This window comes from Achromobacter insolitus (genome assembly GCF_002209555.1).
Taxonomy (GTDB): domain Bacteria; phylum Pseudomonadota; class Gammaproteobacteria; order Burkholderiales; family Burkholderiaceae_B; genus Achromobacter; species Achromobacter insolitus.
Genome location: NZ_NJIF01000004.1, coordinates 393,809 through 450,065, shown reverse-complemented (window position 1 = coordinate 450,065; position 56,257 = coordinate 393,809). Strand labels below are relative to the sequence as shown.

The following is a 56,257-nucleotide window of genomic DNA, read 5'->3' as shown; positions in this document are numbered from 1 at the left end:
CCAGCCCTCGGAAGACTCGCGCCGAGTTGTTGGCCGCCATCCAGGAGGAAGCCAACCAGGTGCCCGGCAACAACTATGAGTTTTCGCAGCCCATCCAGCTGCGTTTCAATGAGCTGATCTCAGGCGTGCGCAGCGACGTCGCGGTGAAGGTGTTCGGCGATGACAATGACGTGCTCAACCGCACGGCCGCGGAGATCGCCGAGGTGCTTCAGGCGATACCGGGCGCTTCTGAAGTAAAAGTGGAACAGACCACCGGCCTGCCGATGCTTACCGTCAATATCGACCGCGCCCGCGCCGCGCGTTACGGGCTGAGCTTGGCGGACGTGCAGGACACCCTGGCTATCGCCGTCGGGGGGCGCGAGGCGGGAACCTTCTTCCAGGGCGACCGGCGCTTCGACATCGTGGTGCGCCTGCCGGAGGCCGTGCGCGAAAACCTGTCGGCACTGCGCAAGCTGCCCATCGCCCTGCCCAGGCAGGAAGGCCAGGCGCAGGCCGCCTACATCCCGCTGAGCGAGGTCGCCACCTTCGATCTGGCGCCGGGCCCCAACCAGATCTCGCGCGAGGACGGCAAACGCCGCATCGTGGTCAGCGCCAACGTGCGCGGCCGCGACCTGGGCACGTTCGTGTCCGAGGCCGCTGCGGCCATCGAGGCCAAGGTGCAGGTTCCTGCCGGTTACTGGACCTCGTGGGGCGGCACTTTCGAGCAGTTGCAATCCGCGGCCAAGCGCCTGCAGGTTGTGGTCCCGGCGGCGCTGCTGTTGGTGTTTGCGCTGCTGTTCGCGATGTTCGGCAACGTCAAGGATGGCCTGCTGGTGTTTACCGGCATCCCCTTTGCGTTGACGGGAGGCGTGATCGCGCTGTGGATGCGCGGCATCCCCCTGTCCATTACCGCGGCCGTGGGCTTTATCGCGCTATGCGGCGTGGCAGTCCTGAATGGCCTGGTCATGCTTTCGTTCATCAGCGGACTGCGCGAAGAGGGCAAGTCCGTGGCCGAGGCCGTGCGTATCGGGGCGCTGACGCGCCTGCGGCCGGTGCTGATGACGGCGCTGGTGGCCTCGCTGGGCTTCGTGCCGATGGCGATCGCGACCGGCACGGGCGCCGAAGTGCAGCGCCCGCTGGCGACCGTGGTGATCGGCGGCATCATTTCCTCCACCATCCTCACGCTGCTGGTACTGCCCGCGCTTTATCGCCTGGCGCACAGGAATGACGCCGATGAGCTTGAACTGTCAAAGCCGGAGCCCGCCAGGGCGTAGGCGCGATACAGGCATGATGCGATGTGTGAAACGCACATCGCCGCCGGATTCCGGCGGCGATGCCTGTCCCATGCCGGCCGGGCAGGGCGCCCGCCCTGGTGCTCAGAAGCCCACGGCCTGGCCGTCGCGGCGCGAGTCGGATGCGGCTACGTAGCCGCCTTGCGGCAGGCGGCAGATCAACTGCGCCGAACCGAACTCCAGGCTATCGGCCGGGGCCACCGCAACGTTGTGGCCGCGCGCGCGCAGCGCATCGACCACGTCCGCGGGCAGGTGCGATTCCACATTGACCACCGGGCCTTTTTCCACTCGGAAGCGCGGCGCATCGCTCATGGCCTGCGGATTCTGGCCAAACGCCGCCAGGCGCGTGACCATCTGCAGGTGGCCCTGGGCCTGCATCGACCCGCCCATCACGCCAAACGACATCAAGGGCTGGCCGCCACGCGTGACGAACGCGGGGATGATGGTGTGCATCGGCTTCTTGCGCGGCGCAACCTGGTTGGCGTGGCCAGGCGTAAGCACGAAGTTCAGGCCGCGGTTGTGCAGGCTGATGCCGGTGTCGGGCACCACCACGCCGGAACCGAAGCCGTGGTAGTTGGACTGGATGAAAGACACCATGGTGCCGCTGGCGTCAGCCGCCGTCAGGTACACGGTGCCGCCGGTGGCGGGCGTGCCCGCGACCGGCACGCTGGCGCGGTCCATGGAGATCTGGCGCGCGCGTTCCGCCAGGTAGGCGCGGTCCAGCAGGGCGGCAGCGTCCGTGCGCATGTGGCGCGGATCGGCGACGTGGTGGTGCAGGTCCGCGAAAGCCAGCTTCATCGCTTCGATGCTGACGTGGTAATAGTCCGCGCTGTCGCGGCCCATGCTTTCCAGGTCGAACTGTTCCAGCATGCCCAGCGCCATCAGCGCCGAGATGCCCTGGCCATTGGGCGGGATTTCATGCAGCTCGTAGCCGCGGAACGACTGCGAAATCGGGGCGACCCATTCGGGGCGATGTTCGGCCAGGTCATCCGCACTGAGCGCACCGCCGGTCTGGCTGGCGAAGTCGGCGATCTTGCGGGCGAGCTCACCCCGGTAGAAGCTTTCGCCGCCGCTTTCGGCAATGGCGCGCAGCGTCTTGCCCTGTGCCGGAAAGCGCCACCACTCGCCGGCCTGGGGCGCGCGCCCTTCTGGCAGGAAGGCCGCGGCAAAGCCGGGCTCCTGCGCCAGCTTGGGCGCTTGCGTCGCCCACTGGCGGGCGATGGTGGGCGACACCGCGAACCCTTCTTCGGCATAGGCGATGGCAGGCTCGAACAACTGCGCGAATGGCAGTTTGCCAAAGCGTTCCGACAGCGCCTTCCAGCCCGCCACCTGACCCGGAACGGTCACCGTGCCCCAGCCGGTGCCGGGCATGGCGTCGCGTCCGGCGAAATACTCCGGCGTCCAGGCGGCCGGCGCACAGCCGCTGGAGTTCAGGCCATGCAGCTGGCCGTCATGCCACACCAGCGCGAACATGTCCCCGCCGATGCCGTTCATGACGGGTTCGAGCACCGTCAGCGCAATAGCGGTAGCGATGGCGCTGTCCACGGCGTTGCCGCCGGCCAGCAGCATGCGCAATCCGGCTTGCGCCGCCAGGGGCTGGCTGGTGGCGACCGCATTGGCGGCCAGGATCGGCATTTTTCGGGAGGCGTAGGGGAAAGACCAATCGAAGGGTGAAGACATGGATGCTGGAACTCGTGTTGAAAATTACTGGGGCGTGATGCCGGCCTGGTCGATCAGCTGCTTGGTGCGCGGGATTTCGGCCTTGATGAAAGCGGCGAATTCTTCGCGGCTGCCGCCACGGGGCTCCGCGCCGGCTTCCGCGAGCTTACTGCGCAGCGCCGGATCGGCAAGCACTTTGTTGACGGCTCGGTTCAGTTTGTCGAGAACCGCGACCGGGGTGCCTTCGGGGGCGACCAGGCCATACCAAGGCGCGATGTCATAGCCGGCATAGCCCTGTTCCGCGATGGTGGGAATTTCCGGCGCCAGCGCCGAGCGCTTTGCGTTCGACATGCCCAGCGCCAGCAGCGCGCCGCTCTTGGCCTGGGGCAGGCCCGTCATGATGGTGTCGAAGTACATCGACACCTGGCCGCTGAGCAGCGCCGGGATGGCTTCGCCCGCGCCTTTGTACGGCACGTGCAGGATGTCGATGCCTGCCACGGACTTGAGCATTTCGCCAGCCATGTGGGAAGTCGTGCCGGTGCCGAACGAGGCATAGGTCAGCTTGCCGGGGTTGGCGCGGGCGTAGGCCACCATTTCCGGCAGGGTCTTGAACGGCTGCGACGGATTGGCCAGCAGAATATTGGGCGTGTAGGCCACCATGGACACCAGCGCGAAGGCGTCGGGGTCATAGGCCAGGCGCTTTTGCAGGTAGCGGTTGGTGACGATGGCGGCGGGGCCACCCATCAGCAGCGTATAGCCGTCGGGCGCGGCGCGCGCGACCGAGGCGCTGCCGATAGCGGCCGCGGCGCCCGGGCGGGCCTCGACCACGAAGGGCTGACCCAGCTCCGTGGACAGCGCAGCGCCCAGTTGGCGCGAGATCAGGTCGGTGGCGGAGCCCGCCTGGAACGGCACGACAATGCGCACCGGATGCTGCGGCCAGTCGGTCGCCTGGGCGCCTGCCTGGGCGGCGAAGGCCACGGGGGCGGCGCCTGCCAGCGCCCGGATGAAACGAAACTTCATGAATTCCCCTTGATCGCGTTATGGAGTGCGTGCAGGGATTAGACGCAAGCGGGGGGCCCGGGACCATTGGTGTTTGCATCCATGGATCACTGGATCCAATTTGTGTTATTTTTGCGTTTATCTATCATGGCGGCTTTCCCAAGGCCTGCCCGAGACCTCAATGCTGCAATTCCAGAAGACAGCCATCAGCGCCGAAGACGAAGCCTACCTGCACCTGCAGCGCGAAATCCGCCTGGGCCGCTACGCGCCCGGCCAGCGTCTGGTGCCCGAGGTCGTGGCCGCGGAAATCGGCACCAGTCGCATGCCGGTGCGCGGCGCGCTGCGCCGCCTTGCCTCCGAAGGGCTGGTCGAAATCCGCGCCAACCGTGGCGCGGTGGTGCGTGGCCTGAACCAACAGGAAATGCTGGAAGTGTTCGAGATGCGCTCGGTGCTGGAAGGCCTGGCCATGCGTAATGCGGTGTCGCACATGAACGCCGAGCACGTGCGCCGCCTGACCAATTCGCTTGAATTGCTGGAACAGGGGCCCGGTGAAGACCTGGACTGGACCACCGCCCACCGCGAGTTCCACGAGTATCTTTGCAGTTTCTGCCAGCAACCGCGCTTGCTGCGTCAGCTGTCCGAACTGCATTCCGTGGTCGAGCCCTATATGCGGCTGTGGGCGGCTCAGCCGGGCCGCGTCCTGCGCGTGCGCGAATCGCACCAGGAACTGATCGACGCGTTGCGCACGGGCGATCCGGCGCACTGCGAGGCCGCCATGCGGCAGCACGTAATGAATACAGTGCCCGCGTTGCAGGCGTTCCTGCAGCAGGCGGCCTAGGGGCACGCTAGACTGGCGCTATCCTCCACGCGCCCGTCCTGCCATGACCGCATCCACATCCGCCGCCAGCCTCATCCGCCGCCTGGACCTGTTGCCGCATCCCGAAGGCGGCTACTACCGTGAAACCTATCGCGCCGCCGATCTGGTCACGCGCGGCGACGGCGCGCGCCGTTCCGCCAGCACCGCCATTTACTACTTGCTATGCGACGGCGCGTGGTCTACCTGGCATCGCATCCGTTCCGACGAACTCTGGCATTTCCATGCGGGCGGTCCGCTGCATATCCATGTGCTGGTGCCGGATGGCGGCTACGGCTGCCTGCGGCTGGGTGACGCGCTGCAGGACGCCGATGCCGTGTTCCAGGCAGTTGTGCCTGCCGGCAGTTGGTTCGCGGCCGAACTGGCCGACCCGGACGGCTACGCGCTGGCCGGCTGCACGGTTGCGCCAGGCTTCGAGTTCAGCGAGTTCGAGCTGGCCGACGCCACCGAACTGCAACGCCTGTATCCCGCGCAGGCCGGCTTGATAGTCCGCCTGGCTCGTTAGTCAGCGCCTTGCGCGCCCTGCGCCGGGGCTTGGGGCTTTTTCCTGCGCGTGAACTTGGCCTCGCTTGCAAGCACGCCCGCAACGATGAGGCCGGCTCCCACCAGCGCCAGCGCGGGCAGGCGGTCTCCGGCCAGGCGTCCCACGATGCCGCCCCACACGGGCTCGCCCGCGTAGATGACGGTCGCGCGGGTGGGCGACACCGACTTCTGCGCCCAATTCATGGTCAGCTGGATAACGGCGCTGGCCAGTCCCAGCCCAATGGCGGCGCCCGCCCACAGCCACGAGAACGCGGGAACCGCTTCGCCCATCGCGGGCATCAGCGCAAACGACACCAGGCCGGCGGTCAGCAATTGCACGAAGGTGACGCGGCGGCTGTCGACCTTTTTGGCATACATGCCAATCAGGATGATCTCGGCGGCAATCGCCGCGGCGCCAGCCAGCGTCGCGGCCTCGCCCGCGCTGAAGCTCAGCGTGCCTGCTTGCGGGCCGGCCAGCAGGATCAGACCGGCGAAGGCCAGCGTCACGCCTACCCAGCTCATCAGTCCGGGCGGCTTTTTCAACACGGCCCATTGCAGCAGCGGCACGATGGGCACGTAGAGCGCGGTGATGAAGGCGGACTGGCTGCTGGTGATGGTCTGCAATCCGTACGTTTGCAGAAAGTAGCCCAGGAACAGCGCGCAGCCGATGGCGATGCCCGCGCCCACCTCCTGGCGCGTGATCCCGGCCATGTGCTTGCGGAACACCAGTAGCGCCATCAGGCCTGCGATGGTAAAGCGCACCCCCACGAAGAACAGCGGCCCGCTGTGCTGCATGGCGATGTGGATGATGAGGAAGGTGCTCCCCCACAGCATGGTGACCAGCACCAGGGCGATTTCCTGGCGGGACAGGGCGAACATCGAGGTCTTGGACTTCACGGTTTGCTTCGGGCGCTACGAAATGGTGGGGAATATACAGCGCTTCGGCGACCGTTCACCGAACACATTCCGGGATTTCGGGCGGAGCAGACATATAGCCGGGAGTAATATGACGCGTCCGGGGGCGTCAGCCGCCGGCGACAACAAGCCGATTCACGCCTCGTTCTTCTCGCCCGTGTCCAGCCTTTCCGGCGGCACCCGCGAAGCCGGGCGCGCAAGCGGCAAGAAGAAGATACCGAGGAGAAGCACAAGTGCAGAAGCAAGAGTCGGGCGGCTGGTATTTCGGCTGGACCATCGTAGGCGCCGCGACGGTACTCACCCTGTTGACGGTCGGCCTGCGCATGGGCATCGGGCCGTTTTTCCTGCCCATCGCGGACACGCTGGGCTTCACGCGCAGCATGCTGTCCGGCATTGTCGCGATCGGCATGCTTTGCTATGGCCTGGCCATGCCCCTGGCGGGCTATCTGGTCAACACGCGCGGCACGCGCTTCGTGTTGCTGACCGGCGCCGCCATCGTCGTGCTGTCGTCGATCTGGACCGTCTTCGCGCGCGGGCCCATCGAGTTCCTGTTGTCCTTCGGCGTGGCGCTGTCCATCGGCCTGGGCTTTACCAGCCCGGTGGCGTTGACGCCGGTCATCAGCCGCTGGTTCACCCGCCAGCGCGGCATGGCGCTGTTCTTCTTGTCCACGGGTTCCATGGCTGGCATCGCGCTCATGACGCCGACGCTGACTTTCGCCATTTCGGCCGTGGGTTGGCAGGAAACCTTGCTGGGTTTTGCCGTGCTGTTCGCGTTGCTGACGGTGCCGATGGCGCTCTTCATCATGCGCGACGAAGCGCCGGAGCACACCGACCTGCTGCCGCACCAGATCCCCGACAAGGCGGCCGCACCCGCCAAGCCGGGGGCCAAGCGCCCGGCCCCCAATCTGCGCGCGGCCCTGGGTTCGCTGCCCTTCTGGCAAGTCGCGCTGGGCCTGTTCGCCTGTGGTTTCAGCATGAATCTGCTGGGCACCCATGGTGTGCCGATGCTGATGGACCACGGCTTTGACGCCACCACCAGTTCTCTGGGCATCGGGCTGATCGGCCTGGTCGCCATCTTCAGCACCCTGGTACTGGGCCGTATGTCGGACCAGGTCGAAAGGCGCGCCATTCTTGCCACGATCTACCTGGTGCGCGGACTCGGCTTCTTCGCGCTGGTCATGGTGGGGGCGCACTGGGAACTGTACGCCGCGGCCACCATAGGCGGCGTGGTGTGGGCTGGCAGCATCGCCTTGTCCTCTGCGATTCTGGCGGACGTCTATGGCGTGCGGCTGGTGGGCGTGCTGTATGGGCTGGCCTATCTGGGCCACCAGGTGGGCGGCATGATCAGCTCATGGTTGGGCGGCTGGGCTTACGAGACCTTCGGCACGCATTGGGTCGCCTTCGGGGCGGCAGGCGTGCTGCTGCTGGCGGCGGCGTTGATTTCGCTGCGCCTGCCGGCGCGGGGGCTGCCGCGCGGCGTGGCGGTCGCGGGACGCTGAACTGCGCTGATGGCAAACCGGCGCCGTTTGCCGGGTTTGCCATCGCGTCCGTCGTTCGGGCCGCGATGGCAGGCGGGCCGCTCTAGCGGTCCTTCAGCAGCGACACCAGCTCAGGCACATAGCGGTCGCCACCGCCCTGCGTGACAGCCTGGTCGAAGGTGTGCTGCACGGCCGCGCCGATTTCGCGCACGGCGCCCGTTTCCGCGGCCATGGTGTTGTAGTAGGACAGGTCCTTCTGCGCGTTCGACATGAAGAACCGCAGCGACGATGGATCCTGTTCCAGCAGGTACGGCTTGATGCGCTCCAGCGCCACGCCGCCGCCGCCGCCCTTGGTCAGCACGTCGGCGAACACCGCGGGATCGATCTCGGCGCGCAGTGCGCAGGCCGCCGCTTCCGACAGCAGCGCAACCACGCCCAGCGACACGTAGTTGTGCAGCAGCTTCATGCGGTGACCGGCGCCGATCGGGCCGGCATGCGTGATGTTCTCGGCAAAGCAGGCCAGCAGCGGCTTGCACTCCTCGAACAAGGCGGCGTCTCCACCCACCAGCAGGTTCAGCCGGCCTTCGGCGGCTTCCTTGGGCGTGCGCGTCATGGGCGCATCCAGGAAACGGCCGCCGGCATCCGCCACGGCCTCCGCCACCTTCACGGTGGACGAGGGAATTGCCGTCGAGCAGTCGATGATGACCGTGCCGGGCCGCAGGCCCGCCAGCACGCCGCCTTCGGACAGCAGCACGGCTTCGACCTGCGGGCTGCCGGTGACGCACAGGATGATCACATCAGACTGGCCCGCCAACGTGGCGCCGTCGGCCACGCTGGTCGCGCCGGCGGCCTTCAGCGCGTCCAGGGGCTGGTTGCCCGGATGCTCCAGCACGGTCAGCGTATGACCATGCTTGACCAGATTGCTCGCAATGCCGTGGCCCATGAGGCCAATACCAACCATGCCGACTTTTGCCATCTTCCACTGCTCCTGCCATGTAGGGTGTTTGTTATGGCGTAAATCTTACTCTGACTTGCGCATTGTCCGCGCCGCGATCAAAGCTGCGCCGGAAGTCGTGTCGACGGCTGCCTTCTTTGCGATACTCGAACTCTTCCGCGTGAAAAAACCAGGCCTGAGCATGACAAACTCCATTCCTTCCGGTTTTGCGCCCTGGCGCCCCAGCAGCCCGTTCATGGAACATTTGGCCGAGCTTGGCGCGCTTTACAAGCGCGATGCCGATTGCGTCCTGGCCATGCGTGTGGCGCAGGCGCACACCAATATGCATGCCATTGCCCACGGAGGTTTGTTGGCCACGCTGGCCGACAGTGCGCTCGGCCATACCATTGCAGAGCAGGCACAGGCCTCGGTTGTCACGGTGCAGATGTCGGTCGAGTACCTGAACCCAGTCAAGCCAGGAGATTGGCTTGAAGCGCACGTCCGTATCGACAAGCAGGGGCGGCGCCTGATCTACGCCACCTGCCTGCTGCAGGTCGAAGGCCGCGTCATGCTCAAGGCCAATGCCGTGTTCGCGGTGCGCGCCGCGCCGGCGCCGGCCTCGGACGGCTAAGCCTTGCGCTGGCTACAGATACGGCGTAGCCAGCCAGATCACCTTGTTACGCAAGCGCTTGGCAAACGGCGCGCGCAGCAGGTTCTCCAGCGTTTCGCGCCGGCCTTGCGCGACCAGCGCGTCCACGCGGGCGCCAATCCAGCGGGCTACGCCTGGGTCGTAGATTTCGGTGTCCAGCTCGAAATTCAGCCGCAGGCTGCGCGGGTCCAGGTTGGACGATCCAACATACGCCCAGGCGTCGTCCACCGTCATCAGCTTGGAATGGTCGAACGCCCCATGCGAACGCCAGACTCGGCAGCCCGTGCGCACCACCTGGTCCAGCTGCGCGGTCATTGCATAGTCCACCAGCCGCAGATTGTTCTTGCCCGGAATCACGATGTCCACCACCACGCCGCGCCGCGCAGCGGTAGCCAGGGCGCCGATCAGCGTCTGGTCGGGCAGGAAGTAGGGCGACTGGATACGCACGTGGCGCTGCGCCACCGCCAGCGCGCCCAGCAACATGTTATGCGTGCTGCCCAGGGCGCGGTCCGGACCCGAGGGCACGCAGCGCATCGGCACATCGCCCGTGGGCGGCAAGGCTTCGGGATCGAACCAGGGGCGGGCGGGCAGCGATTCGTGCGTGGTGAAATTCCAGTCGTGCGCAAACACCGACATCAGCTGCGTGACGATCGGTCCCTCGACGCGGAAGTGCGTATCGCGGTTGGTGCCATCGCCTGCCAGCGCGCTGACGAACGCCGCGCGCACGTTCATGCCGCCGGTAAAGCCCACCCGTCCGTCAACCACCAGCACTTTGCGGTGGCTGCGCAGATTGGCGTAGGGCATGCGCAGCACGCCCAGCGGATTGGTCATGAAACGCGCCACAGGCACGCCGGCGCGCGACAGCATGCGCACGATGGGCGGGCGCGAATACTTTGAGCCGATGGCGTCGATCAGGACTCGGACTTCGACCCCACGCGCGCGCGCCTCGATCAGCGCCTGCGCCATCTCGCGTCCGATGGCATCGTTATCGAAGATATAGCTCTGCATTGCGACCGCATGGCGCGCGTCCCGGATAGCCTGCAGCATCGCGGGGTAGGCCTCGTCGCCGCCGGCCAGCGGCTGCACGGCGTTGCCGCCCAGCAGGCGGAACCGGCTGACGCGGTCGCCCAGCACCTTCAGCGAGGCAAACTGCTGGCCCGAGATCGGCGCCACGTCCACGGGCGCGGTCTCGACCTGCTCCGCATCCACCACCATTGCTTCGTCGCGCTGCTGCGACAGCCGCGTCTTGCGGATCCGGTTGATGCCCGCCACGAAATAGAAGAGGGCGCCGAACAGCGGTGAAAACAGCGCCACCCCTACCCAGCCAATGGCCGCCCGCACGTCCTGTTTGGTCATCGCGGCGTGCACCGCCGCGCCAGTCCCGGCCACGATGCTGATGGCAAATACCAGGTGGGGCCAGTAATCGATCAAGATTGCGTGTATGCGGTCCATAGCGATGGCGTAAGAGCGGCCTCCGATGATGATTAATGCCGAAGGATAGCAAGGCGGCCGGCGCTGGCAAGTGGCAAAGGCGAGAGCCACTTTCACATCCTCAAAAAAACGTGCTAGAATTCGGCCTCTTCGTTGTTGAGCTTCTTTCAAAAGCGGTTCGGCAAGAAGAAAAGCAGTATCAGAGGTGGCTGTAGCTCAGTTGGTAGAGTCCCGGATTGTGATTCCGGTTGTCGTGGGTTCGAGTCCCATCAGCCACCCCACAGAATTCAAATGAAATCAGGCACTTACGCGCAAGCGAAGTGCCTTTTTTCTTTTCGTAATGTGGATTTTTAAAGAAACTTCCGCATTTTTAAATTTACTCAGTCGCGCTCGCGCTCTACACCCCCCTGCGCCAGTCGCAGTGTGTGCGCTGTCTATAGGTTTGCGCGTCCGGCGTAATCGTAAGCATCATCGGCCTGCTGGTCACAATTTCGCGGTGCTTGCATCGACGCGCAACAGCGCGGTCGCCGTCAATTCTGCGCTTTTACCTTTGCAAGCAACAAGAAAATGACTATCGCGGTTCCCATTGCTGCTGCGGCGAGCGCGAAAAGCTGGAACTGAAACGCACGCTCGTAGGTCTGCAGCAGAAAAGTTCGGTCCAGCATCGGAGCAGTGGAAAGCGCATTTTGCAGATCACTCATGGCGAGGCGGTTCGCAGCCTCCACTAGGTTTGCGGTGCCTAATTGGGTGGACGTGGCTTGGCTTGCTGTTGCGGTTAGATCGGAGAGAATCGTGGCGGAAAAACTTGCCCCGACCACCGCGATCGCTATCCCATCCCCCGCAAGGCGCACTGCATTGAAGATGCCCGCAGCCATGCCGGCTCTCTCTTTGGGTGCGACGCTTACTGCAAGGCCATCCATTAGGCCCCAGGGTAAGCCAATACCCACCCCAATCACGGCCATTGCAAGTAGGCGACTGCTTATGGTTTCGCCGTTAACGGTGTGGCCCAGCCAAACCAAACCCGCCCCAGCAATAAGGAGGCCGATGCTCGATAGCACGCCGACATTAACAGTGCGCGCGAGCCGCCCGGCAAGGACGGGCACGACCAGTAGCGGAATCGACAGTGAAATCATCATCTGGCCTGCTTCTAACGCGGTGCGGCCTTCCATTCCAATGAATCTCGAGGGCAGCATGATGAGCAACACAATGTATGAGTAGGCTGGGGCAACAGCCAGTACCTGTACTCCAATAAATTTCGCACTGGCGAATAGAGAAAGGTCGAGCATAGGCTGGTCATGCCGTAGCTCAATGGCTACGAAGAGGGCGAGTATCAACCCGGCGCTTATCAAGGCTGCCAAAACTGAAGCATGACTCCAGCCCTTTTCGGGTGCGAGAACGATGGCGTAGGTGAGGACGGCCAGCCCGAGCGTGAAGGTTATGGCGCCTGCCCAATCCAATCCGGCAGCGGAGGGGTCCCGCGTTTCGCGGGCACACAACGCAATGAAGGTAGAGGCGAGCAGGGCGACCAAGGCTGGCATTAGGAAAACCCATTGCCAACCCATGGTGTCGATCAGCAGTCCGGCCAGAAACGGACCGAAGGCCGCACCCACACCGAAGGTCGTGCCAATCAAGCTAAATACGCGAGTTCGGGCGTGGCCGTCGAATTCTTGTGTAAGCGCGGCCATGCCCCCCCCGAATGCTGCAGCAGCTCCCAATCCTTGGACCAAGCGAAGGATGTCAATCCAGAGCACTGAGGGCATGAATGGAATTGCCGCGGACACAACTGCAAACAACAGCATGCCGGTCAACCAGACGCGTTTGCGTCCATAAGTGTCAGCCAGGCTGCCCGCAGCTAGGGTGGCGCTGCCGTAGGTGAGTATGTAGGCGTTGATGATCCAGGTGAGCTCGGCCGCGCTGCCGCCAAGGGCCTGATTTATTGACGGGACGACTACCGCGGGGCCTGCAATGCTCAGTGGAATGACCGCCGCCGTCAGGCAGCCTGTCACGATCAGTGGAGTTCTCGGCCTTATCGATTCTCTAAGAGGTGTGCTCATGTCGGTCATCGGAATTGAATGATCTGCGCAAAGGGGGCAAGAGACATCTGCAATCTGTGTCTTTTAAGGAAGAGCAGCGATCTGTCAGCTTCCTATTGATGCTAATTTGGATCTATTGCGAGAAAAATAGGCGGATAATCACTAGTAAAGTGACAGTTTGCTCAGGAATAGGAGTCGAAAATGGACAGCCTTAGTGGGATGGCGATCTTTGTCCGGGTAGCAGAGTTGCGCAGTTTTGTGGCGGCCGGCCGTCGATTGGGAATCTCCGCATCGGCGGTCAGCAAAGCAGTGGCGCGTTTGGAGGAAAAGCTGAACGTGAGACTCTTTCAGCGCAGCACCCGTAGCGTGAGTCTGACCATGGAGGGCGGCTTATTCCTTGATCGTTGCCGCCGAATCCTCGCTGAAGTTGCTGCCGCCGAGAGTGAGCTGACCAGCACCACGTACGGCCCACAAGGCCGCTTACGAATTAGTCTGCCGTTGGTCAGTGGGCTCATGCTGCCCGTGCTGTCGAACTTCGCTCATCTCTACCCGCAGATTGAGCTTGACCTGGATTTCAGTGACCGGCTCGTGGATGTCATAGACGAAGGCTTCGACGCAGTAGTCCGCACTGGCGAGCTAAGCGATTCCCGGTTGATGAGCAAGCGTTTGGGCGCCAGTCGGTTCGTCTGTGTAGGGGCGCCTGCATACTTCAAGCGCCATGGAACTCCGACGCACCCTGACGATCTGACGCAGCACGCCTGTCTCCTCCATCGCTTCCCAAGTACTGGCTTGACAGAGAAATGGCCGCTGCGCCGCGATCACAGGGATATCGACTTTCGCCCCGTGGCAAGCATGACGAGTAACCATGTGGAAACTCTGCTGCATATGGCGATTCAAGGCCATGGCATTGCCTGTCTACCAGATTTCGCCGTTCAATCTGCCGTCGATAGCAATACACTTGCTACTGTGCTGGATGAATGGGCGGGCGCATCGAGCACTTTCTGGGTGCTATGGCCATCTAATCGACAAGTGCTGCCCAGAGTGCGGGCGTTCGTCGACTACATGACGGAAAACCTGTTTCCAGTAAAAGCTTCATTCAGGTGAACCTCTGTCCATCTGCAGCAAGCAAACGCGGCCGCAATCGTTTTGCGCCGGAGTTGGCCGACGGCCGAGGCTGCGCGCCATCAAGGCGCAGTGAGGCTAATGTGCCGAGGCAAAACGTTGGCGCAAATGAAGCGCCGCGGTGCGAGTCGCCATAGTCAAAGGCTCAGGCAGACGGTCAAGTGCAAACCAGCCCCAGGCAGCGTGCTTATCTGGTTCTATCAGGGCAGGAGTGCCTTCGAATTGCAGCGTCAAAAATACCGGTGCTGCCCAATGCGTGGCTCGGCTCGGATCGATCTGATCGACTACGCAAAGTAAATGCAATTCGCCAAGAGAAATTCCTAATTCTTCCCGTATTTCTCGTCGTATTGCATGCTCGACCGGCTCTAACCAGTCCACCTTCCCACCAGGCAATCCCCAATGGTCCGCTTCAGGTTCCCGACGACGATGTATGAGGAGCAGTCTTCCATCGTTAACGACTGCTGCGCCGCAGCCTAACCGCGGTTCCCTCGATGCCTGGCCGTCTTTTGTTTGATCCAATTGAGCTCTCATAGCGATTGACACGAAATTTACTCTAAAGGGTGATCTCCAAGATCTCATCCCCGGACTCATCCCGTTCCCCTGTGGCCATCCAGCCTAAATGCCTATAGAAACCGTAGGAGCGAACGTTCGCGTCACTTGAGCAAGCCAAGAACAAGCGCTTGAAGCCCAGACGCATAAGCTCTTTAGTCATCAGACTCAATAGAGTTTTCCCAATACCGAGCCCCTCGTATGCAGGGAGCAGGGCAAGTACCGTGATTTCTCCGGTTTCACGATCGCCAAAACAGTAGCCGATCATCTGCCCATTCGCACAAGCGACAAAGCCGGGGGCATCGCCTTGTTCGATGCCGGTCCTCCACGTCTCTGCAGTGATTCCTAAGGCACGCAGGTCTTCTTCAGAGAAGGCGTTCTCTCTGGTTCTACCTCTAATTTGAATGCATAAGTCCACGTCGTCGGGCTTCGCGGGACGATAGGTGAGATCTGTCATGTTGGCTTGCGCGGTTCTGTAAATGGGAGTTGTAAGGGCGTGACCGCGGTTCAGCTGGGCGGTGAGGACTATTCTTACGAACAGGGTTGATCTTATCAAAGCAGAGGAAGGCTAGCCTGCCGAACTGCTTCGGTGATACTGACGCCCTCTGCTCGTATGGAACCCGCGCATCCCTCTTGTGCTGCCGTCAGGTGGGGTCTGCTGGAGAGCTTGCCAGAGTTGTACGGCGACTGGTCCTCGGCGAGTGAACTTTCGCAGCTTCAATGTGCCGCCCGCGGCGCCCATTAGGCTGGCGACGGAAGCGGGGCAAGCAACCGCCACCTGCTGAGCGAACGGAAATTCCTTCTGTCCAGCCATCGCTTCGCCCAAAGGTCTTGCATTGCCGCTGGGGCGAGCAGCCATGGAGCAAGCTGCAATAGCGTTCAATACAGCCCCAGGAAAGTGCAAGATACTAGGAGGCCCATCGTTAGGAAGAGCTTCTCCATGATCGAAATTGCGGGCGCGCATCCAGAGCTGCATATAGACAGGATACGGCATCTTGCTCAACAGTTTGCCGAAGAACCGGCCTATCGCCATATCGGTTTACGCCTGGAAGATATTTCTCGTGGGCGTTGTCAAGCGTCTGCTGACATTGCTCCGACTTTGCTGCATCACCGTGGCGCCGTGCAGGGCGGGATTGTTGGAATGGTAGCGGACGCCACCGCGGGCTATGCGGCTCTTAGCCTGCTTGATGAGCGGGTGGGAGAAGAGTCCGACAGTATGACCACGCTTGAGTTCAAAACTTCCTTTCTTATTCCTGCGGTCGGAGACACCATACGATGCGTTGCTCATGTGGTGGGTAACGGTCAGGCGGTCGCGTTCCTTAGCGCTCAGGTTTATGTGGTAAATCAAGGGATATCTAAAGTCTGCGCTCTTACAACGCTGACCTTTAAGCGGCTGCGACAACAGCGGTGAGCGCAGGTGGCAAGCCCGGGTGGCATAAGCCAGGAAACAGGATTTTTTTCTCACTCAACTTTATAGATTTCCTCTAAGGGCGTGCGGCGCTGTGGGCGGGATTCTCACCATGATGCCGGTCGATTCGTCGACACGTTGGCAGGCGGGGCTGGCTGGCATAGTGCTGTCCCGTTTGTCGTATCCTCGCCATGTCTGTAGGAGGCGGTCGTCTGCCGCTTCAAAGCCAATAATGTTCAAGTTCGCGCTCCACCTTTTTTTAATGGCCATTCTTAGCTTGGGAGCTGCCTTCCAACTGGTGGACAAGGGCCTTAACGCATTCTTTTCTCCGAAACTGGACGACCTGACGTTTCGGGCAATGCGCGGCGAAGTGCATTCGTTGCACAAAGAATTGGACTCCGTGGCACCCGCTGAGCGAGCGCTTTTTTTGCGTGAGAACGTGCTGCCACACTACGGTGCAGAACTACGATTGCTAGCCGACGCAGAGGTTAGGCTGGGAGAGCATGATCGCAGTCAACTGGCGCACGCGGGCTTCCTCATGCGGGACGAATACAGCACATTCCTCATTCCACTTCCGGGAGAGCCCAAACAGTGGCTGGAACTGCGTCTGCCAGGTGATGACTTCCTCGATAGGATGCTCACGTGGAGCGCGTGGGCGTTGTTGACGTTGCTGATGGCTACCGCCTTATTCGTGCTTTGGGCGCTTCCCGTGTGGCGTGACATGGATGCTTTGCGTAACGCTGCTTTGCAAATGGGCCAGGGAGATCTTGGCAAGCGCGTGCATCTGTCGCGAATCTCGGGCCTTCGGCATATTGGCGAGAGCTTCAACTACATGGCAGAGCGGATCGCCACTCTGATAGAAGGCCAACGAAATTTGACTAACGCGGTCTCTCATGAACTTCGCACGCCGCTGGCGCGCCTCTCCTTCGAAATCGACTTGGTGGATAGGGGAGAGGCCGGTTCGCAAGATAAGAGTATCTTCCAGGATATGCGGGCAGACGTCGCCGAACTGGAGAATATGGTGGCGGAACTGCTGGTCTATGCGCGCCTGGAACATCCTTCCGAGGAAATCGTAGCGCTGGAAACCGTTGATGCAAGCGATTGGCTAGCCAAAGCGCTAGCCATGATCCAGCATCAAGCAGCGGCTCGCAATGTGCGCTGCGTCGTGCATGATGGTCACCCTTCACAAGTCCGGCTGCATCCCCGCTACATGAGCAGGGCGCTGCTCAACCTGTTGCAGAATGCAGTGCGGTACGCGCATGAGAAGGTCGAAATCGAATTGAAGCTTCGCTCGGATGGCGACTTTGTTCTGAGGGTGGACGATGACGGACCGGGTATTCTTGTTGCCGACAGAGACAGGATTTTTGAGCCCTTTATTCGTCTGGATGAAAGCCGCGACAGGGGAACCGGCGGGGTCGGATTGGGGCTTGCTATCGTCCATCGGGTGGCGACCAGTCACCAGGGCAGCGTCAGAATTTCAGATAGCCCGCTAGGAGGGGCCCGCTTCGTTCTCCAATGGCCGGCACGTTTGGGCCTGCCGGCATAGTCTCTCCCCCACGCTACAACGGCGCCAGCAGCAACCGTTCCATCATGGCATTGCGTTCGCGCTTTTGCTCGGACGTGCCTTGCCGCGAAAGCAACGCCTCGGATAGTTCATAGCTGTACAGCGCAAATGCTCGGCAACGGGCTTCACCTACGCTGAAGCCCAAAGCACTGAAGCACTGCGAAATATAGGAAAGACGCTTCGAATCCACTTCATCCAGGAGTTGGCTCACTCGCTCGTCACGTCGCGCCCACGCGCGAATAGCGAGTTCAGTGGCCGCAGCCTCCTCGGCGGCTTTGCCACGCAAGGGCAGGGAAAGCAAATCTCGGATCAATTCCCGCGGCTGTCGCTCGCCGCGCTCAAAGCGGGCAATGATCTGTTCAGTGGCTTCGTCACGCCAAGCCAGCAACATGCGCTGCAATAGATCTTCGCGGTCCTTGAAGTGCCAATAAAAACTGCCCCGCGTGACGGACATCTCTTTCGCAAGCACTTCGACGCGAATGGCGTCCACACTGCGGCTGACCAGAAGGTTGCGAGCAGCGCGGATCCAATCTGCGGGGTTCAGTTGGCTACGCGACGCTTTGAGTTCCACGTTCGAACTTCTGACCATTTCCGTTCCAAAAACATTGAGAGCTTCATTTTACCTCTCGGTTTCCATTCGAACCCGTATGGTCCGCTAAGTTTGGTTCGAGCTGTGAGGTGCCAAGATATAGCTGAAAAAAAGCTTGACCCTTTCTTTTTCGGTCCCTACCATACACATACGTATGTGTATGGAGATAACGCATGAACGTCGCGAAAGGCTCGGGCAAGCTGCTGATGGCAGCCGGTCACCGGACGCATTACTTCGATGTGGGGCAAGGCCCGCCGTTGTTTTTGCTACATGGCTCCGGCCCCGGTGTATCGGGTTGGACCAACTGGAACGGGGTGATGGATCAGTTGGGCAATTCGTTCAGGGTGATCGTCCCGGACATCGCTGGATTCGGCTTCACCGAGTTCAAGGATGATTCCAGGTACGACATCAAACTTTGGGTGCGTCATCTGCTGGGCATCATGGATGAACTAGAGATCGATCGTGCTTCCTTTGTCGGAAACTCCTTTGGCGGAGCGCTAGCGCTTGGCCTGGCGACCTCCAACCCGGATCGCGTGGAGAGGTTGGTGTTGTTGGGCACGCCCGCAGGCGAATTCGTCCAGACTCCTGGGCTGCGTTCTGCCTGGGAATATGAGCCGTCGCTCGCAAACATGGAGCGCACCTTACGCCTGTTCCCATACGACCCATCCATCATTACGCAGCAAATGATCCAGTCTCGCTTCGAAGCGAGCGCACGACCCGGTGCACAAACTGCGCTGCGTAAGCTTATCCCACGGCCAAATCTAGACGGCCCCACAATCGTGAAAGGGTTTCCTGAACACATTGTTGCGACGATCCAGGCGCCCACCCTCGTATTACATGGTCGTGAAGACAGGGTAGTCCCGACAGATTGTGGGGAACTGTTGGCCCGAGCAATTCCCAATGCAGACTTGCATCTTTTTGGCCGGTGCGGTCATTGGGTTCAGACTGAGCGGCGCACCGATTTTTTGCAGTTGGTTTCGCAATTTTGTGCGTGATGCCATGAGCCGGAACATGCTTGAGCGAGTTTTACATCAGCTGACCGTAGATCGAATGGCAAAGCAGCGCTTCCGTGATGACGCGGAGGGCTATTTAGCACGCTTTGCTCTTAGCAAGGCGGAGCGTCTGATGGTGCGTGATTTTGACGTGGCCGGTCTGCAGGAACTGGGCGTGAATCCTATGCTCACTATGGGGTTCTGGCAGGAGCTGTCCCCAGAAAGAGGCATGAGCGCATACATGCGAAAACTGCGGCCGGTGTCTGAATCTGAAGCGCTTCACAGCGCAGCATTGAAGCAATAGGCGGGACAAAAATGAGCCGAATCGTTGGGGGGTTTTTGGTACCGCATGACCCGGTCATGTTCGTGGCTCCAAACGCACCAGAGCTCGCAGTGAGAGACCGGATGTGGGGCGCATTTCATCAATGTGCAGAACGACTGAAGGAATTGGCGCCTACCAGTGTAGTTGTCATCGGCGCCGATCATTACATGCTGTTTGGCACGGCATGCCTGCCGTCATACCTGATCGGGATCGGCGATGTCGACGGACCTTTGGATGTTATGCCGGGCCTGCCGCGCGGGACTATCCCCAATAGCGAACCGCTAGCCTCACACATCGCGGAGCACGGGCTGGCTAGTGGATTCGACTGGGCGGTGGCACGCGCCATGACCGTAGATCATGCGATAGCAATTCCAAATCAATTGCTGATTCAGCCGTTGCGCGAAATGGGAGTGACCGTAGGCACGATTCCAGTCTATCTCGCCGCAGGCGTGGACCCATACATCCGCATGGCGCGCGCCGTGGAAGTGGGCGGTCAGATCCGCAGAGCAATCGAGTCGTTTCCCGGGGATGAGCGCGTAGTCGTGATAGGGAGCGGCGGAATAAGTCATTGGGTTGGGACGGCCGAAATGGGCCGGGTCAACGAGGCCTTTGATCGAGAGATTCTGGGCTATGCGGAGCGACTCGATATAGCGGAAATTTGCGCTCTCAGTGACAGCTACATCCTTGCCAATGGCGGTAATGGAGGGATGGAAGTTCGCAATTGGGCTTGCGCGCTTGGCGCGCTTGAAGGTGGCCGGGGTGAATTGATCGCCTATGAGGCGGTGCCTGAATGGGTGACAGGCCTGGGCTTTGTGCAGCTGCATCCGCTGTGACGCGGGTTAGAGAAGAATGACGATGAGCAATAGAGTATTTCTGGTTCGGCGTGATGCGCTTAAGCCCGGGGAGGTCAAGAGGATTGACATCGAGGGTTGTCCGCTAGCTGTCTATAACGTAGAGGGAACCTTCTATGCCACTCATGACACTTGCACCCATGCCACCGCGTCCCTGTCGGAAGGCGAAATTGTCGATGGCGATCTGATCGCTTGCCCTGTGCATGATGGTCTGTTCCATATACCCACAGGCCAGGCTGTAGGGTTTCCGTGCGTGGTCGACCTCCGCACTTTCCACGTGATCGAGGAAGACGGCGAAGTCTACGCCGATCTCGAGCATCCTTCTGAAGCCGCTGCTTCGGCAATCTGATCGGAGACCGCCATGAAAGAAGACTGTGTAGGAGACTGTGGGCGTCTTCGCAGGGATCGGACTAGCGAGCCGCTGGAAGGGCTGGATCGCCTGATTGACCTGAATGCTGGCCGCCTTTCCCGCCGCGTGTATTGGGATAGCCGAATCTATGAACAGGAACTCGAGAAAATCTTCGCCCGCAGTTGGCTGTTCTTGGCGCATGAATCGCAGATTCCTAAAGCGGGCGACTATATCTCCGCCTACATGGCCGAAGACAACGTGATTGTCGTTCGGCAAAAGGACGGCTCAATCAAGGCGTTTCTCAATACATGCCCGCATCGCGGCAACAAGATCAACTTCGCGGATGCGGGCAATGCCAGAAGTTTCATATGCAACTACCACGGGTGGAGCTTCGGCATCGACGGCGGACTTCGAGGAATGGCTGGGCAGGAACTGTTCGAAAATAGCGGTTTGAAAAAGGAAGATCATGGCTTGCATCCCGTGACGCAAGTGGCGACATATAAAGGACTGGTCTTCGGCAACATGGATGCCGAGGCTCCGTCGCTGTCGGCCTATTTGGGCGACTTCCGCTACTACCTTGACGTCATGCTGGATATGGACGGGGCAGGAACGGAATTCGTCGGCGGTTGCGTGAAATCTGTCATCAATTGCAATTGGAAGGTCCCGGTGGAGAACTTCATTGGTGACATTTACCATGCTTTGTGGACACACGATTCCGCAGCTCGGGCCATGCTGGGCGGCCCGGTGGCTGAGGTCTACAAGAATCCCGATTCCTACCATGTCAATTGCAACGGGCACGGTTGGGAATTCAATCTCGACATCGTAGGAAATGCCGCCACACTGGGCGACAAGGAGATTCGCAAGTATCTCTATCGTATCCAGCCAGAAGTGGCGCGACGGTTGGGGGATGTGAGATCGAAAATGATCGGATCCATTTCGTCGGCTGGAGTGTTTCCCAACTTGTCGTTTCTACCGGGACAGAACACGTTTCGCGTCTGGCACCCGCGCGGGCCTGGAAAAATTGAGTTGCATACCTGGACGCTAGTCAACAAAAGCGCCCCTCCGGAAATCAAGGAACGCTGGAGAAAAGGGGCAATGTTGACGTTCTCGCCCTCAGGTGTTTTCGAAATGGACGATGGCGAGAATTTTGAATTCTCGACTCGCACCAATGCAGGGTTTATGACGAGACAGCAAGATCTCTATATGGGCCTTGGACGGGGAACGCGCCTGGAGGAGAGTGTTCTGCCCGGTAACGTCTACCGGAATCAAGTCAATGAAGCGAATCATCGAGCCTTCTATCGTCGTTGGCTGGATTTGATGCAAGCTCGTTCCTGGAATGATGTGCCGCTGCGAGATCCAGCCCAACTGCCGGAGTCTGCCTTCGTCCACGAATCAGCGGCTCAGGAGGTTGTATGAGTTCGCCTCTGGCATCTCTTGCGGCATGGCAGGCTGGAGAGCCCGTCGATAGTGAAACCACCCGGCGCGTCGAGCAATTCCTCTACCGAGAGGCACGATTGCTCGATGCCGAGCTGTGGGATCAATGGCTCGGGCTGATGGCGCAGGACGTTCATTACTGGATGCCGGCTATCGAGAACCGTCGCCGTGGCGGCGGCCTGTCGGCCTATGCGCCTGGCGGTGGAGCGTACTTTGACGACAATCACCTGGACCTGGAGCGGCGTGTGGCGCGCTATCAGCAGCCATCCGCGTGGGCGGAAGATCCGCCAACCCGCCATGTGCATGTCATTAGCAATGTGGAGGCGCTCTGGGGGGCGACTGCGGGAGAGCTGATCGTGCATTCCGTTTTCGTCAATTACCGAAGTCGCGGCGAGGCCGACAACGACATGTTGCTAGGAAGGCGCGAAGATTTACTGCGGGAACGGGGCAATGACTTCTGCATCGCACGCCGCAAGATCGTCATCACGCAGTCGCTGCTGATGTCGAAGAACCTCAATACTTTCTTGTGATCTCATGGCCTGGCTGACAGATGATGTTGCATTGATAACCGGCGCCAATTCGGGCATCGGACTGGCGGTTGCGCGGCGCTTTTTAGCCGAAGGCGCCCGCGGGATAGGTGCGCTGGTGCGTAGCAATGCTGGCGCTGAGGCATTGCGTCGAGAGTTTGGAGATCGGGTTGCAGTGACGGTGGGCGACGTACGGTCGGGCCAATCAAATGCGGAGGCGGTAGAGGCCACGCTGCGCGCGTTCGGAAAATTGGACACGTTGGTGGCTAACGCGGGTGTGTGGGACCACTTTACGACGTTGACGAGGTTCCGCGATGCCGGTCAGCTATTGGAAACTTATCGAGAAGTGTTCGATGTCAATGTGCTCGGCTATCTATTGGCGGCACAAGCCGCGGAACCGGCACTGCGCGCCTCGCGTGGCAGCATCATCTTTACCTTGTCCAACGCCGCGTCCTATGCCGGCGGCGGAGGACCGGTGTATGTGGCCTCCAAGCATGCTGGAGTAGGTTTGGTCCGGCAACTGGCTTATGAGCTGGCACCGGATATTCGTGTCAATGCGGTCGCGCCTGGAGGCACTCTTACACCGTTGAAGGGACCTGCCGCATTGGGCAAGCAGGATTCGCATTTGTCAGATCTCCCAGGCTTTCGCGATGCAGCGGCCGCCGCGGTGCCGCTAGGCGTTGTCGCTCGTCCCGAAGACCATTGTGGCCACTATGTGCTGCTTGCGTCTCGAGCCAATGCGTCGTCCACCACGGCCGCCGTCGTGCACAGTGATGGGGGCTGGGAAGTACGAGGCAGGCCGGCTCGCGGCCCTCGGCCGACGATTAGGCGTTCTGACGTATGAGTCGCGGGGGCGATATCTCGAAGCACCTTGCCGAGGCCGAGACGAGGCGGATCTTTGCTCAAGCGCGTCTGCCTGTGATGGCTGCGCCCATGTTCCTGGTCTCCGGTCCGGAACTTGTCTGTGCCTGCATCAGCTCGGGCATCGTGGGCACTTATGCAGCTTCGAATTCGCGCGACACCACCGCACTTGGAGAAGCGTTGCGGATTATCAGCGAGCACGCTGCCGATTGCGACGATGCGCCCTGGGGACTCAACATGATCGTCCATAGCAGCTATGACCGATTCGACGCGGAACTGGAATTGGTACGGCGCTATCGCCCGAAAATTGTTACCACCGCGCTGGGTAGTCCGAGCCGCGTGTTGGCTCCCGTGCACGGTTACGGAGGCATTGTACTGGCCGATGTCACCACGCCGACGCTCGCGCGTAAGGCAATAGATGCCGGCGTCGACGGGCTGGTGCTGGTGAGCAGCGGTGCTGGGGGGCACACCGGTTGCTATCACCCATTCGCCTTTATTGAAGAGGTTAGACGCTTTTGGAATGGGCCTTTGGGACTTGCCGGGGCTATTTCCCGTGGCGCGCACATCCGTGCGGCGGAACTACTAGGGGCGGATTTCGTTGCAATAGGAACACAGTTGATTGCAACCCACGAGAGCATGGCTCCGAAGGCTTATCGGGACATGGTTGTGAATTGCAGCATGGAGGATCTGGAACTGTCCAGTGCAGTGTCGGGCGTACCGGCGAACTGGCTCAAACCGACTTTGGCCGCTGCGGGACTTACTCCTGATCAGTTGAAAGAGGGCAAGGTGATCGACTTTTCAGGCGACATCTCAACTGCTCCCAAAGCGTGGAAGAACGTTTGGTCCGCGGGGCACGGTGTTGGAGCCACCGAGGCGGTCACAAGCGTTGAAGAGGTGGTGACGGCCCTGGAGAAAGAATACGTGACAACGCTGCGCGCAGAAGTTGGTGCGGCACACAGTCGAATGGCTGCGCTGCAGGCGACCCGCCAAGTGCAGGCGAGATCGGGGAAAACTTTAAAAGGAAGAGACTAAGCATGGATAGCATTTCAGTACTCCGCGCAGCCGACGCGCTTTATGAAGCACGCCGTAGCCGAACCGCGATCTCCCCAATTTCAGAAACGTTCGGCATAGCTGGCGCGAAGGCGGCGTACGAGGTCGCGGCAGTTAACACGCAGCGCGCGCTCCGCGAGGGACGACGGGTCAGTGGCAGGAAGATAGGGCTGACTTCCGAGTCGGTGCAAAGGCAGCTGGGCGTCGATCAGCCAGACTTTGGCGTGCTTTTCGCCGACATGGAATATGTGTCGGGCGCGAACGTACCGGTGAGTACCTTGATGCAGCCCAAAGCTGAGGGCGAGGTAGCAATGGTTCTCGGTCGCGATCTCGACGCGGACCTTACCTGGGGCCGTTTCCTGAATTCGATCGAGTATGTGTTGCCCGCTATCGAGATTGTCGACAGTGCGATTCGTGACTGGCGTATCACCTTAGCGGACACTGTGGCCGACAACGCATCCTGCGGTCTCTATGTCCTGGGAACAGACCCCAAGCGTTTGACGGACGTGTCGTTGCGCGATTGCTCGATGCGCTTCCTGCGCGATGGGGACGTAGTGTCCAAGGGGAATGGGGGAGCCTGTCTTGGCCACCCCTTGTTGGCTGCTTGGTGGTTGGCACGCAAGATGGCAGAACTAGGTGAGTCGCTTCGCGCTGGAGAGGTGGTGCTATCGGGTGCATTGGGACCGATGGTGCCTATCGGGCCTGGAGATTGCCTGCATCTGGAGGTTGGCGGTCTCGGATCCGTCAGTTGTCAAGCCGAGTAATCGGCGCGAGCCACCATGCCTGCTTCAGATAATCAAACTGTTGAACAAATGGGTGATCCCGATAGTCCGTACCAGACTCCACGGGCCGGCGAGAGCAAAAGTCGCCATTCCCCATTTCATGAACTTCCTGCGCGGCTCGTTCGGACCATACCCGAGTCGTTCGATTGCACTTTGCGCGTAGAAATACTCCAAATTGGGATGTCATCATGACACGAAAGATCAAAGCCGCCATCATCGGATCCGGAAACATCGGAACTGATCTGATGATAAAGATACTGCGTCACGGGCGTCACCTCGAGATGACGGCCATGGTGGGGATAGACTCCGCATCGGATGGTCTCAGACGCGCGGCGAGTCTGGGTGTGGCGACTTGCGCTACCGGCGCGTGCGGCCTTGTTGAAATGCCCGAGTTCAACGGCATCGATATTGTCTTCGATGCCACGTCGGCCAGCGCCCACTCCGCCAATGACCGAATACTTAGAGCGCGCAGACCAGGCATAAAAATGATCGACCTCACGCCGGCCGCCATCGGTCCATACTGCGTGCCGGTGGTAAATGCTGATGCGCACTTGGACGCGCTGAACATCAATATGGTGACATGCGGCGGGCAGGCGACGATCCCGATCGTAGCGGCCGTAGCAAACGTTACGCCCGTGCACTATGCCGAAATCGTCGCCTCGATCTCCAGCCGTTCTGCAGGGCCTGGCACGCGGGCAAACATCGACGAGTTTACCGAGACGACTTCGCGGGCCTTGGAAATTGTTGGCGGTGCGCGGAAGGGGAAGGCAATCATAGTTTTGAATCCCGCTGAGCCGCCGCTATTGATGCGCGACACCGTCTATACCTTTTCTGCAATCGCGGACACGGAGGCAGTCGAGTCGGCGATCAACGAAATGGTTGCGCGAGTCCATGCATACGTGCCGGGATATCGGCTCAAGCAACGAGTGCAGTTCGAGATTTTTGACAAAAATCGACCGCTCAGTGTGCCGGGATTAGGCACGACGGTCGGTCTCAAGACCTCGGTATTTCTCGAGGTAGAGGGGGCAGCGCATTACTTGCCTGCTTATGCAGGCAACCTGGACATCATGACATCCGCTGCGCTGGCGGCCGCCGAGAAACTTGCGGAGCGTGCGCTAGCCACGCACGCAGCATTGGTCTGATCATCCTTTGTCGAGACTTAAAGTGAATCGCAAAATCTATATTTCCGATGTGACTCTACGTGATGGGTCGCATGCCGTCCGCCACCAATACAGTATCGCGCAAGTCAAGGCGATCGTGCGGGAACTGGACGCCGCGCGAGTGGATTCGATCGAAGTGGCGCATGGGGATGGTCTACAGGGATCGTCATTCAACTACGGATTTGGCGCGCATACCGATCTGGAATGGATCTCTGCCGCGGCGGAAGTGGCAACGCATGCTCGAGTGGCTACATTGTTGTTGCCCGGAATAGGCACCATTCATGACATACGTGCGGCTTTTGACGCGGGCGCGCGAGTTCTGCGCGTGGCCACGCACTGCACGGAGGCGGATATCTCCCGCCAGCATATCGGCTACGCACGGGAGCTTGGGATGGATGTCGTTGGCTTTCTGATGATGAGTCACATGACGTCGCCCACTTACCTGGCTGGGCAGGCCAAGCTGATGGAGAACTACGGTGCAACATGCATTTACGTGGTGGACTCCGGAGGAGCTTTGACCATGGACGGTGTCCGGGAACGTTTCCGGGCATTCAAAGATGTCCTCGATACGCGAACGCAAACGGGGATGCATGCGCACCACAATCTGGGCTTGGGCGTGGCCAATTCCATTGTGGCGGTAGAGGAGGGGTGCGATCGCATAGATGCGAGCCTCGCCGGGATGGGCGCAGGCGCGGGCAATGCGCCTCTGGAGGTATTCATTGCCGCTGCTGAGCGGATGGGCTGGGACCACGGAACCGATCTGTTCCGCCTAATGGATGCAGCGGACGATATTGTGCGACCGTTGCAAAGCAGGCCCGTCAGGGTGGATCGCGAGTCTTTGGCGCTTGGCTATGCCGGTGTGTATTCCAGTTTCTTGTTGCATGCGGAGGCTGCGGCGCTCAAATACGGCTTAAAGACGGTGGATATCCTGGTCGAGTTGGGTAAGCGCCGCATGGTAGGTGGGCAAGAGGACATGATTGTCGATGTGGCGCTCGACTTGAAAGCGCAGGCTGCTTAGTGCGATGGCGGCGCATCAAGCAATTCAGGACGAGGCACGTCCTGGCGCACACCGAGTGACCTTTTCCCCTAAGGGGGCAACGTTGGTATGCCCGCCCGGAATGGCGATTCTGGACGCTTCCATGGCGGCGGGCTATTTTCCTAGACATAGTTGCAGGCGCGGGCAATGCCAGGCATGCGCTTATCGACTATTGTCGGGATCCGTCCGTTATCCGAATGGCTTCGAGACGGCCAGTTTGCCCCCGGGGCATTGCCTTACCTGCGTCGCGATTCCGGAGTGCGATGTAGTGATTGATGCACCCGATATTTCCGCTGAGCCACGGCAAAGAACGAGCCAATTTGGCGCCCGGGTCGTCTCAAACACTCGTGTCGCATCCGATGTCGCTGTGCTGAGGCTCCAAGCGCCGGCGGCAGCAGAATTTCACTTTGCCGCCGGGCAGTATGTCGACGTCATCTTGCGCGACGGTTCGCGGCGCAGTTATTCGATGGCCAATGCGCCAGATGATTCCGGAGTGATTGAGTGGCATGTGCGCGCGATGCCGGGAGGGCGTTTCTCTTGTCATGCCTATGAGGCGCTCAAGGCCCGCGATTTGTTGCGGATTGAGGGGCCGTTTGGGAATTTCCGTCTGTCATCCTCCCGCCTCCCCGTCATCCTCCTAGCCTCCGGGACTGGCTATGCACCGATTGCGGCCATCCTGAAGTCGCACGGTGCCGAGCTGGCAGCAAGGGGGGGCTACTTGTATTGGGGAGCCCGTCGACGGGAAGACATCTATGCATGGGAAGAGGCTCAGGCGCTTTGCGCCAGATTCGGAAACGTTTATTTCGTACCTGTCCTGTCGGACCCAGCCGGCGACTGGCTTGGTCGAAGCGGCCTGGTCCATGAAGCAGTGCTGCAGGACTTCCAAGATCTATCTGGACACGAAGTCTACGCATGCGGCAATCCGTTGATGGTCGACTCTGCGCGAGCCGCATTCGTCAGGGAGAGGGGCTTGCCCGCGACAGCCTTCTTTAGCGATGCATTTGTTACCGGATTAACCGTGCGGCAAGGGGATTCCTAGCGTGCATGGCAAAGAGCGCAATAGTTCAAAAATCGGGCGCCCCTGAGCCCATTACGTTCCTAGGAGAAAACTATGAAATCGGTATCGTCTGATACGCAAGGATTGAATTCCATCAATCCCCTGCCGCTGGGTGACACGCACGCTGATGTGGAGGCAGCCTGCGCCCGGCTGTGCATAGAATTTGCCAATGCCCTGGATGGCGGAGACTATTCTCGAGTCATGGATGTTTTTACGCCTGATGCTGTCATCGTTACCCCGACCAATCAAGTGGTGCACGGACGTGAGGCAATTCTGGCGTCGCTGCGGTCTCGGCCACCAATGGTGACGCGCCACCTCTGCAGCAACATCCGTGTCACCCTGAACGGGGATGGTAGTGCCACAGGATTGTGTTATGTGGTGTGCTTCAAGGCATTCGGGGTGGACGCTACAAATCCGGTATCCGGCACGCCCGCTCCCATTGTTGCGGACTACCACGACACCTATGTCCGCACGGCACAGGGGTGGCGTATACGTGAGCGGCGCATCGCGATCATCTTTGAGCCAGAGTAGGAGCTTGCGCCGGCAACCGATCGCGCAAGCTGCGTAAGTGGCGTTCGATTTGATGGTTGATATTATCGATTTACTCAGAGAAAAACGATAAGATCGAATTGTTGACATTAAACTCTGAATAAGCGATAGTTCGTGCCGCCGTCAATTCTCGGCGGCCTTTCAATCATCGGCTCACCAATGGTGTGCCGTAACGCCGAGCCGTGGATGCCATGGGGACAGCCGAGCTTTCTTCTTCCTCTACTTCTAGCAGTCTGACGACGCTGGCATTTCAGCGCTTGCGCGCGGATATCGTCACTGGCGTCCTTTTTCCAGATCAGCGTCTGCGGATACAAGCGTTGGGGGAGCGTTACGATATTGGCGCCACGGCGATCCGCGAGGCGCTCTCACGCCTGACGAGCGACGGTCTCGTCGAGTTTCAGGAACAGAGGGGCTTCCGTGTGGCGCCCGTGTCAAGAGACGAGTTGCTGGATCTGACTCAGACGCGAATCGATCTGGATTGCATCGCGGTCCGGCGTGCCATCGAACGTGGTGGTATCGATTGGGAGTCGAATGTCGTAAGCAGCTTTCACCGGCTTTCGAAGACAAAAATACCTACATCGCCCGAATTGTTCGACGAATGGCTCGTTGCTCACTCGGCGTTTCACGAATCGCTGCTGGCTGGTTGCCAGTCGCCCACGACGCTGCAACTTTGTCGTTTAGTTCGTGAAAAGCTGGCTCGCTATCACAATCTTTCCCTCCGCAACACTACGCTCGAGGATCGAGACACGTTGGCGGAGCATAAGCTGCTCCTCGACGCAGTGATTGCACGGGACGCCCCGGGTGCTCAGCAATTGATCGCCGAGCATTTTGGCAAATCTGCGGAGCTGGCGCTCTTAGCGTTCGACCGGGCCTTCCCTGTCGGCGACACCTCTGCTCACACGAAAGTCGGCAAACGCCAAGAAGGCTGACCCAACAACGTCGGGGCCGCTCGGCCGATTTCCCTCCTCATTAGCGTGCTCCTGCCTTTCAGTCGTGCCTGACCGTCCCGCCTTGTCCGCGGCAGACGTCCTCAAGCCCAACGACTGACTTGCCCTACCTCCCTCGCTTCCTCCCATCCGCCTGGCCATGGCTTGCGTCATTGCTGCGGCGCGCTGCAGCACGTCCAGAGGGCCCGTCCTCCCCCGAGGCTCACTTCTATTTGAATCGGTATTTTTTATTTTTATCGATTTTTTGTGTTGTAAATCCATAAAAACACACTTACCATATAAAAACGTTGATCGTCGGTTGTGCGGGTGTTCGTGACGCGACCGACGATGGCGAAAAAGGACGGTGTATCGCGCTTCGCAGAGGCCGAGAGCGCCGCCACGCGCCCGAGACGGTGCGATATAGGAGACAAATGGGAACGAACAAGGTGACGGCGATCAATCGCCGCGTACGGCGACGCCATCACGCGTTGCATCGGGGAGCGTTGGCGACGAGCGCTGTGTTCGCCTTGAGCGCGCACGCCTTCGAAATCGATACCGGAAATTCCGACATCACCGTGCGTTGGGACACGACCGTTAAGTACAGCAACGCGTTTCGTCTGAAATCCGCATCGGCAGCACTGCTGTCAAACCCGAACAATGACGATGGCGACCGCAATTTCGGTCCTGGGCTAATTTCCAACCGGATGGATTTGTTCAGCGAGATGGATGTGACGTGGCAGCGCCGTTTCGGCGCGCGCGTAAGCGGTGCGGCGTACTACGACAGCATCTATAACGGTTCGAACGACAACCCAGGGATTGCTGGCGGTGCATTTCCGAACCAGACGTCTGTGTCCTACAACCGGTTCACCCATGCTGCGCGCGTGAATCAAGGGCGCAACGTCGAATTGCTTGATGCATTTCTATTCGGCAAGTTCGACCTGGAGAACGGTGCGGCTACCGTCCGTGCGGGAAAGCACTCGTTGATCTGGGGCGAAAGTCTGTTTTTTGGCGGAAACGCCGTCGCTGGCGGGCAGATGCCGGTCGACGCCGTGAAGCTCGCCTCCGTGCCGGGAACCCAGTTCAAGGAAGCGATTCGCCCCGTCCCGCAAGTTTCAGGGCAGATCCAGCTGGGCCCCCAGTTCTCTTTGGCCGGCTATTACCAGTTTCAATGGGCTGCCAGCAAAGTGCCATTCGCGGGGACATACTTTTCCGACAATGATATTGCCGCTGGCAGCGAGACGATGCTCCTGGGGCCTGGTGTGCCCCCGGCCCGGCGACTTTCCGACGCGCGAGGGCGGAATTCCGGCCAGGGCGGTGTGCAATTGAAGATTCGCGGAGAGGAAACCGATTACAGCCTTTTCGCTATTCGTTATCACAGCAAGACGCCGCAGGTGATCCCTGTCCTGGGGATGACCCCGCAAGGTCCCACCCCTTCCGGCTACTACCTTGCCTATCAGGAAGCGATCACGGCATTTGGCGCGAGTGCGAGCCGGACGTTCGACAATTTCAACATTGCTATAGAAGGGTCAATACGCCACAACCAGGATTTGGCCACAAATCGAGGGGTGGACACCAGTGCCTTCACGGATGCGGCACGCAGCAACAACCGCAGCAACCCCGCGTATGCCGTGGGCAACACAGCCCATATCAACGTTTCCACGATTGCTTCTTTGCCGGCGACGCCGTTATGGCGTGAGGCGAGCCTAACGGCAGAAGCGGCGTGGAATCGCGTGATGAAGATAACGAAAAATACGGACGCCGCCGACGCCAGGGGTAGCCGTGATGGTTTGCAGTTCCGCTTTGTACTTGAACCAATGTACCGGAATGTTTTCCCTGGAGTGGATGTCAGCGTGCCTGTAGGCATGAGCTGGGCGCCAAAAGGGTCGCGGCCCCTTGCTGCCGGCAGTCCTTCAGCCTGGACGCCCGAGGGCGGGGGGGACATGAACATTGGCATAAACGCGAGTTTCCGGGACGCGTGGCGGTTCACGCTTGCCTACACGCATTACTACGGGCCCTCCTCAACATTCATGAGTTCGGACGGTTCGTTCGGTTGGCGGCAGACGCTCAAAGACCGCGACTTCATCGCTGCCTCCTTGCGTTATTCCTTCTAAATGGAGATGTACATGAAATCGAACCATTTCACATTCGGGTTGATGCTGGTGTTGTCGCTGGCAGCAGGGACGTCCTTTGCGGCGGTTTCCAAAGAGGAGGCCGCGCAACTTGCGAATGGGTTGACGCCGATGGGTGCGGAACGAGCAGGAAACTCGGACGGCAGCATCCCGGCTTGGACGGGGGCGATTACGCCCAATGCCGGTATCGACCAGGGACGCAGGCAAGATCCCTTCGCCGGCGAGAAGCCCCTGTTCTCGGTGGACGTCAAGAACATGGCGCAGCACGCGAATTACCTGACGGAGGGCGCCAAAGCGCTACTAAAGAAATACCCCGACACTTTCCGCGTCGATGTCTACAAAACTCACCGCACGGCAATCGCGCCACAGTGGGTCTACGACAATACCGCTCGCAATGCGGTGAACGCCCACCTCAAGGACGGTGCGGCGGGACCGTTCCCGGAAGGCGCATATGGCGGCATCCCGTTTCCGATTCCAAAATCCGGACTCGAGGTCATGTGGAATCACCAGTTGCGCTGGCGCGGTGATGCCTGGTATTTCGAAGCCAAAGGCTATCAATTGACGTCCGACGGTGCATGGATCAACGTTCTGGATGCTGAGAACTCGATGTGGATGCCGTATTACGCACAAGCGCCGGAAAAGTTCAATAACGAGTACTACTTGATCCGATCGCTGACCAAGGGGCCAGCGATCCGTGCTGGTGAAGCGATCACGGGACGCATGAATCTGGAGGAATCCAAGTCCATTACATGGGTCTACCTGACCGGTCAGCGACGAGTTCGAAAATTGCCGAACTCGTGCTGTGACACGCCTACGCCGTTTTCCGCTGGTATCGCCAGCTTCGACGAAGTCGGCGTATTTACAGGTCGCCTGGACAGGTTTGATTGGACGCTCGTCGGTAAGAAGGAGATGTACATCCCGTACAACGCCAACCGAATCATGCAGCCAACCACGGACCGAGAAATCTTGGGTGCCCAGCATATAAATCCCGACTATGTGCGCTGGGAACGTCATCGTGTTTGGGTGGTCGATGCGGAGCTGAAGAAGGGAGAGCGCCATACATCTCCCAAGAGTCGCTATTACATAGATGAGGACACTTGGGACGCCGTCATCGCGGAACGGTACGACGCAAGTGGTCAGTTGGCCCGCGTGCCATTCGGCTTACCCATGGTGATGTCTGATGTTCCTGCGACGGAACAGGTCAACTGGGGTGTTTATGACTTAACGAACGGTGCTTCCTATGTGACAGGTTTCGCCAACGAACGGCGGGGCATGTATGTGCCGAAAACGTCGCAGTTCCGCGATGCGATGTTCACTCCAGATGCTATGGCAGCAGAAGGTGTGCGCTGATGCTCCGCGTATGGGTGGACAAGCAACGCGTGGATCCAAGATGAAAAAGCGAATTTACTGGTGGGTGACTGCCCTGCCGGCGCTGGTTCTGCTAGTCACTGCCGAAGCCTATGCCGGGGCGATCTCTCCTGCCCTGGAACGCCCCGCGGTGTCCGTCAGGTCTGCACATCGCAGTGTGCTGCTCGCTGCCACACTCGCCGGACCTAGAGTCGTCGCCGTGGGGGAAAGGGGAGTCGTAGTGCTCTCAGACGACGACGGCATACATTGGCGTCAGGCTCGCCAGGTCCCGGTGAGCGTGACATTGACTGCGGTGCAGTTTGTCGGCGCGCGAGAAGGATGGGCGGTGGGGCATGGAGGCGTCATCCTGCGAACAGTCGATGGTGGCGAAAATTGGAATCTTGTGGCGGACGGCGACAGGCTGGCCAGCATAGCCTTAGAAGCTGCAAATATGCGCATGCGCAATACACCGGGGGATGAGGCGGCTGCTAAGCAGTTGAGGGCAGCAGATCGCTTCGCTCGAGAGGCGGGCAATAGTCCCTTGCTTGATCTGCATTTCCTCGACGCGCAGCACGGCTATGTGGTGGGTGCGTACGGCCTGTTCTTCGAGACGCGCGATGGGGGGGGCACATGGTCCGCTGCCATGGATCGACTGCACAACCCTGAGGGGCTGCATCTGTATGCCATCCGCGCACGTGGCAAGGACGTATTTATCGTCGGTGAGCAGGGGCTTATCAGACGGTCGCAAGACGATGGCCGTACATTCCACGCGCTCCCCGCTCCATATGATGGAAGCTGGTTCGGCCTTGCGCTGCTTCCAGATGGCCTGGTGGTCGTCGGCCTGCGGGGCAACGCCTTTCATTCGGCGGACGACGGTCAAGTATGGTCGCGCATCGAAGGTGGGGCTGCGGTGTCGCTGCTTGCAGTCGCACCCAAGGAAGACGGATCCGTGCTGATTGCCTCTCAGGCAGGACAAGTATTCGCAAGTCAGGATGGCCGTGTCATGACGCCGGTCGTGATGCCGCTGCTTCCGCCTTTGGCTGGAGTGATTCCATTGAGTAAAGGCGCTGTGATTGCTTACGGGATAGGAGGGGTCGTGCGCCTGCCGCAGCCGACCAAAGAACAAGTGAGTGCACGTCCATGAATCACGAATCCTCCGACATTCAGCCGGTTGTGCAGGACCTTTCCAAGTTCGACGCGCACTCCGGTACCTGGGCCGAACGCGCGCTATTCAATCACCGGCGTGTTGTGGTGGTGCTGTGCCTGCTCGTAACTATTATCCTTTCCTGGCAGGCGAGTCACTTGCGTTTGACTGCGAGTTTCGAGAAGAGCATCCCTACTTCGCATCCATACGTAGTGAACTTCCTGAACTACGAAAGGCAACTTTACGGGCTGGGTAACGCGATCCGGGTGGTAGTGGAAAATCCCCGCGGCGCCATCTACGATCCGACGTACTTGGAGATACTGCGCGAGCTTAATGACGAGTTGTACCTGTTGCCGGGAGTCGCTCGACCGGGCTTGCGCAGCCTCTGGACGCCAGCTACCCGTTGGACTGCGGTGACCGAAGATGGGCTGGAGGGTGGGCCTGTGATCCCGGACGGCTATGACGGATCCCCTGAGTCCCTGCATCGGCTATCCGAGAACGTCGCGCGTTCTGGGGAAATCGGCCAGATCGTAGCATTGGACGCTCGTTCCAGTCTGATTTTTGTGCCATTGCTGGACAAGGGCGCCGACGGAGTGCCATTGGACTACCGACGTTTCTCGCAAGCGCTGGAGAATCTGCGATTCAAGTACGAGCGCAAAGGAGTCAACGTCCATATCACTGGCTTCGCCAAGCTTGCCGGAGACATGATTGAAGGCGTCCGCCATGTCCTGGAATTCTTCTTGGTTGCCGTGCTGATAGCGACCGGCATGGTCTTCTGGTACACGCGTTGCCTGCGCTCGACCATCTTGGTCGTATCCAGTTCGCTGATCGCCGTGGTGTGGCAACTCGGCCTATTACCACTGTTGGGATACTCCCTCGATCCATACTCAATACTGGTGCCGTTCCTGGTGTTCGCTATCGGCATGAGCCATGGCGCACAAAAGATGAACGGCATCATGCAGGACATCGGTCGCGGTACGCATAGGTTAGTCGCCGCACGCTATACATTTCGCCGCCTATTCCTGGCCGGGCTGACGGCACTATTGGCCGATGCGGTTGGCTTCGGCGTGCTTCTGGTAATCGACATCCAGTCCATTCGAGAGCTTGCGGTCGCCGCGTCTATAGGCGTCGCGGCGCTGATCATCACCAATCTAATCTTGTTGCCCGTGCTGCTTAGTTACACCGGCGTTAGCGAAGTGGCGGCCAAACGCAGTTTGCGGACAACTGACAGCACCACTCGCGGCACGGGGCGGGATGCGCTGTGGGCTTTCCTAGATAAGTTCACTCAACCGCGTTGGGCTGGCTGTGCGGTGCTCGTCGCCGGCGTGATGTTGTCTCTGGGTGTTGCCGTCAGCACCCAGCTTTCTATCGGCGACCTTGACCCAGGAGCCCCCGAACTTCGAGCCGATAGTCGTTACAACCGCGACGTCAAGTTCACCAATGCGGCGTATGGGTCATCAAGCGACGTGCTCGCGGTCATGGTTCGGACGCCCTCGGGACAATGCACTCGATTTGAAACGGTGCAGAAAGTGGATGAGCTGGAATGGCAACTGCGCCAATTGGAGGGCGTCGAATCTACCAATACGTTGGCGTTGCTGAATAGGCGCATGTTGACGGGCTTGAACGAAGGTAATCCGAAATGGTACGAGCTGATGCCCAGCCAAGACAGCATCAACTCGATCACTGCGAATGCGCCTCGCGGCCTCTACAACGACGCCTGCGATCTGCTGACAGTCTACGTGTATTTGAAAGATCACAAGGCGCGCACCTTGACGAGTGTGGTCGAACATGTTGAGGATTTCGCGCGTCGAAACGATACAACGCAGGCCAGATTCATGTTGGCGGCAGGGTCGGCGGGCATCGATGCGGCAGCGAACATTGTGGTGCAGGATGCATGGCGAAAGATGCTTTGGTTAGTCTACGGAGCCGTCACTTTGTTGGCGTACCTGGCGTTTCGTTCATGGCGAGGCGTGGTGGTGGCCGTCGTGCCGTTGGTGCTGACTTCTTTCCTGGCGGAAGCTTTGATGGTCGCGCTGGGTATGGGGGTAAAGGTCGCCACACTTCCGGTCATCGCGCTTGGCGTAGGGATCGGCATTGATTATGCCCTGTACATCTTGTCTGTCTTATTGGCGCAACTGCGCCGCGGAGTGAGCTTGTCCGAAGCCTACTATCGGGCATTGCTCTTCACGGGCAAGGTCGTAATGCTGACCGGCGTGACTTTGGCTGCGGGCGTGGCGACCTGGATGGCTAGTCCGATCAAGTTCCAAGCGGACATGGGGATTCTGCTCGCGTTTATGTTCCTGTGGAACATGATCGGAGCATTGCTGCTGCTGCCCGCTCTGGCGTGCTTTCTATTGAAGCCAGGTCCCGTGCAACTATCGCGGGCCGTCAAGGCTGTGGCGGTCGACGCCAAAATCTGACCTTCATCCTTCCCCTACCACCCGATACCGCGTGAGCCCTCTATGTCCCGAAAAGTCATCATTACGTGCGCCGTGACTGGTTCGATCCACACTCCGACGATGTCGCCGCATTTGCCCATTACGCCAGCGGAAATCGCTGAAGACGCGCTGGCTGCTGCCGCGGCGGGTGCCGCCATTCTGCACCTACATGCCCGTGATCCCGCCGACGGCAAGCCGACTCCGAGCGCAGAGATCTACCGACAGTTCTTGACCCCCATCCACAACCAATGCGATGCGGTGATAAACATCACCACAGGCGGGGCTCACACAATGAGCTTGGAGCAACGTTTGGAGGCCGCACTCACGTTTTCACCGGAAATGGCATCGTGCAACGTTGGCTCGTTGAATTTCGGCTTTTTTCCAATCTTGGAAAAAGTGAAGGCATGGCGCTATGCGTGGGAGCCGGTATATCTCGAGGCTTCGCGCAACGCAATTTTCCGCAACACGTTCGGTGATATCGAGCAGTTGTTCGAGCGATTGGCTCGACCACTTGGTACGAGGTTCGAGTTCGAGTGCTATGACGTTGGCCATCTCTACACGCTCAAGCACTTTGTTGACCGTGGATTTGTTAAGACGCCGTTCATTCAGTTTGTTTTCGGAGTACTCGGCGGAATTGGTGCAGACCCCGAAAACCTGACTCACATGAAGCGAATTGCCGACAAGCTATTTGGTGACGATTATCGCTGGTCCGTGCTCGGCGCAGGACGGCACCAGATGCCGCTCGTAACCCAGGCAGCACTAATGGGCGGAAACGTACGGGTCGGATTGGAGGATTCCTTGACCTTGGGGCCGGGGAAACTGGCCTGCTCAAACGCGGAGCAGGTCAGCTTGATTCGCGAAGTGCTTGAACGGCTCGGGTTCGAAATAGCGACACCGGATCAGGCACGCGAGATGTTGGGATTGAAGGGCCATCGTGAGGTGGCGATCTAAAAATTTTTTCGTATAGCGGGCGCCTGCTCCGCATTCATTGATTTTTCAAAGAGAGATTCTGTGATTGAAGCACCATCGCCATACCTGCTCGATGAGCAGTTGTTCACAATGGCTCGCACGACAAACAAGTTCCAGAACCGAGGGGTGGATGAGGCCGTTCTGCGACGTTTGTATGACCTATACAAATGGGGGCCGACGGCGATGAACTCGCAGCCGGCACGGGTGGTGTTCGTGACTAGCCTCAAGGCAAAGGCTAGGCTAGCAGCTACGCTCATGCACGGTAATGTCGAGAAGACGCTGCGCGCGCCAGTGACCGCCATCATTGCGCGCGACACACGATTCTTTGAACATCTGCCCGTTCAATTTCCCGCCGTCCCAAGCGCGTGGGAGCTGTTTTCAGGGAATGAGGGGCTTGCTCATGAAACGGCGGTGCGCAACACGACGTTGCAGGGCGCCTATTTAATTCTGGCAGCACGCCTGGTCGGGCTCGGCGCAGGGCCCATGAGCGGCTTTGATGCGCAAGCTCTGGATCGTGAATTCTTTCCAGAAGGGCGTTTCAAGTCCGACTTCTTAGTGAATCTGGGATACCCAGATCCAGAAGGAAACTTCCCTCGTGCACCAAGGCTAGAGTTTGAAGAGGTCGCTCGCGTCATTTGATTGTGGTGTACAGGGCGGTTGCTTTCTTTATCGTTGATTGAGGTGGAGACAATGAACAATTCCGACAAGAAAAATACGGTGGCGATTGTGGGTGGAGGGCCAGCTGGCCTGATCACGGCAATCCTGTTGCGTGAGAAAGGCGTGCATGCAACGGTGTTTGAGCAGGCCGAAGGCATCGCTACGCTGCCGCAAGCTCATGTAGTGAACACGCGAACCTGCGAGATCCTGCGAGAGCTCGGTCTTTTCGAAAAAATGGCCGCAGCTGCGTCTCCGGAAGACAGGATGCATTGCGCGACGTGGTCCTCAGAACTGGCCGGTACTCGGTTCGGCCGCCTAATGCTGGAGGGATCTCCCGAACAGAAGCTCTTTCGTCGAAATGCCAGCCCCGTGCGGACCCTGAACATGGGACAACATATATTCGGCAACATCCTGCTTGCGCATCTCCGAGAGCTGGGGGGGGACGTACAGTTCCGCCAGCAGGTGCTGGATGCCGCCGTCGATCGTGCTAAGGGAGTCCTGACCATTCAGGGGCCTGACGGCCGGACGCGCACTGAAGCCTTCGATTACGTGCTCGCTTGCGATGGGGCGGGGAGCGCGGTGCGTAAGGCGCTGGGCATCGATATGCTGGGGCCACCTTCTATTGCCCGTTTCGCGACGTGCTACTTCAAGGGCGATCTCAACAGATATCTGGGCAATGACACAGGTCCGGTGCACTTTATCGCCAACCAGGATGCTCCGGGGATATTCGTTTCATATGACCTGGACCAGACCTGGGCATTCATGTGTGTCATGCCGCCCGATGCCGCGCGCGAAGCGTATTCGGGGGAGGTCATGCTGGAGTTAGCCCGACGAGCGGTTGGCGATCCTCAAGTGGACCTGCAGCTGGTCAGCGTGAGCTCGTGGAATATGAGCGCCCAGGTTGCGGCGCATTTTCGGAAGGGACCTTTTTTCCTGATCGGCGACGCCGCGCACCGCTTTCCACCGACGGGGGGGCTGGGCCTCAACACGGGTGTACAGGATGCGCACAATCTGGCATGGAAGCTTGCGATGGTCCTGAGGGGGCAGGCGGAGGCGGATCTGCTGGACACGTATGGTAAGGAGCGCGCACCGGTGGCTGCCCGGAATTGCGCGCACAGCGTCGAGAACTTCAGGAATCTGTTGCAAGTTCAGAACGCGATTGGCGCCCAGTTTTTGGTACCAGCCGATGTTTCGGTGGTTCAACGGGCGCCCGCTGAGCGACGGAATTTCTCTTTGGATGATGGCACCGAACAAAGCCGTTTGAAGCGATTGTCGATCGACGCGGCGATCGCTGCTCAGCGCCCGCATTTTGATGCGCTGGAGGTGGAGGTCGGCTATTGCTATGGTGAGCAGGACCCGGGTGAGCACCTTACTGACGGCGATTGCGCGCTTGCACTTCGGGCGGGAAGCCGGCTTCCGCACATTTGGTTGGAAGCTGCCCATCTTTCGAGCCTCGACGCCTATGACAAGAATCACTACACACTGCTGCTATTCGGTATGCAGGAAGGTGAAGGTATTGGTCGGCACGCACTTGCACAGGCTGGGATCGGCCTGGTCCACCTGCCCGCGAACGTCGAGGATGGGGGTGCAACGCGTATGTGTTCCCCTGGGATCGCAGTGCTCGTTCGCCCCGATGGCCATGTGCTTTGGCACGGGCGCGCAGATGCGGAGAACTTCCACGAGGCGGCCATCGCTGCGGTACGACATTATCCCGAGACAGGCGGCTCGACGTCCTCCGCTGGTGATGAATTTCTAAAAATGATGGAGAACGCAATGAATCCAGATACTTCTTGCCCCGACACGCCACACGGCGCGCCGCGATCGGCTGGCATCTCACCGAAGAAATTGGCACATGTCGTGCTGCGTTCGGACGCACGCTTCGAGGCCATGTGCGATTGGTATCAAGACCTGCTTAGTGCGTTCGTCGCGCACAGGGACGAAATGACCTGCTTCATGACGTTTGATTCTGAACATCACAGACTTGCAGTTGTGCGTGTGCCAGGAATGATCGAGAGGCCGTCCGGAGTTGTGGGTCTTGAGCATATCGCGTTTACGTTCGAGTCGCTGTCAGATCTACTTGAAACCTATGCCCGACTCAAAGCGAAAGGCGTGTTGCCCATCCTCACCATCAATCATGGGCCCACCATGTCGATTTACTACGAAGACCCGGATCGAAATCGGGTGGAAATGCAAGTCGATAACCAGAAGACCGTCGAGGAGTTTGTGGAGTTCGTCAAATCGGGAGCCATGGACGCGAACCCAATAGGGCAGGTCTTCGACGCGGACGACATGCTGAGCAAGCTGAGAGCCGGAACGGCTGAGCAGTCGCTAATGCAATACCCCATGCCTCCGACCCCGGTTGATCCGGCAGTGATGGAAATCCTGTACCGCAACTAGCACCCGCATTTCGCGGTAGTCGAACAACTGAAAATTGGAATGCTATGAAACTCGCAAGCTATCGATATGATGGGTTGGAATCCTTCGGTATGGTCGTCGGGGATGCGATCATTGATCTGAAGCAAAGGCTCGAAATTCCAGACCTGAAGACGCTTCTTGGCCTTGGAGTGCATCTCGCGCATCAGTGCACGGATGCAGAGCCCGACTATGGTCTCAGCGATGTTGAGCTAATGCCTCCCATTCCGAATCCTGCGCACATCATTGGTGTGGGGCTAAACACCAAGAGCCACGCAAGGGAAGCTTCGGACTACTTCAAGACGGACATAGTGGAGCCGAAGTATCCTCGATTGTTCCTGCGGGCGTCGACGAGCCATGTCGCTCATGGCCAGGCTGTGGTTGTTCCGACGGCTTCTCCGACGTTGGACTACGAAGGCGAGATGGCTATTATTATCGGGCGCGGCGGACGCTACATCCCCAAGGCCGACGCGTTAGATCATATCGCCGGTATTGCTTGCTACAACGATGGTTCTATAAGAGCGTATCAGCTGCATTCGGAACAGGTCACACCCGGCAAGAATTTCTATAAAAGTGGGTCATTTGGACCGTGGATTACAACGCTGGACGAAGCCGGCCCTGTGTCCAATCTAGTTCTCGAAACGCGCGTAAATGGCGAGCTTAGACAGCGCTTGACGATGGATGATCTGTACTTCGATTTTGCTAGCTTGATCGAGTATGCATCGCAACCGTTCCATCTGCAGCCTGGCGACGTGATTATCGCCGGCTCGTCTGCGGGCGTTGGAGCGTTCACCGGCCGATACTTGGTCCCCGGTGACGAATTGGTCATATCGATACCCACAGCAGGGATCCTGCGGAACACCGTCGTGGCTGAAGGGTAGGCCGTAAGAAATGCAACTCCCGCACACCTCTCTTCAGCTTCGCTCCCTTGTCCGAGCTGACGGAAAATTAGAGTTGACTCTCATGAAGTTACCGGTCCCCGCGCCCGGCCCGAATGAGGTGTTGATCCGTGTCGAAGCGGCACCGGTAAATCCATCTGATTTGGGGCTGCTGTTCGGTGCCGCGGACATGAGCACGGCGAGAACCTTCGGCAACCCCGAGTTTCCGGGCATTCTCGCGGAAATTCCGGCCGCAGCAATGCCAAGCATGGCCGGTCGCATAGGTGAAGCCCTGGAAGTCGGATACGAAGGAGCTGGCACTGTAGTCGCTACGGGCAGTTCTGAGGCGGCAAGAAAGCTCGACGGAAGGAAAGTTGCAGCATTTGGTGGAGGAATGTATAGCCAGTATCGCTGCGTCTCGACTCAAGCATGCCTGGCGTTGCCAGATGGGATTACTTCTGCAGAAGGCGCCTCAGCCTTTGTCAACCCATTGACTGCCCTAGGAATGGTGGAAACACTGCGGCACGAGAAGCACACGGCATTGGTACACACCGCTGCGGCGTCAAATCTGGGTCAGATGTTAAACCGGGTCTGTCTGGAAGACGGGATTGGTCTAGTCAACATTGTTCGAAGGAAGGAGCAGGTAGACCTACTTCGTGCTCAGCGGGCTATCCACGTCTGCGATTCGAGCTCACCCGATTTCATCGAGGAATTGCAGGACGCCATAGCCGCGACCTCCGCGACGCTGGTTTTCGATGCCATAGGCGGAGGTAGCCTTGGTGGGCAGATACTGGCATGCATGGAGGCCGTCTTATGCCGGGCGGAGGGACAGTACAGCCGCTACGGCTCTGTCACACACAAACAACTCTACCTGTACGGAGGGTTGGACAGTAGCCAAACCCGCTTTGAGCGAAATTTTGGCATGGCTTGGGGCATGTCAGGGTGGGTGTTATTAGCGCTGCTAAGGAGAATCGGGCCGGAGAGGGCCGATATGCTTAAACAGCGAGTCGTTGACGGTTTGCAAACGACCTTCCGCAGTCACTACTCCAAAACCGTATCGCTATTGGAACTGCTGCAGCCCGGCACGATGGCTCAATGTAATCGGCGCGGTACGGGGGAAAAGTTTCTCCTGACCCCAAACCGATAGGACGATTTCGGCAACGCGACGGACAAGCGACCTGCCTACGCGACCGCTGTCTGATATTTTTCTAAGAGGAAACATGAGTACGCTCAGCCATCACTATATCGAAGTAAACCGCATTCGCCTGCACTATGTGGAGGCCGGCAGCGGTCCCGCTGTCATCTTTTGCCATGGCTTTCCTGAGCTATGGTATAGCTGGCGTCATCAACTTCCCGCGCTCGCCGAGGCAGGCTATCGCGCCATTGCGTTGGATATGAGAGGCCATGGCGAATCGGACTCGCCTCCCGATATTGCCAGCTATGGGGTTACCCAGACTGTGGGCGACGTAATTGGTTTGATGGATACCCTTGATATCTCGCAGGCCGTGTTGGTGGGGCATGATGCGGGTACGTCCACGGCATACCACACAGCGTTAATGCGGCCCGACAGAGTACGCGGCGTCATGGGGTTGTCGGTGCCCTATATCCCGCGGGGGCCTATGAGTGTCTTGGAAGCTTTCCAAGGTGCGGTGCCCCCCGGGTTCTATATGCAATACTTCCAAAGCCCTGGTGTGGCAGAACGAGATCTCGAACGGGATGTAAGGCGGACTTTGCGGCGATTGATCTATGCGAATTCCGGGCTAAATCCCGCAGCGCCATTTCTCATGACTGTCTCCGAGGGAGGAACACTTGTGGATGCGCTAGCCGAGCCCGATGGCCCCATGAGTTTCCTCTCCGATCTCGATCTGGATGTCTACACGGAAGCGTATGCCCGCTCTGGATTCCGCGGGGGCTTAAATGGATATCGGGTGTTTCAGAGCAATTGGGAGGACACCGCACCTTGGAACGGTATGGCTCTGCCGGTTCCCGCGGCGTACGTAGGTGGTGTCTTGGATACAGTTTTGCAATTTCCGGGATTTCGTGAGGCGGCACAAGCCATGGGGATGGCGACTTTCCTTGAAGGTGCCGGGCATTGGATTCAGACGGAACGCGCGGGCGAGGTCAACAGTGCCCTGCTGTCCTTCTTGCGTACTGTGCAATGAAGGTCTGCACCCAGGGGGGGGGCGTGATGCTCGTTACTCGGAATCTCACGCCTACCCCTTAGGTCTTTTTTAGCCACTTCTTCCCTGGAGCGGCTGCCCAGTGTCGGCGGCAGGTGAGATTCTGCCGCGACCCTCCGACTCTCTGTCAATGACGAAGCTGTATTGAGCTTCTCCACCGGCTCACTTAGCGTTGTTGCGATGCCGCTACCCGTTCGCTCTCCTCGAGCGCCTTGAGGCCATGAGGGATCGAGATACTTGCGAAACCGGGGAAGCTCCACACTGGCGATGCTGCGGACGCACCGCTGGTCTATCGAATTGCCCCCATAGAATCGCCCCAGACCGGAAACCTCGAACTTGCTCGGGTTGCCTATGCCATTGGCTGACCGGCCCGGTTAATTCGGCCCCTTGGCTGTACCGGTTCACCTAGCGAGCGGCCAAGAATCCGCTCATTCGGCAACCGTCAGCGACCTGCGAATTTTGTTGTGCTTGGCATGGGCCGCAACGCATTGCGATGACGTTGCTTAGGGACGCGTGAAGAATCTTCACATGATAGCTAGTTAATCTTCACAAACTTCATACAAATGCGGAAGGATCCGGCCGTATCGCGCGGATAGTATCAAGACGTGAATTCCTAAAGTGCTTTCACCCGCTACTCACTCATCCTTCGCTGCCCTCTGCGCATTGCCGAGCTCATTGGTGATGTATGCCACTGCACCGGGCCGTCGATACGTGCCGGTACGACCGCGATAGGTCTCCGACTAACGGTCAGAGGGATCTGCGAGACGGCGGCGGCCGGCAGTCAATTTTGACAGTGGGGCCCGCGGGGGCAACGGGTTGTGGCCATCCGTGACCCTTGCCCTGCACCGTCAAATTTAGCCTTACGTATCTATTTTCGAGTTCTGCTTTCCTAATATGACTCTATCTATTCGAGCTTGCCGTACCTTTTGGGGCGTCACCGCTGCCGCTACATTAGCGACTTTGCCCATACTTACCTTCGCTGCGGAAAACATACAGATGGCGGAGACCAATTCCGTTTACGGCCAGCGAAACGCAGGATCGCGTGGCTTGCCGGTTGCCACCGGTGCAGGCGAGGGAGACGAATGGCGGTTCTATGGCACCGTCGGTGTTGGCTATGCGCCGCGTTATAGCGGTAGTAACGAGGGGTCTGCTGTACCAATTGTGGGTCTGGGGATACGCAGTCCGAACGGATTCTTTCTTAACACTGACTATGGCTTGGGGTGGGAAACGCAGGCATTGGAGAGCACATTTCGCTTCTATGTTGCACCTAGTGCGTCGCGCAAAGATCGCAAGAGCAGCAGTGATCAGGGATCGAACTTCCTCCGGGGTATGGGTAGCGTGGAAAGCCGCGCGCAGGTCGGTATCGATGCCGAGACCGGCCTAGGGCCGGTAACTCTATCAGCTAGCCTGGTCCATGCTTTCAAGAAGGGCGACAACAGTGACGTTGGTAGCGCTTACACGTTCTTCAATCTGGGAGCTAGCACGAACGTCTACGAAGGATCCGCAGGCACGGCGTCATTGTCCCTGAGCGGAACTTTTGGAGATGGCAACTACATGCGCACTTGGTATGGAGTAAGCAATCGGCAATCCCTGAACTCAGGCTTCCGGAGATATTCACCGAAAGCAGGGCTCGAAAGTGTCGCCTTGGGTGCAGCATGGACGATTCCAATTAGCGATGCCTGGTCGTGGACTGTCGCGGCCGAAGCTCGTCGGTTGCTTGGTGACGCGGCAGACAGCCCCATCGTTCAGGAGCGTAACCAATACAGCATTGGCGCTAGCGTAACGTACACGTACTGAGCCCGAACCAGTATTGATGTATTCGTCCAAAGCGGCGCTGCGTGAGCACGGCCGCCCGCAGTAGGTACCTTCCAGGCAACCACAGAAGATAAAAGTTCGTGGCACCCGTGTGGCGGTACTTTTTTGATCAGCGCTGACACGCCGGCAGGGGGGGGCACTTTTCACGAGCTAGGCGGCGAGCTTCTCTACTCGATAAAAGTGCCGGAGCTCGCGCATGTTCCTAAGTTTCAGTTTAGGTAGATCTGCGTTCTCGAACATCTGCGCATAGCGCCTACGATTTTTGGGGGTTACCACCGCGATGTGGTAAATCATCCGCCACTTCACTGAATCTCTGCCGCCGTCGAGCGCACCGCGGCGGTTAGTTTCAAACCAGGTTCGACGAAAGTATCGAAGCAGGCTTGAAGATGTCGGTGAGTCAAGCAGGATCAGGCCCGTGGATCGTTTCAGGCGTTGGCTAAGGGTGCGGGTGTAGTTCCCTTCCATGACCCAGCAGTCTTGCTGTATTGCCTGATCGTGCAAGAGAATGAACTCCGCCTCAGAGCGAGGAAGCCAATTGGTGTTGGGGGTATGGAAAAGCCGGTCGAGGTGAACAGCGTCCAGCCCACGCTTGCGCGAAATGGCCTGCGCTAGCGTGGATTTTCCGCTATTGCTGGGGCCTAGTATGCAGATACGAGGGCCCAGATCGTCAAGACTTGTCATTATTTTCATGTTGTCGCCGAGTGCTTAATTGGAGTCCCGGCAGCCAAAATTGTCGCATGAACGGGCCGCGCCAATGATCAATCGGCGCAGTGTGGAACTTCTCACCAGTCTGAGCGCACGGCTCGCCACTAAAAAGCTGAACATTTGCTCACGACCAACCGCAGTTGATGATGCCCGTGCTCTGCCATGGCCGGCTGAGTCTCTTTGTCCAGGTGCCTAAGGCTAGTCTGCAATTTCGTTCAATACTGCGATATCGCAACCAGCTAAACTCAATGAGCATCCATGCCGTGATCGATGCCGTGATCGGTGCCTGTCCGGGGCACCCGATTGGTGCCTATCCCACACTTTCGCGGTTTGGGGCGGAACGCTGCTAACGCGCGAACCGATCTGCGTGCTCGATTCACGGAGCAGCGCAATTAAGTCTATTGGCCGGTCTGCAACCAACGAGAGCTAGCGTTTCGATCCGACCTGGGGCCACTTGCCATCCTTGGGTTCTGGACGCTCTGCACGCCTACACAAGGGTTTCGCAATCCTGCTTGGTGCGTGGGAGTAGGGGCGTTAAAGACGCAAATTTTCTTCATCGATCATTCTTTCAAAACTCGCTTAATGGTCTCTCCTGTTGAATTCTGGCGTGATCCGTGTCTACCGTATGTTGAGAGTCGTCGCGCCGCTGGCAAGGGCGGGCGCTATCGAGCCCATAGTCTGCGGGCCTTTTCCATCGGCGCGATCGACCGAGGAACTATGGCCTTCACCAGCGGGGATGGGACGACCCATTTATTGAAGCGTGGCGCTGTCGTTGTGATAGCGCCCGAGCGCGTATTCACCTGCACCCCAGCCACCGACGATCCATGGAGCTATCAGCTACTAAATGTAGGCCAGGAGTGGATGCGCCAGGGGGGCGGAAAACCTTTCGATGGCCAAGAATCCGTATGGGATCATGCTCCCATTCAAATACATCGGTCTCAGGCGCGGTACGACCAATTCTCTGAGCTCAATTCCATCCTTTTCAGTGCAGCCCGATTGGAATTGAAAGCAGCAGCCCTGGCTGCTTTTGTGGCGGACCTGGGTGCCGTTGAGGGCGACGTGGTCGTGCATGCACCACACTATGGCGCGGCGAGTTCGGAGCTTCATGCCGTCATGTCCCGCTTGCGCGGCCGGCTGACGAATCGCCCGCCGCTGGACGAGCTTGCCCGTCTGGCTGGTATGGATAGATACCAGTTGATTCGCGCTTTTCGCACGGAAACAGGATTAACCCCGCTCGCCTGGCATACCGATCAGCGGATCCAGGAAGCGCGCCTACAGGTGCGCAGTGGCAGAGCGTTGGCGCACGTCGCCGCCTCGCTCGGATTCTCGGATCAAAGTCACTTCCAGCGTGTATTCAAAGCCTACGTTGGAATGACGCCGATCCAATATCGGAGCTGACGCGGCGTGGGCCGGAAAAATTGTTTGTGAAGAGTTGTGGAGGAACTTTGATATGCGTATAACCGTCATGGGACAGCTTCACGCGGCCGCTCGTGCCGCAGAAGGTGCCCGCATAGCGCAAGGCCCTGATCATGCCACGCGGTCGGTCGGCGTGGGCGGAGGAGGGCCGAATTCCGCTGGAGGGGCGACTTTGAGCGGGCAGGCGCTTATGTTGTCAAGATTGTTTGATAACGGTCATGTTCAGCGAGATTCCGAGTTGGAAAAACTCACCTCGCAGGACAAGGCATTGCTTGGCTACTTATATAGTTACGCGTCGGCGCGCGGCGCGGACCTTCGGGAAGTTGATTGTATTGCGAGGGATCTTGCGAAGTATCGATCAAATGACACAGCGATCGGGGCTGGCGGTAAAAATGAGGGCATGACCGAGATGAATGAGCATGATGCTCTCGTCGCCAAACGTATCCTGGAAGGCGACTCGTTCAGTTCGACGCTCTTCGATAAGGGATTTCTGAGGGCAGTCGTTAATGGGCCCCAATCTGCGAGCAGAAAAACAAATCTCGATTTCCTCGAGCATGTAGTAACTAAATTCTCCAACTCAGGCCGGGCGCAGAGCATAAAGTTGCCTGAGAAGTTCGTCCCTTCAGTGGAAAGGCCGATAACGGGCCTAGGCTCCTCATCTGAACCAGACGCTGCGGAACAGGGGCTGCTTTCACGTCTTGTTCGGAAGGCGCGTATGGTCAGCCTTTTCAGTCTGAAAGCGTAACGCTTGTTGATCATCGGCTGGCGGCAAGAGTGAGGTCGCATGGCCGCCCATCACCAACTAACGAACCTGACCTGCGTACTGCAGGATGTCGAGAGCCGATCGCACTGCGGATGTGCGATCGTATGGTGAGCGGCGCGGCTCTCCTGCGCTTTGCATGGAGGCGCGATCAGCTTGTGGCGCGGTGCCATGGTCGAGCCATCGGCGACGCGTTCGATGCTGGAGTCCGCGACGCCTGACGCCGAGTTTTTAATTATGTCGCTGGACGATGGACCCAAACGCTTCGCTGTGACGCAGGCGGAGGGGCTATCGGAGCAGTCTGAGAGATCCGGTGATTGACTTAACCCACTTCGAAGGCCCTGCCAGCCCCAATCCGTCGATAGGTTCGGCGGTTAAGTCGCAATTTTCAAAAGCTGCCTCGTAATCCGAAAACGCATGTAGAGTACGCGCGAAGGCCGGGAACGGTACAACAGCTCGCTCTTTGGGTTCCAACATGGCCTTGAGCATGATTTGTCGAATCAAATCCGCTTCGGCCTGCAGAACAGGCACTGGCCTGTCTGCGCTGATATCGATCGTGAGACCCTGGCGGTCGGTGAGCTGCCTTGCTGCGAGGCTAGGAAATCTTGCGCCAAGTCCAATTGAGAGCGTACCGATCGTGTTCGCAAGTATGCCCAATGGCAAAAGGGGGTTCACGACGATAGCGAGGCGAATGTCTTGGTCCATAGTGAGGTCCCGAGGTGTCAATTTCGAGTCGAAAATAGCACAAGACCCTTAGCGCCGCGGGTCTTGAATTCATTGAATACGTTCATCCAGACCATCCTGGCGACTGGTAGCGCAGACCGACCTCATATTGTTCGCCGGTCACCGGTTCGAACCGGATGCCCGTGCGGTCGGTGCCGCTCGCCGGCATGACCTGGGGCGCGCGAAATGACCAACTACGCGCTAATTTGGACACCGGCTGGAGGTGGCAGTTCATTACGCCGCACACCCCGCAGCAACAAAAGAAAAGAGCGGAAATCGGCGGTTCTTTACGCAGCGCTATCGAGGGTCATCGCACAGCTAATTTCATTACAATAAGCAAATTGTCATGGGTTTGTCGATTGATGGCTATTGCGCGCTACAAACGGTTGGTTGACCAATTTGCTGCCGAGATCCGTTCAGGTAAATTGCCGCCAGGCACCCGCCTGCCCACGCACCGTCAATTGGCCGGCAAGGAAAAAATAGCGCTGGTTACGGCCACCCGTGTCTACGCCGAACTCGAGGCGATGGGGCTGGCCATAGGGGAGGCCGGCCGAGGGACCTTTGTGCGGGAAATAGCACTGCCTTCCGGCTTGGGCATGGATCAGCAGGCCATCGCAGCAGACATGGTCGACTTGAACTTCAATTATCCCGCCTTGCCAGAGCAAGCCGAATTGTTGCGCTCGGCGTTGCGGCAATTGGCTGCCGCCGGCGACTTAGATGCGTTTCTTCGTTGTCATCCCCATGCTGGTCGCCCTCATGAGCGCGCGATTTTTGCCAGACACTTGGCCATGTCGAATGTGCCGGTGGAGCCAGAGCAGTTGCTGGTGGTTAATGGCGCTCAACACGGGTTAGCCGTCGTAGTAATGGCATTGCTACAACCTGGAGATGTGGTCGCCGTTGATGCACTGACTTATCCTGGATTCAAGGCGCTGGCAGAACAGTGCCGGCTGGATCTCGTGCCGTTGCCTGCATCGGGCTCTGGCCCAGACTTGGACACACTGGAGCGACTGTGTAAAAAGCGCCCTGTGCGCGCTATCTACGCAATGCCGACCGTGCACAATCCTTTGGGTTGGGTCCAAGATATCGAAAGCCGCAAGCGCTTGGTGTCGCTTGCGCGACGGTACGATCTGATCCTGATAGAAGACGCACCCTATGCGTTTCTTGAGCGCGATCCGCCTCTCCCTCTCGCAGCCCTTGCGCCGGAGCGGTGTGTTCATGTGACGGCGTTGTCCAAGAGTGTAGCCGCCGGCTTGCGCGTCGGCTTCATAGCCTCGCCGACAGCCTGGATTCCCCGGCTGGAACGAGCTATTCGAGCGACGATCTGGAATACTCCAGCGGCAATGACCTCTCTCGCCTGTGCATGGCTCACTGACGGAACGGTGGAACGCTTGGTAAGCGAGAAGCGCCGGGACGCCGTGGTCAGGCAGGCTGTGGTGGCAGAGGTGTTCGCCGGCATGCACCCCATCAGCCATCCCGCTTCATACTTCGTCTGGTTGCCACTAGGCGAAGAGGTGCGCGCCGAGGCGGTTGCCATGGCGCTTCTGGAGCGACGAATATCGGTATCAACTGCCGAGCCATTTTCGGTGGGAGCAAGTACGCCTCATGCCCTGCGCATTGCATTAGGATCGGTCGATCTGCGGACATTGCGGCATGCGCTCGGAATCGTGCGGGAAGTGATCGATCTAGCCTGATCACCCGCTGGGTTAATCCAGTCCAGCGCACGCTTGTGTCGGATGAAGCTTGATACCACGCCATAAGCAATCGCTTTTCATCGTTGTGATACGCCGCAGTGGAGTTCCAATGCCACCTGCAGCCGTTTTCTGAAGCGGCTGGCAATGGCGGCCGCGACCAGGCCGCCGACAAGCGATACATGTTCCAGAGCCCAGTACAGCGCTTGGGTGGCCTGAGGTTCTTCGAGCGCCCAAAAGCGGTGGACGATCGCTATGGTCAGCAATAGAAATACCGATAACGAAACAGCACCCAACCAAAGCGCTCTGTCCAGCAGGACCAATACCGAACCGCCGATCAGCACCGTCGCCGTGAGGATGTTGAACAGCCATGCTGGCTGCAAGCCCGCTGCCCGCATCTCGGCCAAGGCGCCCGGGAAGTCAATGAGCTTGGCGATCCCGGATGACAGAAAAACCACCGCAATCAAGATGCGAGCCGCGATCCATAGCCAGCGGCCATCCAATGCATGTCCGATGCGTTGGCGCATGTGTATTACTCCTGGGCATTCAGGACCATGATCTCGATTGAAAATGGCCCAGTGGGTTGAAGAAGGCGCTGGCAGCACTGTCTACCGTGAAAAGCGCACCGCACTATAAATGCCGAAGACCAATACAATCAAAAAATTGTCCTGGATACACTGATAACGGGTCATGAAGATCCTAATGTTCTTCCTTGGCATGGTTGATCGTGTATTTCGGAATGGCGACGACAAGGTCTTCCTCGGCCACGGTCGCTTGACAGCTCAGGCGAGACTGCGATGCGAGCCCCCACGCGCGATCGAGAAGATCTTCCTCGGATTCGCTAGCCTCGTTCAAGGATTCAAGTCCCTTACGCACGATGCAATGGCAGGTGGTGCAGGCGCAGCTCATGTCGCACGCATGTTCTATTTCAATCCCATGGGCAAGCAAAGCCTCACAGATCGTGGTGCCGACCCGAACCTCCAGCACGGCGCCTTCGGGCGCCAGTTCGGCATGCGGGAGTACGGTGATTTTGGGCATATCTGGCTCCTGATGTTTCGTTAGCCGATGCGTTTCGGCCTTTTGCCAAATGCTCTCGATACGCCGGTCCAGTTCGGCCAGGCGTTCCTCAGGCTCGGCAGATCCTTGGTTTCGGCGACTGAAAAGCCCAGATTGCGGTGCGCTGCGGGTATCAGCCCGATCTGCTCGTGGTAGCGGATCATCTTTGCCGGCACCCGAGAGGTCTTGGATGCATCACCGATATTCATGGGAGTCTCCTTTCAAGGAAAAAGGGTAGCGGGGAGAAGAGTGGGGCTTTACAACGTGGGAAGGTCAAGTGCGTCAGCGGCCGCGTAGACTTTCCAGTCTTTCAGGTCTTCAACGTCAGTGCCTACGATTTGGGTGACATACCCGGTCCGGTACGCCGTAGCCCGCGTCTCGGCGTTCGCGCAAATGCGAGGAGCCGAGCGGGGGGCGCAGAGTCGGGGCTAAGCTTATGTAGCGATCTCTACATCATTGTAGGGATCGCTTTAACCGCCTAAGCTCCCGACTATGAATACGCTCCCGCCCTCATGGCTCCTCCTGATCGTCAGCCTGCCCACTGGCGGCGCGACTGCACGCATGCGCGTCTGGCGCAAACTCAAGGCCTGCGGCTGCGCTGCTTTGCGCGACGGCGCCTATCTGCTGCCGGCGCATGCCGAACAGGCTACCCAGCTTTCCGACCTGGCAGCCGAGACTGTGGAAGAAGGGGGGCAAGCCTGGCTGCTGCGTGTGCAGGCCCAGGACGAAGATGAAACCCAGGCCTTCATGGCCCTGTTCGATCGGACAGAGGAGTACGAGCGATGGCTCGGTGAACTGGCGGTGGCGCGCCCGACGCTGACCGGATCGAGAGCGCCGGATTTGGGGCGGCTTTTGCGCCGGCATGAGCGCAGCTACCAGGCCTTGCGCCGGACCGACTTCTTCCCCGGAGAGACATCGCTGCGCGCTCAGGCGCAATGGCGCGATTTTTCCAACGCCGTCGCCAATATCTTGTCCCCAGGCGAGCCACACGCGACCGCGGGCGGTATCGCGCGCCGCGATCCGACACACCATCGCGGCCGCCTGTGGGCGACTCGCCAACATCTTTGGGTCGATCGGGTGGCCTGCGCCTGGCTGATCCAGCGCTTTATTGATCCATCGGCGCGCTTCCTGTGGCTGGAAAGCCCCAAGGACTGCCCGGCCGAGGCGCTTGGCTTCGATTTCGACGGCGCGACGTTCACCCACGTGGGAGACCGGGTCTCGTTCGAGGTTTTGCTCGCCAGTTTTGGCCTGGATGGCGACCGCGGCCTGGTACGGCTTGGCGAGTTGGTCCATGCGCTCGATGTAGGCGGAGCAGAGGTGCCGGAGGCGGTCGGGTTTGAGGCCATGTTGGCCGGCGCGCGCAAGCGCCTGCCCGATGATGACTCGCTGCTGGCTGAGATCGGGGTCGTGCTCGATTCCCTGTATGCCCATTTTTCAGGCGGAAGAAAGACCTGATTCCCACGGACCGGAGCGCATCATGAACCCGTCCCCCCACACGTCCATTCGAGGCGAGAGCGCGCCAGACGCGAACCTGCCCACCTACACCCTGTGGCAGCTGGTGTGGTATTTCGTCCGGCTCGGCACGTTGGGATTCGGGGGACCAGTAGCTCTGGCGGGCTACATGGATCGTGATCTGGTAGAGCGGCGAGCCTGGTTCTCCAAGGCGGATTACAAGGAAGGGCTGACCCTGGCGCAGCTCGCGCCTGGCCCGTTGGCCGCGCAATTGGCTATTTACCTGGGCTTTGTCCATTACCGCTACGTGGGCGCTACGCTGGTCGGCGTTGCTTTCGTGCTGCCGTCCTTTTTGATGGTCGTAGCGCTAGGCTGGGCCTATGTGCACCTTGGCGGCCTGGGGTGGATGCAGGCGGTGTTCTATGGCGTGAGCTCTGCGGTCATCGGGATCATCGCCATCAGCACGTGGAAGCTGTCTGCCAAGAACGTCGGCAAGGACAAATTGCTATGGGCAATCTTCGCTGCCGCGGCGACCGTGACGATTGCCACGCAATCCGAGGAACTCTGGCTCTTCCTCGGCGCGGGTGTCTTGGTGTGGCTGCTGCGCGCACCCCCGAAATTCATGAAGCCATCCGGCACGCTGCGCGCAAGCATCATGCCTTTTCTGGCGCTCGCAGGGCTGTCCGAAGTTGACTGGACCAGGCTATGGCAGATCACGAAGTACTTTTTTTATGCCGGCAGCTTTGTTTTCGGCAGTGGCCTGGCGATCGTCCCATTCCTGTATAGCGGCGTCGTAAAGGAGTATGGGTGGCTTACCGATCATCAGTTTCTCGATGCCGTGGCGGTCGCGATGATTACCCCAGGCCCCGTCGTCATCACCACGGGGTTCATCGGCTTTCTGGTCGCGAACTTCTGGGGCGCCGTCGCTGCGGCGCTCGCGACTTTTCTGCCCTGCTATCTCTTTACCGTCCTGCCGGCTCCCTACTTCAAAAGGTACGGTAAAAGGCCGGGAATCGTAGCGTTCGTCGACGGAGTAACCGCAGCCGCCATCGGGTCGTTGGCCGGCGCCGTGGTGATTATCGGGGCGCGATCGATCAAAGACGTTCCCACCGCACTGCTTGCCGTGGTGACGGCGGTGTTGCTCTGGAAATTCAAAAGGCTGCCCGAACCTGTCGTTGTCGCCGCTGCCGCTCTGATCGGCCTGGTCGTCTATCCACTGATTCCCCACGGATGATAGGAAGCCCCAAACGCGAAGGAGTAGAACCATGAAATGGATCACCCGAGCACGTCCAAAGATCGACCGCATTGCCTGCCCATGGCTGATTGCGCGATTTATCGACAAGACACCCGAATTTCTCTATGTGCCAGCCGGCGATGTATTGCGGATCGCCGAGGAATCTGGCGCCGTGCCCTACGACATTCCTGGCGTGGAACTCTCGCATGTCGGCGAGTGCTGTAGTTTCGACGCGTTCCTGAGAAAATTCGAGCTGGAGGCAGACCCCGCATTGCGTCAATTGGCGCTCATCGTGCGGGGTGCCGACACCTCACGCCTTGAGCTCACTGCGCAGTCCAGCGGGCTTTATGCGATCTCGTTGGGTTTGTCGCACCTGTACGCAGCGGATGACCATGCCATGCTTCAACATGGGATGGTGATCTATGAAGCGCTCTACAACTGGTGTCGAGCCTGCCAAAGTGAGACCCATCAATGGCCGCCGGCCATGCCCCTGTGACGAGTTAGCCGCTATGGCGGTTTCGAGAGACAGGCGGCGGCCTGCTGGGCGAGTTCGCTGCGGCGCAGCCTTCCCGCCCGCGGCTAGCCGCCTTTTTTCCGGGCGAGGTGATACGCGACCAGCGCGTTCGCATGTCCGTGGCCCAGGCCATGTTCCGACGTGAGCATGGCCACCACCTGCATGTGCTTCGGTTCTCGTGCCGCCGCCAGGATTCCAAACCAGTGTTCCGGGCGCTTTGGAGCGCCTCGGCCAACGTCCGTGTCCAACTGCTTCTACGGTCAAATTTTGAAATTACCCATCGATCCCGTATGCCTTAAAGTCACCGAAAGGCCGCACGGATTTATCGCACCGCTGATTGCCCTTTTGGGCAACGATATGATCGTCATTGTGTAGCACCCGCACTGGAGATGCTGGGCGCTTTCAACATGGGATGACCACAATGGACCTCTCGGACTTCATAGACGCGCATCTGGATGAGCTTGTCGGGGATTGGGAACAATACGCCAGGGAATTGAGCGTGGACACCGCAGACCTTTCCGGCGCGGAACTACGCAACTCCGGCCGGAATCTATTGGTCAAGATTGCCGCGAACATGCGCGTGGATCAGTCCCCGGAACAGCAGCGAGGCAAGTCCCTGGGCGTCGAAAGCGGCTTGGCCGACGGCTTCGATCAAGTCTCCATAGAGCATGCGAACAGGCGATTCGCCCAAGGTTTCGGACTGAACGACGTCGTGGCGGAATTCCGGGCTTTGCGCGCGAGTGTGCTGCGCCAGTGGGAAAAGAATGGTGCTACAGGACCGGGTGGTTTCCAGCAGATGATCCGCTTCAACGAGGCGATCGACCAAGGACTCACCGAGTCGGTTCGA

General features: G+C 59.2%; 55 protein-coding genes, 1 tRNA gene and 1 pseudogene (2 of these 57 cut by a window edge). 42 read left to right on the top strand and 15 right to left on the bottom strand.

The features are described 5' to 3' along the window. Window positions 1–1,253, top strand: partial view of a CusA/CzcA family heavy metal efflux RND transporter gene (locus CEY08_RS17190; protein ID WP_076814834.1) — the final stretch only. Its footprint begins 1,915 nt before the window's first position; 1,253 of the gene's 3,168 nt are visible here — the last part of the coding sequence; its start codon lies beyond the left edge, outside the window; its stop codon occupies window positions 1,251–1,253. Window positions 1,254–1,355: 102 nt separating this feature from the next. On the opposite strand, the gene ggt is transcribed toward CEY08_RS17190, so the two are convergent. Both ggt and CEY08_RS17180 read right to left on the bottom strand, forming a co-directional pair. Then, a complete protein-coding gene (ggt, locus tag CEY08_RS17185) occupies window positions 1,356–2,951 on the bottom strand; it encodes a gamma-glutamyltransferase (protein ID WP_063641045.1) in 1,596 nt (531 codons plus the stop codon). A 24-nt stretch (window positions 2,952–2,975) separates the two neighbouring features. Continuing rightward, window positions 2,976–3,950, bottom strand: coding sequence for a Bug family tripartite tricarboxylate transporter substrate binding protein (locus CEY08_RS17180; RefSeq protein ID WP_076814832.1), 975 nt, complete (start codon window positions 3,948–3,950; stop codon window positions 2,976–2,978). A 160-nt stretch (window positions 3,951–4,110) separates the two neighbouring features. Here CEY08_RS17180 and CEY08_RS17175 point away from each other — a divergent pair, with 160 nt between their 5' ends. Both CEY08_RS17175 and CEY08_RS17170 read left to right on the top strand, forming a co-directional pair. Continuing rightward, complete coding sequence (locus tag CEY08_RS17175) at window positions 4,111–4,767, top strand: GntR family transcriptional regulator (RefSeq protein ID WP_042794556.1); 657 nt, start codon at window positions 4,111–4,113, stop codon at window positions 4,765–4,767. Between the two features lie 43 nt (window positions 4,768–4,810). After that, window positions 4,811–5,308, top strand: coding sequence for a cupin domain-containing protein (locus CEY08_RS17170; RefSeq protein ID WP_076814830.1), 498 nt, complete (start codon window positions 4,811–4,813; stop codon window positions 5,306–5,308). Here CEY08_RS17170 and CEY08_RS17165 read toward each other — a convergent pair. Beyond that, the gene (locus CEY08_RS17165; protein WP_076814828.1) at window positions 5,305–6,204 is read right to left on the bottom strand and encodes a DMT family transporter; all 900 of its coding nucleotides are present in this window, start codon (window positions 6,202–6,204) and stop codon (window positions 5,305–5,307) included. The two genes, CEY08_RS17170 and CEY08_RS17165, sit on opposite strands and share 4 nt — an antisense overlap. A gap of 269 nt (window positions 6,205–6,473) precedes the next feature. Here CEY08_RS17165 and CEY08_RS17160 point away from each other — a divergent pair, with 269 nt between their 5' ends. After that, window positions 6,474–7,739: an MFS transporter gene (locus tag CEY08_RS17160; RefSeq protein WP_063641051.1), complete on the top strand. Its 1,266-nt coding sequence runs from the start codon at window positions 6,474–6,476 to the stop codon at window positions 7,737–7,739. An 82-nt stretch (window positions 7,740–7,821) separates the two neighbouring features. Here CEY08_RS17160 and CEY08_RS17155 read toward each other — a convergent pair whose 3' ends face one another. Beyond that, entirely contained in the window at window positions 7,822–8,694 is an 873-nt protein-coding gene (locus tag CEY08_RS17155) for an NAD(P)-dependent oxidoreductase (protein ID WP_042794553.1), read from the bottom strand. A gap of 160 nt (window positions 8,695–8,854) precedes the next feature. Here CEY08_RS17155 and CEY08_RS17150 point away from each other — a divergent pair, with 160 nt between their 5' ends. Further along, window positions 8,855–9,283 (top strand): PaaI family thioesterase, encoded by a 429-nt coding sequence (locus tag CEY08_RS17150; RefSeq protein ID WP_076817828.1) that lies wholly within the window; start codon window positions 8,855–8,857, stop codon window positions 9,281–9,283. 12 nt (window positions 9,284–9,295) lie between these two features. Here CEY08_RS17150 and cls read toward each other — a convergent pair whose 3' ends face one another. Beyond that, on the bottom strand, window positions 9,296–10,753 hold the full coding sequence (gene cls / locus CEY08_RS17145; RefSeq protein ID WP_042794542.1) for a cardiolipin synthase: 1,458 nt from the start codon (window positions 10,751–10,753) through the stop codon (window positions 9,296–9,298). A 184-nt stretch (window positions 10,754–10,937) separates the two neighbouring features. Here cls and CEY08_RS17140 point away from each other — a divergent pair. Beyond that, a tRNA-His gene (locus CEY08_RS17140) sits at window positions 10,938–11,013 on the top strand. Window positions 11,014–11,262: 249 nt separating this feature from the next. On the opposite strand, the gene CEY08_RS17135 is transcribed toward CEY08_RS17140, so the two are convergent. Further along, window positions 11,263–12,786 (bottom strand): MFS transporter, encoded by a 1,524-nt coding sequence (locus CEY08_RS17135; RefSeq protein WP_076817826.1) that lies wholly within the window; start codon window positions 12,784–12,786, stop codon window positions 11,263–11,265. Between the two features lie 180 nt (window positions 12,787–12,966). Here CEY08_RS17135 and CEY08_RS17130 point away from each other — a divergent pair, with 180 nt between their 5' ends. After that, window positions 12,967–13,869, top strand: a complete 903-nt coding sequence (locus CEY08_RS17130) for a LysR family transcriptional regulator (RefSeq protein ID WP_076814827.1) — start codon at window positions 12,967–12,969, stop codon at window positions 13,867–13,869. Window positions 13,870–13,965: 96 nt separating this feature from the next. Here the strand turns inward: CEY08_RS17130 and CEY08_RS17125 are convergent, their stop codons facing one another. Together CEY08_RS17125 and CEY08_RS17120 are read right to left on the bottom strand one after the other, a co-directional pair. Beyond that, window positions 13,966–14,418, bottom strand: coding sequence for an NUDIX hydrolase (locus CEY08_RS17125; RefSeq protein WP_076814825.1), 453 nt, complete (start codon window positions 14,416–14,418; stop codon window positions 13,966–13,968). 22 nt (window positions 14,419–14,440) lie between these two features. After that, window positions 14,441–14,893, bottom strand: coding sequence for a GNAT family N-acetyltransferase (locus CEY08_RS17120; RefSeq protein ID WP_076814823.1), 453 nt, complete (start codon window positions 14,891–14,893; stop codon window positions 14,441–14,443). A gap of 483 nt (window positions 14,894–15,376) precedes the next feature. On the opposite strand from CEY08_RS17120, the gene CEY08_RS17115 reads away from it, so the two are divergent. Both CEY08_RS17115 and CEY08_RS17110 read left to right on the top strand, forming a co-directional pair. After that, window positions 15,377–15,847 carry a PaaI family thioesterase gene (locus CEY08_RS17115; protein WP_088607736.1) on the top strand — a complete coding sequence of 157 codons (471 nt, stop codon included), beginning with the start codon at window positions 15,377–15,379 and terminating at the stop codon, window positions 15,845–15,847. A 229-nt stretch (window positions 15,848–16,076) separates the two neighbouring features. Next, window positions 16,077–17,390, top strand: coding sequence for an ATP-binding protein (locus CEY08_RS17110; protein WP_076814820.1), 1,314 nt, complete (start codon window positions 16,077–16,079; stop codon window positions 17,388–17,390). Between the two features lie 13 nt (window positions 17,391–17,403). Here CEY08_RS17110 and CEY08_RS17105 read toward each other — a convergent pair whose 3' ends face one another. Beyond that, window positions 17,404–17,979, bottom strand: coding sequence for a TetR/AcrR family transcriptional regulator (locus tag CEY08_RS17105; RefSeq protein WP_197723196.1), 576 nt, complete (start codon window positions 17,977–17,979; stop codon window positions 17,404–17,406). 191 nt (window positions 17,980–18,170) lie between these two features. Between CEY08_RS17105 and CEY08_RS17100 the strand changes: the two genes are divergently transcribed. The 26 genes and pseudogenes from CEY08_RS17100 (at window position 18,171) to CEY08_RS16980 (ending at window position 45,844) form a co-directional block, all read left to right on the top strand. After that, window positions 18,171–18,992, top strand: a complete 822-nt coding sequence (locus CEY08_RS17100) for an alpha/beta fold hydrolase (RefSeq protein WP_076814816.1) — start codon at window positions 18,171–18,173, stop codon at window positions 18,990–18,992. A gap of 16 nt (window positions 18,993–19,008) precedes the next feature. Further along, window positions 19,009–19,293 carry a hypothetical protein gene (locus CEY08_RS17095; RefSeq protein ID WP_197723197.1) on the top strand — a complete coding sequence of 95 codons (285 nt, stop codon included), beginning with the start codon at window positions 19,009–19,011 and terminating at the stop codon, window positions 19,291–19,293. Between the two features lie 11 nt (window positions 19,294–19,304). After that, complete coding sequence (locus CEY08_RS17090) at window positions 19,305–20,144, top strand: DODA-type extradiol aromatic ring-opening family dioxygenase (protein ID WP_076814812.1); 840 nt, start codon at window positions 19,305–19,307, stop codon at window positions 20,142–20,144. A 22-nt stretch (window positions 20,145–20,166) separates the two neighbouring features. Continuing rightward, window positions 20,167–20,511: a non-heme iron oxygenase ferredoxin subunit gene (locus CEY08_RS17085; RefSeq protein WP_076814810.1), complete on the top strand. Its 345-nt coding sequence runs from the start codon at window positions 20,167–20,169 to the stop codon at window positions 20,509–20,511. A gap of 12 nt (window positions 20,512–20,523) precedes the next feature. Continuing rightward, window positions 20,524–21,927 (top strand): aromatic ring-hydroxylating dioxygenase subunit alpha, encoded by a 1,404-nt coding sequence (locus tag CEY08_RS17080; protein ID WP_076814808.1) that lies wholly within the window; start codon window positions 20,524–20,526, stop codon window positions 21,925–21,927. Next, complete coding sequence (locus tag CEY08_RS17075) at window positions 21,924–22,475, top strand: 3-phenylpropionate/cinnamic acid dioxygenase subunit beta (RefSeq protein ID WP_084738581.1); 552 nt, start codon at window positions 21,924–21,926, stop codon at window positions 22,473–22,475. The genes CEY08_RS17080 and CEY08_RS17075 overlap by 4 nt, the downstream gene beginning before the upstream one ends. Window positions 22,476–22,479: 4 nt before the next feature. Beyond that, complete coding sequence (gene hcaB / locus CEY08_RS17070) at window positions 22,480–23,316, top strand: 3-(cis-5,6-dihydroxycyclohexa-1,3-dien-1-yl)propanoate dehydrogenase (RefSeq protein WP_076814806.1); 837 nt, start codon at window positions 22,480–22,482, stop codon at window positions 23,314–23,316. A gap of 89 nt (window positions 23,317–23,405) precedes the next feature. Next, a complete protein-coding gene (locus CEY08_RS17065) occupies window positions 23,406–24,365 on the top strand; it encodes an NAD(P)H-dependent flavin oxidoreductase (protein ID WP_197723198.1) in 960 nt (319 codons plus the stop codon). A 2-nt stretch (window positions 24,366–24,367) separates the two neighbouring features. After that, window positions 24,368–25,147 carry a 2-keto-4-pentenoate hydratase gene (locus CEY08_RS17060; protein ID WP_076814803.1) on the top strand — a complete coding sequence of 260 codons (780 nt, stop codon included), beginning with the start codon at window positions 24,368–24,370 and terminating at the stop codon, window positions 25,145–25,147. A 203-nt stretch (window positions 25,148–25,350) separates the two neighbouring features. After that, complete coding sequence (locus tag CEY08_RS17055; protein WP_076817817.1) at window positions 25,351–26,307, top strand: acetaldehyde dehydrogenase (acetylating); 957 nt, start codon at window positions 25,351–25,353, stop codon at window positions 26,305–26,307. 22 nt (window positions 26,308–26,329) lie between these two features. Next, window positions 26,330–27,343 carry a 4-hydroxy-2-oxovalerate aldolase gene (gene dmpG / locus CEY08_RS17050; RefSeq protein ID WP_076817815.1) on the top strand — a complete coding sequence of 338 codons (1,014 nt, stop codon included), beginning with the start codon at window positions 26,330–26,332 and terminating at the stop codon, window positions 27,341–27,343. Window positions 27,344–27,347: 4 nt separating this feature from the next. Further along, window positions 27,348–27,605 (top strand): annotated as a pseudogene (locus tag CEY08_RS30340) (2Fe-2S iron-sulfur cluster-binding protein); the annotation flags it as partial. A 24-nt stretch (window positions 27,606–27,629) separates the two neighbouring features. Further along, entirely contained in the window at window positions 27,630–28,400 is a 771-nt protein-coding gene (locus tag CEY08_RS17045) for an FAD-binding oxidoreductase (RefSeq protein ID WP_232033814.1), read from the top strand. A gap of 72 nt (window positions 28,401–28,472) precedes the next feature. Continuing rightward, the gene (locus CEY08_RS17040; protein ID WP_076814798.1) at window positions 28,473–28,949 is read left to right on the top strand and encodes a nuclear transport factor 2 family protein; all 477 of its coding nucleotides are present in this window, start codon (window positions 28,473–28,475) and stop codon (window positions 28,947–28,949) included. 209 nt (window positions 28,950–29,158) lie between these two features. Beyond that, window positions 29,159–29,896, top strand: a complete 738-nt coding sequence (locus tag CEY08_RS17035; protein WP_084738580.1) for an FCD domain-containing protein — start codon at window positions 29,159–29,161, stop codon at window positions 29,894–29,896. Window positions 29,897–30,324: 428 nt separating this feature from the next. Next, window positions 30,325–32,004 carry a DUF1302 domain-containing protein gene (locus CEY08_RS17030; protein WP_076814794.1) on the top strand — a complete coding sequence of 560 codons (1,680 nt, stop codon included), beginning with the start codon at window positions 30,325–30,327 and terminating at the stop codon, window positions 32,002–32,004. Window positions 32,005–32,016: 12 nt separating this feature from the next. Continuing rightward, a complete protein-coding gene (locus CEY08_RS17025) occupies window positions 32,017–33,372 on the top strand; it encodes a DUF1329 domain-containing protein (protein ID WP_170946330.1) in 1,356 nt (451 codons plus the stop codon). A 40-nt stretch (window positions 33,373–33,412) separates the two neighbouring features. Then, window positions 33,413–34,513, top strand: a complete 1,101-nt coding sequence (locus CEY08_RS17020; RefSeq protein ID WP_076814792.1) for a WD40/YVTN/BNR-like repeat-containing protein — start codon at window positions 33,413–33,415, stop codon at window positions 34,511–34,513. After that, window positions 34,510–36,933, top strand: a complete 2,424-nt coding sequence (locus CEY08_RS17015; RefSeq protein ID WP_076814791.1) for an efflux RND transporter permease subunit — start codon at window positions 34,510–34,512, stop codon at window positions 36,931–36,933. The genes CEY08_RS17020 and CEY08_RS17015 overlap by 4 nt, the downstream gene beginning before the upstream one ends. A 42-nt stretch (window positions 36,934–36,975) precedes the next feature. Continuing rightward, a complete protein-coding gene (kce, locus tag CEY08_RS17010; RefSeq protein WP_076814789.1) occupies window positions 36,976–37,902 on the top strand; it encodes a 3,5-dioxohexanoate:acetyl-CoA acetone transferase in 927 nt (308 codons plus the stop codon). A gap of 63 nt (window positions 37,903–37,965) precedes the next feature. After that, a complete protein-coding gene (locus CEY08_RS17005) occupies window positions 37,966–38,559 on the top strand; it encodes a malonic semialdehyde reductase (RefSeq protein WP_279627153.1) in 594 nt (197 codons plus the stop codon). Between the two features lie 51 nt (window positions 38,560–38,610). After that, window positions 38,611–40,974 carry an FAD-dependent monooxygenase gene (locus CEY08_RS17000; protein WP_076814785.1) on the top strand — a complete coding sequence of 788 codons (2,364 nt, stop codon included), beginning with the start codon at window positions 38,611–38,613 and terminating at the stop codon, window positions 40,972–40,974. Between the two features lie 44 nt (window positions 40,975–41,018). Then, window positions 41,019–41,870 (top strand): fumarylacetoacetate hydrolase family protein, encoded by an 852-nt coding sequence (locus tag CEY08_RS16995; protein ID WP_076814783.1) that lies wholly within the window; start codon window positions 41,019–41,021, stop codon window positions 41,868–41,870. An 82-nt stretch (window positions 41,871–41,952) separates the two neighbouring features. Beyond that, window positions 41,953–43,014 carry a zinc-binding dehydrogenase gene (locus tag CEY08_RS16990; RefSeq protein ID WP_408609577.1) on the top strand — a complete coding sequence of 354 codons (1,062 nt, stop codon included), beginning with the start codon at window positions 41,953–41,955 and terminating at the stop codon, window positions 43,012–43,014. 73 nt (window positions 43,015–43,087) lie between these two features. Further along, window positions 43,088–44,029 carry an alpha/beta fold hydrolase gene (locus CEY08_RS16985; RefSeq protein WP_076814779.1) on the top strand — a complete coding sequence of 314 codons (942 nt, stop codon included), beginning with the start codon at window positions 43,088–43,090 and terminating at the stop codon, window positions 44,027–44,029. Between the two features lie 1,014 nt (window positions 44,030–45,043). After that, window positions 45,044–45,844, top strand: a complete 801-nt coding sequence (locus CEY08_RS16980; RefSeq protein WP_076814777.1) for a MipA/OmpV family protein — start codon at window positions 45,044–45,046, stop codon at window positions 45,842–45,844. A 168-nt stretch (window positions 45,845–46,012) separates the two neighbouring features. On the opposite strand, the gene CEY08_RS16975 is transcribed toward CEY08_RS16980, so the two are convergent. Then, window positions 46,013–46,552, bottom strand: coding sequence for a P-loop NTPase family protein (locus CEY08_RS16975; protein ID WP_232033815.1), 540 nt, complete (start codon window positions 46,550–46,552; stop codon window positions 46,013–46,015). A 597-nt stretch (window positions 46,553–47,149) separates the two neighbouring features. Here CEY08_RS16975 and CEY08_RS16970 point away from each other — a divergent pair. After that, a complete protein-coding gene (locus tag CEY08_RS16970; protein ID WP_076814773.1) occupies window positions 47,150–47,965 on the top strand; it encodes a helix-turn-helix domain-containing protein in 816 nt (271 codons plus the stop codon). A 52-nt stretch (window positions 47,966–48,017) separates the two neighbouring features. Then, window positions 48,018–48,728: a hypothetical protein gene (locus CEY08_RS16965; protein WP_126389574.1), complete on the top strand. Its 711-nt coding sequence runs from the start codon at window positions 48,018–48,020 to the stop codon at window positions 48,726–48,728. A 303-nt stretch (window positions 48,729–49,031) separates the two neighbouring features. Here CEY08_RS16965 and CEY08_RS16960 read toward each other — a convergent pair whose 3' ends face one another. Next, on the bottom strand, window positions 49,032–49,448 hold the full coding sequence (locus tag CEY08_RS16960; protein WP_076814768.1) for a DUF2000 domain-containing protein: 417 nt from the start codon (window positions 49,446–49,448) through the stop codon (window positions 49,032–49,034). A gap of 380 nt (window positions 49,449–49,828) precedes the next feature. Here CEY08_RS16960 and CEY08_RS16955 point away from each other — a divergent pair, with 380 nt between their 5' ends. Next, window positions 49,829–51,157, top strand: coding sequence for an aminotransferase-like domain-containing protein (locus tag CEY08_RS16955; protein WP_076814766.1), 1,329 nt, complete (start codon window positions 49,829–49,831; stop codon window positions 51,155–51,157). 77 nt (window positions 51,158–51,234) lie between these two features. On the opposite strand, the gene CEY08_RS16950 is transcribed toward CEY08_RS16955, so the two are convergent. The 3 genes from CEY08_RS16950 to CEY08_RS30335 form a co-directional block, all read right to left on the bottom strand. Continuing rightward, complete coding sequence (locus tag CEY08_RS16950) at window positions 51,235–51,681, bottom strand: DoxX family protein (RefSeq protein WP_063641068.1); 447 nt, start codon at window positions 51,679–51,681, stop codon at window positions 51,235–51,237. Between the two features lie 172 nt (window positions 51,682–51,853). Next, window positions 51,854–52,192: an ISC system 2Fe-2S type ferredoxin gene (gene fdx, locus CEY08_RS16945; protein ID WP_076814764.1), complete on the bottom strand. Its 339-nt coding sequence runs from the start codon at window positions 52,190–52,192 to the stop codon at window positions 51,854–51,856. Between the two features lie 20 nt (window positions 52,193–52,212). Further along, window positions 52,213–52,419, bottom strand: coding sequence for a MerR family DNA-binding transcriptional regulator (locus CEY08_RS30335; protein ID WP_063641070.1), 207 nt, complete (start codon window positions 52,417–52,419; stop codon window positions 52,213–52,215). A gap of 283 nt (window positions 52,420–52,702) precedes the next feature. Here CEY08_RS30335 and CEY08_RS16935 point away from each other — a divergent pair, with 283 nt between their 5' ends. The 3 genes from CEY08_RS16935 to CEY08_RS16925 are packed head-to-tail and all read left to right on the top strand — an operon-like array spanning window position 52,703 to window position 55,392. Continuing rightward, entirely contained in the window at window positions 52,703–53,665 is a 963-nt protein-coding gene (locus CEY08_RS16935) for a chromate resistance protein ChrB domain-containing protein (protein WP_076814762.1), read from the top strand. A 22-nt stretch (window positions 53,666–53,687) separates the two neighbouring features. Then, complete coding sequence (locus tag CEY08_RS16930; protein WP_088607734.1) at window positions 53,688–54,896, top strand: chromate transporter; 1,209 nt, start codon at window positions 53,688–53,690, stop codon at window positions 54,894–54,896. A 31-nt stretch (window positions 54,897–54,927) separates the two neighbouring features. Next, window positions 54,928–55,392: a chromate resistance protein ChrB domain-containing protein gene (locus CEY08_RS16925; RefSeq protein WP_063960649.1), complete on the top strand. Its 465-nt coding sequence runs from the start codon at window positions 54,928–54,930 to the stop codon at window positions 55,390–55,392. 83 nt (window positions 55,393–55,475) lie between these two features. Here CEY08_RS16925 and CEY08_RS30275 read toward each other — a convergent pair whose 3' ends face one another. Continuing rightward, complete coding sequence (locus tag CEY08_RS30275) at window positions 55,476–55,658, bottom strand: DUF4287 domain-containing protein (protein WP_076814758.1); 183 nt, start codon at window positions 55,656–55,658, stop codon at window positions 55,476–55,478. Between the two features lie 173 nt (window positions 55,659–55,831). Here CEY08_RS30275 and CEY08_RS16915 point away from each other — a divergent pair, with 173 nt between their 5' ends. Further along, on the top strand, window positions 55,832–56,257 hold the beginning of the coding sequence (locus CEY08_RS16915; RefSeq protein WP_088607733.1) for a sensor histidine kinase. 726 nt of this gene lie beyond the right edge of the window; the window shows 426 of its 1,152 coding nt (coding positions 1–426); the start codon lies at window positions 55,832–55,834; the stop codon falls past the right edge of the window.

Excerpts from the sequence above, each read along its gene's own strand:
- ggt (WP_063641045.1), bottom strand. The coding sequence starts at position 2,951 with ATGTCTTCACCCTTCGATTGGTCTTTCCCCTACGCCTCCCGAAAAATG.
- CEY08_RS17180 (WP_076814832.1), bottom strand. The coding sequence starts at position 3,950 with ATGAAGTTTCGTTTCATCCGGGCGCTGGCAGGCGCCGCCCCCGTGGCC.
- CEY08_RS17175 (WP_042794556.1), top strand. The coding sequence starts at position 4,111 with ATGCTGCAATTCCAGAAGACAGCCATCAGCGCCGAAGACGAAGCCTAC.
- CEY08_RS17170 (WP_076814830.1), top strand. The coding sequence starts at position 4,811 with ATGACCGCATCCACATCCGCCGCCAGCCTCATCCGCCGCCTGGACCTG.
- CEY08_RS17165 (WP_076814828.1), bottom strand. The coding sequence starts at position 6,204 with ATGTTCGCCCTGTCCCGCCAGGAAATCGCCCTGGTGCTGGTCACCATG.
- CEY08_RS17155 (WP_042794553.1), bottom strand. The coding sequence starts at position 8,694 with ATGGCAAAAGTCGGCATGGTTGGTATTGGCCTCATGGGCCACGGCATT.
- CEY08_RS17150 (WP_076817828.1), top strand. The coding sequence starts at position 8,855 with ATGACAAACTCCATTCCTTCCGGTTTTGCGCCCTGGCGCCCCAGCAGC.
- cls (WP_042794542.1), bottom strand. The coding sequence starts at position 10,753 with ATGGACCGCATACACGCAATCTTGATCGATTACTGGCCCCACCTGGTA.
- CEY08_RS17135 (WP_076817826.1), bottom strand. The coding sequence starts at position 12,786 with ATGAGCACACCTCTTAGAGAATCGATAAGGCCGAGAACTCCACTGATC.
- CEY08_RS17130 (WP_076814827.1), top strand. The coding sequence starts at position 12,967 with ATGGACAGCCTTAGTGGGATGGCGATCTTTGTCCGGGTAGCAGAGTTG.
- CEY08_RS17125 (WP_076814825.1), bottom strand. The coding sequence starts at position 14,418 with ATGAGAGCTCAATTGGATCAAACAAAAGACGGCCAGGCATCGAGGGAA.
- CEY08_RS17120 (WP_076814823.1), bottom strand. The coding sequence starts at position 14,893 with ATGACAGATCTCACCTATCGTCCCGCGAAGCCCGACGACGTGGACTTA.
- CEY08_RS17115 (WP_088607736.1), top strand. The coding sequence starts at position 15,377 with ATGATCGAAATTGCGGGCGCGCATCCAGAGCTGCATATAGACAGGATA.
- CEY08_RS17110 (WP_076814820.1), top strand. The coding sequence starts at position 16,077 with ATGTTCAAGTTCGCGCTCCACCTTTTTTTAATGGCCATTCTTAGCTTG.
- CEY08_RS17100 (WP_076814816.1), top strand. The coding sequence starts at position 18,171 with ATGAACGTCGCGAAAGGCTCGGGCAAGCTGCTGATGGCAGCCGGTCAC.
- CEY08_RS17095 (WP_197723197.1), top strand. The coding sequence starts at position 19,009 with ATGCTTGAGCGAGTTTTACATCAGCTGACCGTAGATCGAATGGCAAAG.
- CEY08_RS17090 (WP_076814812.1), top strand. The coding sequence starts at position 19,305 with ATGAGCCGAATCGTTGGGGGGTTTTTGGTACCGCATGACCCGGTCATG.
- CEY08_RS17085 (WP_076814810.1), top strand. The coding sequence starts at position 20,167 with ATGAGCAATAGAGTATTTCTGGTTCGGCGTGATGCGCTTAAGCCCGGG.
- CEY08_RS17080 (WP_076814808.1), top strand. The coding sequence starts at position 20,524 with ATGAAAGAAGACTGTGTAGGAGACTGTGGGCGTCTTCGCAGGGATCGG.
- CEY08_RS17075 (WP_084738581.1), top strand. The coding sequence starts at position 21,924 with ATGAGTTCGCCTCTGGCATCTCTTGCGGCATGGCAGGCTGGAGAGCCC.
- hcaB (WP_076814806.1), top strand. The coding sequence starts at position 22,480 with ATGGCCTGGCTGACAGATGATGTTGCATTGATAACCGGCGCCAATTCG.
- CEY08_RS17065 (WP_197723198.1), top strand. The coding sequence starts at position 23,406 with ATGTTCCTGGTCTCCGGTCCGGAACTTGTCTGTGCCTGCATCAGCTCG.
- CEY08_RS17060 (WP_076814803.1), top strand. The coding sequence starts at position 24,368 with ATGGATAGCATTTCAGTACTCCGCGCAGCCGACGCGCTTTATGAAGCA.
- CEY08_RS17040 (WP_076814798.1), top strand. The coding sequence starts at position 28,473 with ATGAAATCGGTATCGTCTGATACGCAAGGATTGAATTCCATCAATCCC.
- CEY08_RS17035 (WP_084738580.1), top strand. The coding sequence starts at position 29,159 with ATGGGGACAGCCGAGCTTTCTTCTTCCTCTACTTCTAGCAGTCTGACG.
- CEY08_RS17030 (WP_076814794.1), top strand. The coding sequence starts at position 30,325 with ATGGGAACGAACAAGGTGACGGCGATCAATCGCCGCGTACGGCGACGC.
- CEY08_RS17025 (WP_170946330.1), top strand. The coding sequence starts at position 32,017 with ATGAAATCGAACCATTTCACATTCGGGTTGATGCTGGTGTTGTCGCTG.
- CEY08_RS17020 (WP_076814792.1), top strand. The coding sequence starts at position 33,413 with ATGAAAAAGCGAATTTACTGGTGGGTGACTGCCCTGCCGGCGCTGGTT.
- CEY08_RS17015 (WP_076814791.1), top strand. The coding sequence starts at position 34,510 with ATGAATCACGAATCCTCCGACATTCAGCCGGTTGTGCAGGACCTTTCC.
- kce (WP_076814789.1), top strand. The coding sequence starts at position 36,976 with ATGTCCCGAAAAGTCATCATTACGTGCGCCGTGACTGGTTCGATCCAC.
- CEY08_RS17000 (WP_076814785.1), top strand. The coding sequence starts at position 38,611 with ATGAACAATTCCGACAAGAAAAATACGGTGGCGATTGTGGGTGGAGGG.
- CEY08_RS16995 (WP_076814783.1), top strand. The coding sequence starts at position 41,019 with ATGAAACTCGCAAGCTATCGATATGATGGGTTGGAATCCTTCGGTATG.
- CEY08_RS16990 (WP_408609577.1), top strand. The coding sequence starts at position 41,953 with ATGAAGTTACCGGTCCCCGCGCCCGGCCCGAATGAGGTGTTGATCCGT.
- CEY08_RS16985 (WP_076814779.1), top strand. The coding sequence starts at position 43,088 with ATGAGTACGCTCAGCCATCACTATATCGAAGTAAACCGCATTCGCCTG.
- CEY08_RS16980 (WP_076814777.1), top strand. The coding sequence starts at position 45,044 with ATGGCGGAGACCAATTCCGTTTACGGCCAGCGAAACGCAGGATCGCGT.
- CEY08_RS16975 (WP_232033815.1), bottom strand. The coding sequence starts at position 46,552 with ATGAAAATAATGACAAGTCTTGACGATCTGGGCCCTCGTATCTGCATA.
- CEY08_RS16970 (WP_076814773.1), top strand. The coding sequence starts at position 47,150 with ATGGTCTCTCCTGTTGAATTCTGGCGTGATCCGTGTCTACCGTATGTT.
- CEY08_RS16965 (WP_126389574.1), top strand. The coding sequence starts at position 48,018 with ATGCGTATAACCGTCATGGGACAGCTTCACGCGGCCGCTCGTGCCGCA.
- CEY08_RS16960 (WP_076814768.1), bottom strand. The coding sequence starts at position 49,448 with ATGGACCAAGACATTCGCCTCGCTATCGTCGTGAACCCCCTTTTGCCA.
- CEY08_RS16955 (WP_076814766.1), top strand. The coding sequence starts at position 49,829 with ATGGCTATTGCGCGCTACAAACGGTTGGTTGACCAATTTGCTGCCGAG.
- CEY08_RS16950 (WP_063641068.1), bottom strand. The coding sequence starts at position 51,681 with ATGCGCCAACGCATCGGACATGCATTGGATGGCCGCTGGCTATGGATC.
- fdx (WP_076814764.1), bottom strand. The coding sequence starts at position 52,192 with ATGCCCAAAATCACCGTACTCCCGCATGCCGAACTGGCGCCCGAAGGC.
- CEY08_RS30335 (WP_063641070.1), bottom strand. The coding sequence starts at position 52,419 with ATGAATATCGGTGATGCATCCAAGACCTCTCGGGTGCCGGCAAAGATG.
- CEY08_RS16935 (WP_076814762.1), top strand. The coding sequence starts at position 52,703 with ATGAATACGCTCCCGCCCTCATGGCTCCTCCTGATCGTCAGCCTGCCC.
- CEY08_RS16930 (WP_088607734.1), top strand. The coding sequence starts at position 53,688 with ATGAACCCGTCCCCCCACACGTCCATTCGAGGCGAGAGCGCGCCAGAC.
- CEY08_RS16925 (WP_063960649.1), top strand. The coding sequence starts at position 54,928 with ATGAAATGGATCACCCGAGCACGTCCAAAGATCGACCGCATTGCCTGC.